This window comes from Faecalibacterium sp. BIOML-A4, assembly GCF_009679665.1.
Classification (GTDB): Bacteria; Bacillota; Clostridia; order Oscillospirales; family Ruminococcaceae; genus Faecalibacterium; species Faecalibacterium taiwanense.
In genome coordinates, this window is sequence record NZ_WKZG01000017.1 from 1 (window position 1) to 54,561 (window position 54,561).

68 protein-coding genes (1 of these 68 only partly in view) are annotated in these 54,561 nt (G+C 57.9%); 56 read left to right on the forward strand and 12 right to left on the reverse strand.

The window, feature by feature from the left end; translation table 11 throughout:
* Positions 1-183 precede the first annotated feature (183 nt).
* The 3 genes from GKG34_RS11580 to rplM are packed head-to-tail and all read right to left on the reverse strand — an operon-like array spanning position 184 to position 1,607.
* Entirely contained in the window at positions 184-729 is a 546-nt protein-coding gene (locus GKG34_RS11580; RefSeq protein ID WP_154256285.1) for a hypothetical protein, read from the reverse strand.
* 33 nt (positions 730-762) lie between these two features.
* Complete coding sequence (gene rpsI, locus GKG34_RS11585; protein ID WP_005938160.1) at positions 763-1,161, reverse strand: 30S ribosomal protein S9; 399 nt, start codon at positions 1,159-1,161, stop codon at positions 763-765.
* Between the two features lie 17 nt (positions 1,162-1,178).
* Positions 1,179-1,607 (reverse strand): 50S ribosomal protein L13, encoded by a 429-nt coding sequence (rplM, locus tag GKG34_RS11590; protein ID WP_005938158.1) that lies wholly within the window; start codon positions 1,605-1,607, stop codon positions 1,179-1,181.
* 310 nt (positions 1,608-1,917) lie between these two features.
* On the opposite strand from rplM, the gene GKG34_RS11595 reads away from it, so the two are divergent.
* Genes GKG34_RS11595 through lepA form a run of 4 tightly spaced genes read left to right on the forward strand, consistent with a single transcriptional unit; the run spans position 1,918 to position 6,301 of the window.
* Positions 1,918-2,487 carry a hypothetical protein gene (locus GKG34_RS11595; protein WP_005938154.1) on the forward strand — a complete coding sequence of 190 codons (570 nt, stop codon included), beginning with the start codon at positions 1,918-1,920 and terminating at the stop codon, positions 2,485-2,487.
* Complete coding sequence (locus GKG34_RS11600; protein WP_005938152.1) at positions 2,484-3,263, forward strand: tRNA 2-thiocytidine biosynthesis TtcA family protein; 780 nt, start codon at positions 2,484-2,486, stop codon at positions 3,261-3,263. The genes GKG34_RS11595 and GKG34_RS11600 overlap by 4 nt, the downstream gene beginning before the upstream one ends.
* Positions 3,264-3,266: 3 nt before the next feature.
* Positions 3,267-4,469: an alanine racemase gene (gene alr / locus GKG34_RS11605; RefSeq protein WP_154256287.1), complete on the forward strand. Its 1,203-nt coding sequence runs from the start codon at positions 3,267-3,269 to the stop codon at positions 4,467-4,469.
* 20 nt (positions 4,470-4,489) lie between these two features.
* Entirely contained in the window at positions 4,490-6,301 is a 1,812-nt protein-coding gene (gene lepA / locus GKG34_RS11610; RefSeq protein ID WP_097774375.1) for a translation elongation factor 4, read from the forward strand.
* Between the two features lie 432 nt (positions 6,302-6,733).
* On the opposite strand, the gene GKG34_RS11615 is transcribed toward lepA, so the two are convergent.
* The 6 genes from GKG34_RS11615 to GKG34_RS11635 are packed head-to-tail and all read right to left on the reverse strand — an operon-like array spanning position 6,734 to position 9,601.
* Positions 6,734-6,985: a phage holin gene (locus GKG34_RS11615; protein WP_005938144.1), complete on the reverse strand. Its 252-nt coding sequence runs from the start codon at positions 6,983-6,985 to the stop codon at positions 6,734-6,736.
* Position 6,986: 1 nt separating this feature from the next.
* The gene (locus GKG34_RS11620) at positions 6,987-7,214 is read right to left on the reverse strand and encodes a hypothetical protein (protein ID WP_044953283.1); all 228 of its coding nucleotides are present in this window, start codon (positions 7,212-7,214) and stop codon (positions 6,987-6,989) included.
* A 14-nt stretch (positions 7,215-7,228) separates the two neighbouring features.
* Positions 7,229-7,624 carry a D-Ala-D-Ala carboxypeptidase family metallohydrolase gene (locus GKG34_RS11625; RefSeq protein ID WP_005938138.1) on the reverse strand — a complete coding sequence of 132 codons (396 nt, stop codon included), beginning with the start codon at positions 7,622-7,624 and terminating at the stop codon, positions 7,229-7,231.
* On the reverse strand, positions 7,617-7,730 hold the full coding sequence (locus GKG34_RS16085) for a CD1375 family protein (RefSeq protein ID WP_263287078.1): 114 nt from the start codon (positions 7,728-7,730) through the stop codon (positions 7,617-7,619). The genes GKG34_RS11625 and GKG34_RS16085 overlap by 8 nt, the downstream gene beginning before the upstream one ends.
* The gene (locus GKG34_RS11630; protein WP_154256289.1) at positions 7,730-8,122 is read right to left on the reverse strand and encodes a hypothetical protein; all 393 of its coding nucleotides are present in this window, start codon (positions 8,120-8,122) and stop codon (positions 7,730-7,732) included. Before GKG34_RS11630 ends, GKG34_RS16085 begins: the two co-directional genes overlap by 1 nt.
* An 18-nt stretch (positions 8,123-8,140) precedes the next feature.
* Positions 8,141-9,601 (reverse strand): hypothetical protein, encoded by a 1,461-nt coding sequence (locus tag GKG34_RS11635; RefSeq protein WP_143405583.1) that lies wholly within the window; start codon positions 9,599-9,601, stop codon positions 8,141-8,143.
* 759 nt (positions 9,602-10,360) lie between these two features.
* Here GKG34_RS11635 and GKG34_RS11640 point away from each other — a divergent pair.
* From GKG34_RS11640 to atpC, 15 genes are all read left to right on the forward strand, one after another.
* Complete coding sequence (locus tag GKG34_RS11640; protein WP_242702886.1) at positions 10,361-11,383, forward strand: 3D domain-containing protein; 1,023 nt, start codon at positions 10,361-10,363, stop codon at positions 11,381-11,383.
* A 306-nt stretch (positions 11,384-11,689) separates the two neighbouring features.
* The gene (glgB, locus tag GKG34_RS11645; protein ID WP_154256291.1) at positions 11,690-13,906 is read left to right on the forward strand and encodes a 1,4-alpha-glucan branching protein GlgB; all 2,217 of its coding nucleotides are present in this window, start codon (positions 11,690-11,692) and stop codon (positions 13,904-13,906) included.
* 87 nt (positions 13,907-13,993) lie between these two features.
* Positions 13,994-15,187: a glucose-1-phosphate adenylyltransferase gene (locus GKG34_RS11650; protein ID WP_005938116.1), complete on the forward strand. Its 1,194-nt coding sequence runs from the start codon at positions 13,994-13,996 to the stop codon at positions 15,185-15,187.
* Positions 15,181-16,308, forward strand: a complete 1,128-nt coding sequence (glgD, locus tag GKG34_RS11655; RefSeq protein ID WP_154256293.1) for a glucose-1-phosphate adenylyltransferase subunit GlgD — start codon at positions 15,181-15,183, stop codon at positions 16,306-16,308. Before GKG34_RS11650 ends, glgD begins: the two co-directional genes overlap by 7 nt.
* Before the next feature lie 166 nt (positions 16,309-16,474).
* Complete coding sequence (locus GKG34_RS11660; RefSeq protein WP_154256295.1) at positions 16,475-17,893, forward strand: glycogen/starch synthase; 1,419 nt, start codon at positions 16,475-16,477, stop codon at positions 17,891-17,893.
* A 456-nt stretch (positions 17,894-18,349) separates the two neighbouring features.
* Positions 18,350-18,610: an AtpZ/AtpI family protein gene (locus GKG34_RS11665; protein ID WP_044953278.1), complete on the forward strand. Its 261-nt coding sequence runs from the start codon at positions 18,350-18,352 to the stop codon at positions 18,608-18,610.
* Positions 18,611-18,632: 22 nt separating this feature from the next.
* Positions 18,633-19,133, forward strand: a complete 501-nt coding sequence (locus GKG34_RS11670; protein ID WP_005938105.1) for an ATP synthase subunit I — start codon at positions 18,633-18,635, stop codon at positions 19,131-19,133.
* A gap of 3 nt (positions 19,134-19,136) precedes the next feature.
* On the forward strand, positions 19,137-19,880 hold the full coding sequence (locus GKG34_RS11675) for a F0F1 ATP synthase subunit A (RefSeq protein ID WP_154256297.1): 744 nt from the start codon (positions 19,137-19,139) through the stop codon (positions 19,878-19,880).
* Positions 19,881-19,933: 53 nt separating this feature from the next.
* A complete protein-coding gene (gene atpE, locus GKG34_RS11680) occupies positions 19,934-20,215 on the forward strand; it encodes an ATP synthase F0 subunit C (protein WP_005930278.1) in 282 nt (93 codons plus the stop codon).
* A gap of 36 nt (positions 20,216-20,251) precedes the next feature.
* Complete coding sequence (gene atpF / locus GKG34_RS11685; RefSeq protein ID WP_005938099.1) at positions 20,252-20,758, forward strand: F0F1 ATP synthase subunit B; 507 nt, start codon at positions 20,252-20,254, stop codon at positions 20,756-20,758.
* Positions 20,755-21,294: an ATP synthase F1 subunit delta gene (gene atpH / locus GKG34_RS11690; RefSeq protein ID WP_097774384.1), complete on the forward strand. Its 540-nt coding sequence runs from the start codon at positions 20,755-20,757 to the stop codon at positions 21,292-21,294. Before atpF ends, atpH begins: the two co-directional genes overlap by 4 nt.
* A 51-nt stretch (positions 21,295-21,345) precedes the next feature.
* Positions 21,346-22,866 carry a F0F1 ATP synthase subunit alpha gene (gene atpA, locus GKG34_RS11695; protein ID WP_154256299.1) on the forward strand — a complete coding sequence of 507 codons (1,521 nt, stop codon included), beginning with the start codon at positions 21,346-21,348 and terminating at the stop codon, positions 22,864-22,866.
* Positions 22,867-22,883: 17 nt separating this feature from the next.
* Complete coding sequence (gene atpG, locus GKG34_RS11700) at positions 22,884-23,732, forward strand: ATP synthase F1 subunit gamma (protein WP_005938091.1); 849 nt, start codon at positions 22,884-22,886, stop codon at positions 23,730-23,732.
* Positions 23,733-23,758: 26 nt separating this feature from the next.
* Entirely contained in the window at positions 23,759-25,153 is a 1,395-nt protein-coding gene (gene atpD / locus GKG34_RS11705; RefSeq protein ID WP_005938088.1) for a F0F1 ATP synthase subunit beta, read from the forward strand.
* Between the two features lie 3 nt (positions 25,154-25,156).
* A complete protein-coding gene (atpC, locus tag GKG34_RS11710) occupies positions 25,157-25,555 on the forward strand; it encodes an ATP synthase F1 subunit epsilon (protein WP_005938085.1) in 399 nt (132 codons plus the stop codon).
* Between the two features lie 128 nt (positions 25,556-25,683).
* On the opposite strand, the gene GKG34_RS11715 is transcribed toward atpC, so the two are convergent.
* Positions 25,684-26,235 (reverse strand): uridine-cytidine kinase, encoded by a 552-nt coding sequence (locus tag GKG34_RS11715; protein ID WP_154256300.1) that lies wholly within the window; start codon positions 26,233-26,235, stop codon positions 25,684-25,686.
* Positions 26,236-26,419: 184 nt separating this feature from the next.
* Between GKG34_RS11715 and GKG34_RS11720 the strand changes: the two genes are divergently transcribed.
* Complete coding sequence (locus GKG34_RS11720) at positions 26,420-28,039, forward strand: phospholipase D-like domain-containing protein (RefSeq protein WP_154256302.1); 1,620 nt, start codon at positions 26,420-26,422, stop codon at positions 28,037-28,039.
* 113 nt (positions 28,040-28,152) lie between these two features.
* Here GKG34_RS11720 and GKG34_RS11725 read toward each other — a convergent pair whose 3' ends face one another.
* Together GKG34_RS11725 and GKG34_RS11730 are read right to left on the reverse strand one after the other, a co-directional pair.
* Positions 28,153-28,440 (reverse strand): zinc-ribbon domain containing protein, encoded by a 288-nt coding sequence (locus GKG34_RS11725; protein WP_005921120.1) that lies wholly within the window; start codon positions 28,438-28,440, stop codon positions 28,153-28,155.
* Positions 28,441-28,749: 309 nt separating this feature from the next.
* Positions 28,750-29,946 carry an acetate kinase gene (locus GKG34_RS11730; RefSeq protein ID WP_097781256.1) on the reverse strand — a complete coding sequence of 399 codons (1,197 nt, stop codon included), beginning with the start codon at positions 29,944-29,946 and terminating at the stop codon, positions 28,750-28,752.
* Positions 29,947-30,201: 255 nt separating this feature from the next.
* Here GKG34_RS11730 and GKG34_RS11735 point away from each other — a divergent pair, with 255 nt between their 5' ends.
* From GKG34_RS11735 to rpsM, 36 genes are all read left to right on the forward strand, one after another.
* Entirely contained in the window at positions 30,202-31,407 is a 1,206-nt protein-coding gene (locus GKG34_RS11735) for a nucleotidyltransferase family protein (RefSeq protein WP_154256304.1), read from the forward strand.
* 137 nt (positions 31,408-31,544) lie between these two features.
* Positions 31,545-32,861, forward strand: a complete 1,317-nt coding sequence (locus GKG34_RS11740; RefSeq protein ID WP_154256306.1) for an NAD(P)-dependent oxidoreductase — start codon at positions 31,545-31,547, stop codon at positions 32,859-32,861.
* 201 nt (positions 32,862-33,062) lie between these two features.
* On the forward strand, positions 33,063-34,562 hold the full coding sequence (locus tag GKG34_RS11745; protein WP_243139259.1) for a DUF1538 domain-containing protein: 1,500 nt from the start codon (positions 33,063-33,065) through the stop codon (positions 34,560-34,562).
* A gap of 12 nt (positions 34,563-34,574) precedes the next feature.
* The gene (locus GKG34_RS11750) at positions 34,575-35,276 is read left to right on the forward strand and encodes a P-II family nitrogen regulator (RefSeq protein WP_154256309.1); all 702 of its coding nucleotides are present in this window, start codon (positions 34,575-34,577) and stop codon (positions 35,274-35,276) included.
* Between the two features lie 114 nt (positions 35,277-35,390).
* A complete protein-coding gene (locus GKG34_RS11755) occupies positions 35,391-36,260 on the forward strand; it encodes a YitT family protein (protein ID WP_044953275.1) in 870 nt (289 codons plus the stop codon).
* Positions 36,261-36,368: 108 nt separating this feature from the next.
* A complete protein-coding gene (locus GKG34_RS11760; RefSeq protein WP_005938058.1) occupies positions 36,369-36,623 on the forward strand; it encodes a DUF1858 domain-containing protein in 255 nt (84 codons plus the stop codon).
* Position 36,624: 1 nt separating this feature from the next.
* Positions 36,625-37,290 (forward strand): class I SAM-dependent methyltransferase, encoded by a 666-nt coding sequence (locus tag GKG34_RS11765; protein ID WP_097774394.1) that lies wholly within the window; start codon positions 36,625-36,627, stop codon positions 37,288-37,290.
* Positions 37,287-38,063, forward strand: a complete 777-nt coding sequence (locus GKG34_RS11770) for a Nif3-like dinuclear metal center hexameric protein (protein ID WP_154256313.1) — start codon at positions 37,287-37,289, stop codon at positions 38,061-38,063. The genes GKG34_RS11765 and GKG34_RS11770 overlap by 4 nt, the downstream gene beginning before the upstream one ends.
* Positions 38,064-38,255: 192 nt before the next feature.
* Positions 38,256-40,010, forward strand: a complete 1,755-nt coding sequence (locus tag GKG34_RS11775) for an NFACT RNA binding domain-containing protein (RefSeq protein WP_154256315.1) — start codon at positions 38,256-38,258, stop codon at positions 40,008-40,010.
* Between the two features lie 890 nt (positions 40,011-40,900).
* A complete protein-coding gene (gene rpsJ, locus GKG34_RS11780; protein WP_005934923.1) occupies positions 40,901-41,212 on the forward strand; it encodes a 30S ribosomal protein S10 in 312 nt (103 codons plus the stop codon).
* Between the two features lie 97 nt (positions 41,213-41,309).
* Positions 41,310-41,942 (forward strand): 50S ribosomal protein L3, encoded by a 633-nt coding sequence (gene rplC, locus GKG34_RS11785; RefSeq protein WP_005938036.1) that lies wholly within the window; start codon positions 41,310-41,312, stop codon positions 41,940-41,942.
* Between the two features lie 14 nt (positions 41,943-41,956).
* Positions 41,957-42,580 (forward strand): 50S ribosomal protein L4, encoded by a 624-nt coding sequence (gene rplD / locus GKG34_RS11790; RefSeq protein WP_005938033.1) that lies wholly within the window; start codon positions 41,957-41,959, stop codon positions 42,578-42,580.
* A complete protein-coding gene (gene rplW, locus GKG34_RS11795; protein WP_005938030.1) occupies positions 42,580-42,876 on the forward strand; it encodes a 50S ribosomal protein L23 in 297 nt (98 codons plus the stop codon). The genes rplD and rplW overlap by 1 nt, the downstream gene beginning before the upstream one ends.
* Before the next feature lie 78 nt (positions 42,877-42,954).
* Entirely contained in the window at positions 42,955-43,785 is an 831-nt protein-coding gene (rplB, locus tag GKG34_RS11800; protein ID WP_005938027.1) for a 50S ribosomal protein L2, read from the forward strand.
* Positions 43,786-43,802: 17 nt separating this feature from the next.
* Positions 43,803-44,069, forward strand: a complete 267-nt coding sequence (gene rpsS, locus GKG34_RS11805) for a 30S ribosomal protein S19 (protein WP_005921883.1) — start codon at positions 43,803-43,805, stop codon at positions 44,067-44,069.
* Between the two features lie 18 nt (positions 44,070-44,087).
* Entirely contained in the window at positions 44,088-44,423 is a 336-nt protein-coding gene (gene rplV, locus GKG34_RS11810) for a 50S ribosomal protein L22 (RefSeq protein ID WP_005921882.1), read from the forward strand.
* 12 nt (positions 44,424-44,435) lie between these two features.
* Positions 44,436-45,140, forward strand: coding sequence for a 30S ribosomal protein S3 (rpsC, locus tag GKG34_RS11815; protein ID WP_005938023.1), 705 nt, complete (start codon positions 44,436-44,438; stop codon positions 45,138-45,140).
* Complete coding sequence (rplP, locus tag GKG34_RS11820) at positions 45,140-45,580, forward strand: 50S ribosomal protein L16 (protein WP_005938020.1); 441 nt, start codon at positions 45,140-45,142, stop codon at positions 45,578-45,580. Before rpsC ends, rplP begins: the two co-directional genes overlap by 1 nt.
* The gene (gene rpmC, locus GKG34_RS11825; protein WP_005921879.1) at positions 45,570-45,755 is read left to right on the forward strand and encodes a 50S ribosomal protein L29; all 186 of its coding nucleotides are present in this window, start codon (positions 45,570-45,572) and stop codon (positions 45,753-45,755) included. The genes rplP and rpmC overlap by 11 nt, the downstream gene beginning before the upstream one ends.
* Positions 45,756-45,767: 12 nt before the next feature.
* Complete coding sequence (rpsQ, locus tag GKG34_RS11830) at positions 45,768-46,025, forward strand: 30S ribosomal protein S17 (RefSeq protein WP_005938017.1); 258 nt, start codon at positions 45,768-45,770, stop codon at positions 46,023-46,025.
* A gap of 41 nt (positions 46,026-46,066) precedes the next feature.
* Positions 46,067-46,435 carry a 50S ribosomal protein L14 gene (rplN, locus tag GKG34_RS11835; RefSeq protein WP_005938014.1) on the forward strand — a complete coding sequence of 123 codons (369 nt, stop codon included), beginning with the start codon at positions 46,067-46,069 and terminating at the stop codon, positions 46,433-46,435.
* 13 nt (positions 46,436-46,448) lie between these two features.
* Positions 46,449-46,763, forward strand: a complete 315-nt coding sequence (gene rplX / locus GKG34_RS11840; RefSeq protein ID WP_005934911.1) for a 50S ribosomal protein L24 — start codon at positions 46,449-46,451, stop codon at positions 46,761-46,763.
* Between the two features lie 17 nt (positions 46,764-46,780).
* Complete coding sequence (gene rplE / locus GKG34_RS11845) at positions 46,781-47,326, forward strand: 50S ribosomal protein L5 (protein WP_005938011.1); 546 nt, start codon at positions 46,781-46,783, stop codon at positions 47,324-47,326.
* 17 nt (positions 47,327-47,343) lie between these two features.
* On the forward strand, positions 47,344-47,529 hold the full coding sequence (locus tag GKG34_RS11850; RefSeq protein WP_005921866.1) for a type Z 30S ribosomal protein S14: 186 nt from the start codon (positions 47,344-47,346) through the stop codon (positions 47,527-47,529).
* A 110-nt stretch (positions 47,530-47,639) separates the two neighbouring features.
* Positions 47,640-48,038, forward strand: a complete 399-nt coding sequence (gene rpsH / locus GKG34_RS11855; protein ID WP_005938007.1) for a 30S ribosomal protein S8 — start codon at positions 47,640-47,642, stop codon at positions 48,036-48,038.
* A 17-nt stretch (positions 48,039-48,055) separates the two neighbouring features.
* Positions 48,056-48,607: a 50S ribosomal protein L6 gene (gene rplF / locus GKG34_RS11860; RefSeq protein ID WP_005938003.1), complete on the forward strand. Its 552-nt coding sequence runs from the start codon at positions 48,056-48,058 to the stop codon at positions 48,605-48,607.
* 18 nt (positions 48,608-48,625) lie between these two features.
* A complete protein-coding gene (rplR, locus tag GKG34_RS11865; RefSeq protein ID WP_005938000.1) occupies positions 48,626-48,985 on the forward strand; it encodes a 50S ribosomal protein L18 in 360 nt (119 codons plus the stop codon).
* 19 nt (positions 48,986-49,004) lie between these two features.
* A complete protein-coding gene (rpsE, locus tag GKG34_RS11870; protein ID WP_005937997.1) occupies positions 49,005-49,505 on the forward strand; it encodes a 30S ribosomal protein S5 in 501 nt (166 codons plus the stop codon).
* 14 nt (positions 49,506-49,519) lie between these two features.
* Positions 49,520-49,705, forward strand: a complete 186-nt coding sequence (gene rpmD / locus GKG34_RS11875; RefSeq protein WP_005934904.1) for a 50S ribosomal protein L30 — start codon at positions 49,520-49,522, stop codon at positions 49,703-49,705.
* A gap of 20 nt (positions 49,706-49,725) precedes the next feature.
* Entirely contained in the window at positions 49,726-50,166 is a 441-nt protein-coding gene (gene rplO / locus GKG34_RS11880; protein WP_005934902.1) for a 50S ribosomal protein L15, read from the forward strand.
* Position 50,167: 1 nt separating this feature from the next.
* Positions 50,168-51,463: a preprotein translocase subunit SecY gene (gene secY / locus GKG34_RS11885; protein ID WP_005937994.1), complete on the forward strand. Its 1,296-nt coding sequence runs from the start codon at positions 50,168-50,170 to the stop codon at positions 51,461-51,463.
* A 114-nt stretch (positions 51,464-51,577) separates the two neighbouring features.
* The gene (locus GKG34_RS11890; protein WP_005937991.1) at positions 51,578-52,210 is read left to right on the forward strand and encodes an adenylate kinase; all 633 of its coding nucleotides are present in this window, start codon (positions 51,578-51,580) and stop codon (positions 52,208-52,210) included.
* Positions 52,211-52,212: 2 nt separating this feature from the next.
* Entirely contained in the window at positions 52,213-53,004 is a 792-nt protein-coding gene (gene map / locus GKG34_RS11895) for a type I methionyl aminopeptidase (RefSeq protein WP_097777145.1), read from the forward strand.
* Between the two features lie 714 nt (positions 53,005-53,718).
* Entirely contained in the window at positions 53,719-53,970 is a 252-nt protein-coding gene (gene infA, locus GKG34_RS11900; protein WP_005937979.1) for a translation initiation factor IF-1, read from the forward strand.
* A 35-nt stretch (positions 53,971-54,005) separates the two neighbouring features.
* The gene (rpmJ, locus tag GKG34_RS11905; protein ID WP_005921832.1) at positions 54,006-54,119 is read left to right on the forward strand and encodes a 50S ribosomal protein L36; all 114 of its coding nucleotides are present in this window, start codon (positions 54,006-54,008) and stop codon (positions 54,117-54,119) included.
* A gap of 82 nt (positions 54,120-54,201) precedes the next feature.
* Positions 54,202-54,561: the 5' portion of a 30S ribosomal protein S13 gene (gene rpsM, locus GKG34_RS11910; protein WP_005937976.1), read on the forward strand. Its footprint extends 12 nt past the window's final position; the window shows 360 of its 372 coding nt (coding positions 1-360); its start codon is at positions 54,202-54,204; its stop codon lies beyond the right edge, outside the window.

A 54,561-nucleotide genomic window follows, 5' to 3' on the forward strand; every position in this document is an offset into this window, starting at 1 on the left:
GAACACAGAAGTTAAGCTCACTTGTGCCGAAGATAGTTCGCTGGAAACGGCGCGTGAAAATAGGTAGTCGCCGACTTGAACAAAAACGCTTCAGAAGAAATTCTGAAGCGTTTTTCTTTTGCCGGAAAGCTTTGTCAAATCTTTTTCTCCGGGTTTATACAGGGATGCTGGTATCAAAAAATATCAGAGTGCCGGCGGCGTCCAGATTTCTCCGCCTTCCTCCCCATCATGTTTTTTGGCAAAAATCACCATATAGTCTGCCGCTTCACCTTGTCCATCTGCGGCCTCCTGCTTCACAATTTCAACGCAGTACTCAACAGTATTGCCATTGTATTGATAATAATACAGAAAATTTGCCACCAATGCATTCGCAGCTCTTTTCCACGCCTGCGGATCAACAGCATTCTCCGGCATGGAAAAGACAGCCGTTCCGAATCCGTCGTCACCGACAGTTACATCTGTCGGCCAAATATGGGTTACATTCTGAGGCTCAAAGACATCCGTGTATCCAGCCTCAACTTCCTTAAGATATGCCTCCAGAATGGCCCGTGCTTTTACGCCCAGCGCTTTGTTTTCGACCAGATTATAAGAATCCTCGCTTTGCTCAACTGCCGCTTTCAGTGCAGTCTTTACTGCATTTTTTGTCTGCTCTGAACTGCTGATGCCGCTGGGCCAGCAGCCTGTCAGTGCAGTCGCAGAAAACTTGCAATAAAAAAGCAGCTCTGCCAAGGCAGAGCTGCAAAGTTTGCAATACGGGTAAAATCAGCGCTTAGAGAACTGAGGTGCACGACGGGCAGCCTTCAGACCGTATTTCTTACGTTCCTTCATACGAGGATCGCGGGTCAGGAAGCCTTCCTTCTTCAGAGCAGCACGGTTCTCCTCGTTCTGCTGCAGCAGAGCGCGGCTCAGGCCGTGGCGGATAGCGCCAGCCTGACCGGAAACACCGCCGCCGGAAACGCGGACGACGACATCGTACTTGCCCTCCAGGCCCAGCAGGACCAGCGGAGAACGGACGATCAGCTTCAGGGTCTCCAGACCAAAGTAGTTGTCGATATCACGATCGTTGATGGTGATCTTGCCAGTGCCGGTGTAAACACGAACGCGGGCAACGGAATCCTTACGACGACCAGTGCCGTAGAAATAAGGTTTGGTTTCGTACATGTTCGATTGCCTCCTTCTTAGAACTCGATCTTCTCGGGCTTCTGAGCTGCGTGAGCGTGCTCGGCACCCTGGTAGCAGTGCAGGCGGGTCAGAGCCTTAGCACCGATGGTGTTGGAAGGGATCATGCCCTTGACAGCGTAGGTCATGGCCAGATCGCTGTGCTCAGCCATCAGCTTGCTGTACTGGACCTTCTTCAGGCCGCCGATGTACTTGCTGTGGGTGATGTGGAACTTCTGCTCAGCCTTCTTGCCGGTCAGAACAGCCTGATCGCAGTTGATGACAACAACGAAATCGCCGCAGTCCACGTTGGGGGTATAATCGACCTTCTGCTTGCCGCGCAGCAGAACAGCGGCCTCAGCAGCGACGTGGCCCAGGCTCTTGCCGGCAGCGTCGAGCAGGTACCACTTGCGCTCGACTTCAGCGGGCTTCACGAGAGTAGTGCTCATATCTATTTCCTCCTGATAAGCTTTTTGTACGTTTCAGGCGCCTTTCTGGGGCGCGAGTGTCAGTATACATCATAAAAAGGTGCCTGTCAACAGCATTTTTTGATTTTTTCATTGTAATTTTTTCAATCTTGCAAAATCTCACGTTTTCTCTTGAATTCTCATTATTTCTAAAAACGCATTTTCTGCAAAATTTTCTGCCCACGGCCGCACATTTTCTGCCGCTGCCCGCTACAATTTTGTCTGCCGGTGTGGTATACTATAAAGGATATGGCAGCTTTTGCTGCGCACTGATACAAGGAGAATTTTTTACATGCCAAACGACATCGACCACAACGCCTCTGCCCAGCGCCGCACCTCCAAGCTTCTGGCCGCTATGGGCATCTTTGTTGCTCTGGGCATCATTGCTTACATTATTTTAACGCTGCTGGTCAACCGCAGCGTGCCCGCAAACCCGGACACCCACTACACCGGCACAAACGGCGTTTCCGTCTACTATGACAGTTCCATCTGGAAGGTATGCCAGATGACCGAGGACAGCACCCTTGGTACCGTGCTGGAACTCGCCACGGCAGACAGCGCCGACGGTGAGGACTACGAAGCTGTGCTGCTGCAGCGCGGCACTGCCGACAGCTACGCGGACTTTATCGATGCGTCCGAGAAGGACCTCAAGCAGGCCTATGGCGTCATCAAGCCCCGCAAGGTGAACCTGACCGTGGACGGTGCCGAGGTGGAGGCCGTGCGCTGCGACATTCAGGCGTATTATGCGGTGCTGGCCACCATTACCTACCCCAGCGGTGACGTGGTGTATGTTTCCGGCCTGACCAAACTGGCCTCCATCAACGACATTGTGAATCTTGTGGAAAGTGTGACCCTGTCATGAGCAGTTCCCGTGCGATGCAGCGTCTGTGCGGCCTGATGCGCAAGGCTGTGCAGGACTATGAAATGATCGCCCCTGGCGATAAAGTGATGGTGGGCGTTTCCGGCGGCAAGGACAGCGTGGCCCTTACCATCGGCCTTGCCGAACTGCGCAAGTACATCGGCTTTGATTTTACGGTGCAGGCCGTCACGCTGGACCCGCAGTTCGGCGGCAGGCCCATGGATTACACCGTATTGCAGGAGCTGTTTGCCCAGTACGATATCCCCTATGAGATCCGCCGTACCGAGATCGGCCCTGTAGTGTTCGACTACCGCAAGGAGAAGAACCCCTGCGCCCTGTGCGCCAAGCTGCGGCGCGGCGCGCTGCACACGGCAGCGCAGGAACTGGGCTGCAACAAGGTGGCGCTGGGCCACCATCTGGACGATGCCGTGGAGACCTTTTACATGAATCTCTGGCGGGAGGGCCGCATCGGCTGCTTCTCGCCGGTCACTTATCTTTCGCGCCGGGACCTCACCCTCATCCGGCCCATGCTGCTGGCCACCGAGCAGGAGGTCATTTCCGCAGTGAACGCCGAGGGGCTGCCCATCGTCAAGAGCGTCTGCCCTGCCGACGGCGTGACCGTGCGCGAACAGACCAAGGAGTTCGTCAAGGAGCGCTGCCGCACCGACCACGCTTTCCGCCAGAAAACCCTGCACGCACTGCAGGAGAGCGGCATCGATGGCTGGCGGCCCGTCCACACCGGGCGCGGCAGCTTTGCAATTACAAACGAGGAAGAATGAATCATGAAGACTCAACCTTTTGAAAAACACGTCTGGGCCGAGATCGACCTCGATGCCCTGCGGCATAACTTCCGGGCCGTCAAAGCCCGGGCCGGTGAACTGCCGCTGTGCGCGGTGGTCAAGGCCGACAGCTATGGCCACGGCGCTGTGCAGTGTGCCCGCGTTTTTGCGCAGGAGGGTGCAGCATGGCTGGCAGTGAGCTGCCTGACCGAGGCCGTGCAGCTGCGTCAGGACGGGCAGACTCTGCCCATCCTTATTTTGGGCCATGTTCAGCCGGAGTACGCCCAGACCCTCATCCACGAGGATATCACCGTAGCGTGCTACTCCACCGAACAGGCGCAGAACCTTTCCGCTGCTGCCGTAAAGGCAGGCGGCAGAGTAAAGATCCACCTCAAGGCAGATACCGGCATGGGCCGCATCGGCTTTGCCCTGCGCACCGATTTTGATGCCGCCATCCGCGAAATGCTGGCTGTGTGTGTGCTGCCGGGCCTTGAGATGACCGGCCTGTTCCAGCACTTCTCGGTGGCCGACGACACCGCCGAAGAGAACGTTGCCTACACCGCGGAGCAGCACGCACTGTTCGTCAGAGCGTTCCATGCGCTCAAGGCGGCAGGCCGCGAGCCGCAGACCGTCCACTGTGACAACTCTGCGGGCGTGATGCTGCACCCGGACTGGCCCGAGGGATTGGCCCGGGAGCGCTGCATGGCGCGGCCCGGCATCATCCTCTACGGCTACGACCCCAGCGACGAGGTGCGCTTTGGGCAGTTCCGGCCGGTGATGACCCTCAAGACCGTGGTGAGCATGGTCAAGGAAATGCAGCCCGGTCAGAGCGCCAGCTATGGCCGCCGCTTCACCGCCGATAAGCCCACGCTGGTGGCCACCCTGTGCACCGGTTATGCGGACGGTTATCCCCGCCAGCTGAGCTGCGGCAAGGGCATCGTGGAGATCCACGGCAAGGCCTGCCCGGTGCTGGGCCGCGTGTGCATGGACCAGATGATGGTGGATGTGACCGGTATCCCGGACATCCACGAGGGCGACGAAGCCATCCTGTGGGGCGGCAGCGTCAGTGATACTGCCGAGACCATCGCCCGCAAGACCGACACCATTTCCTACGAGGTGCTGTGCGGCGTGTCCCGCCGCGTGCCCCGCGTCTACCTCGAGCACGGAAAGATCGTGGATGTCGAGGACTGGATACTGGAAGCTTAAATTTCTCCCGGAGGAACTACATGGCAAGAGACAATATCCGCAATTTCTGCATCATTGCACACATCGACCACGGCAAATCCACCCTGTCGGACCGTATTCTGGAGCTGACCAAGAGTGTGGACGAGCGCACCATGGAAGACCAGATTTTGGACAACATGGACATTGAGCGCGAGCGCGGCATCACCATCAAGGCCCGCGCTGTCACCATGAACTATACCGCCAAGGACGGCAAGACCTACGAGTTCAACCTCATCGATACCCCGGGCCACGTGGACTTTGCCTACGAGGTCAGCCGCAGTCTGGCCGCCTGCGAGGGCGCCATCCTTGTGGTGGATGCCACCCAGGGCGTGGAAGCTCAGACGCTGGCCAACACCTACATGGCGCTGGAGCATGATCTGGAACTGGTGCCCATCCTGAATAAGATCGACCTGCCCAGCGCCCACCCGGACGAGGTGGCGCAGGAGGTGGAGGACGTGATCGGCCTGCCCTGTCTGGATGCGCCCCGCGTCTCTGCCAAGACCGGCCTGAATGTGGATCAGGTGCTGGAGCGTGTCGTCACCGACATTCCTGCTCCCACTGGCGACCCGGATGCCCCGCTGAAGGCGCTGATCTTCGACAGCATCTACGACAGCTACAAGGGCGTTATCGTCTATATCCGTGTGTTTGAGGGCACCGTGAAGCCCGGCGATACCATCCGCATGATGGCCACCGGCGCGGAGTTCACGCTGGTAGAAGTGGGCCACATGGGTGCTACCAACCTTTCTCCCTGTGCCCAGCTGCAGGCTGGTGAGGTCGGCTATCTGACCGCCAGCATCAAGACCGTGCAGGACACCCGCGTGGGCGATACCGTCACGCTGGCCAATAATCCCACCGCCGAAGCACTGCCCGGCTACCGTCAGGTCAAGCCCATGGTGTTCTGCGGCATCTACCCCGCCGACGGTGCCAAGTACCCGGATCTGAAGGATGCACTGGAAAAGCTGCAGTTGAACGACGCCTCCCTCACCTTTGAGCTGGAGACCAGCGCCGCGCTGGGCTTCGGTTTCCGCTGCGGCTTCCTTGGCCTGCTGCACATGGAGATCATCACCGAGCGTCTGGAACGCGAGTTCGATCTGGATATCATCACCACCACGCCCAGCGTGCGCTACCGCCTTACCCTGACCGACGGCACTGTGGAGATGATCGACAATCCTTCCAGCTACCCCGACCCCTCCAACATCGTCAAGCAGGAAGAGCCTTTTGTGGATGTTCACCTGTACACCCCCAACGACTATGTGGGCGGCCTGATGGATCTGTGCCAGAACAAGCGCGGCGTGCTGATCGACATGAAGTATCTGGACGATGTGCGGGTTGATCTGCACTATGCTCTGCCGCTGGGCGAGATCGTGTACGACTTCTTTGATGCCATCAAGAGCCGCAGCCGGGGCTACGCCAGCTACGATTACGAGTTTAAGGAGTACCGCGAGAGCGACCTTGTCAAGCTGGACTTCCTGCTCAATGGCGACCCTGTGGACGCGCTGTCCATGATCGTGTTCCGCGATAACGCTTACGCCAAGGGCCGCCGCATCTGCGAAAAGCTGCGGGATAACATCCCCCGCAACCTGTTCGAGATCCCGGTACAGGCCGCCATCGGCGGAAAGATCATTGCCCGTGAAACGGTCAAGGCCATGCGCAAGGACGTGCTTGCCAAGTGCTACGGCGGCGACATCTCCCGCAAAAAGAAGCTGCTGGAAAAGCAGAAGGAAGGCAAAAAGAAGATGCGTCAGCTGGGCAGCGTTTCCCTGCCCAGTGAAGCCTTTACCGCTGTGCTCAAGCTGGACAGCGACGACGATTAAACTTTATAGATCAAAGAGAACCCGCGCTCTGGTATGCTGCAATGCACCCAGCGCGCGGGTTCTATCTGTTTTTTCACAATCTCAGTTTACAACAAAAAATGAGATAGGCACCCCCTTTCGGGGAAACCTATCTCATTTTTTGTTGGGACTATTTTGCAACAGCCCCTTTACGTTGGGGCGTCAGGGGGCGCTTACAGTCTCTTGACTGCTCTTTTCCGATTTGCTTCTGCCCGGATTATACATGATTTCAGTGCGAAAGTCATCGAAACCTGCGCGAAACGTTCTTGAATCTGCGTGAACGAATCATCCGGGCAGCAAAAAAAGCCCCGGAAAGGCTGTCTGGGTGCCTTCCGGGGCTGCTGTGAAAGATGACTGCATCAGTAATACTTTTCAGTCAAAAAGTACTACTGATACACTGCTTCGAGGGCTTTCTCACTCACTTTTCTGCTTCAGGCGGGCGTATTCGGCATCGGCCTGAATGGCTGCAGAGGTGAAGCTGTTGTTGTTCCACCAGCTGATCAGCGCGGCCACGGTGGTGATGCCGGCGGTCACCAGCTGTTCCACAGTCTGGCTCTCAATGGGCAGCATAGGTTTGCCCAGAGCGCTCAGCACCTGATTGGTCAGGGCAAGCAGCAGCACAGCGGTGCGGGCGATGGTGGCGGCAGAAATTTTACCAAAGTTCATATCAATTCCTCACTTTCTCATTTTGTTCAAGGTCAGCGATGCGGTGGTTGGCCACCTTCATCTGTTCTTCTAAAATCGGTACGCGGCGGGCAAAATTGTTATGCTCGCGCACCTCGCGGGTCAGCTCTTCGAGCTTGGTGTCGGTCACGGCCTGACTGCGGCTGTTGGCGATCAGCACGCCGATCAGGGTCACGGCCCCGGCAATGACAGCGGATAAGATCGTTTCCATTCCGTTCACCGCCTTTACCCGGCCCACCGGCTTTTTGCTTTGCGCACATCCACATGGACAAAGCCTTTTGCGGGGTAGCGGCCGATGCCGCCGGTGCCGGGCAGCAGGGTCTCGGCGTAGGCGGCAAGCTGCTCCACCGGCACGCCGGACACCCGGATATCCGCGGCACGGCCATACTGATGCTGGCTGTAAACCGCCCCGCCCACAGCCCTGTTGTGTGCAGCGGTGCGGTAGCCGCTGGTAATGACCACCGGTGCGCCAAAATGGTCACGGATGGCCTGCAGCACCTGCACCAGTTCGCTGTCCACAAACAAAGGGTCGGTGCCGTCTTTGCAGGCAAATTCCTTTGCGCGGAAGCTGCGGCTCAGCAGCGTTTCGCCATCCCTTGCGCGGGAGTAAACGTTAAGCATGGCCGTCCTCCTGCAGCAGCGCTGCCACGGCATCCCTCAGCCGGGCGGGCACATCCTCCAGCGTTTTGATGCCCTTGCGGATCAGGGCCGCATAGATCCTTGCCATTACACACCACCTCCTTCGTACAGTTCACACAGGGCCAGCTGCAGGTCGGTCAGCTGGCAGGTCAGGCTGGCAATCGTCTCGGGCAGACGGGCTGCTTCCTCGGCCTGCCGGCGCTCTTTTTCCCGCGCGGCCAATTCTTCTTCCGTATAGCGGATGTATCTCTGCACCGGCACCTGTTCGGTCCATGCGGCCTGCGCAGGCACGCCCGGCACGTCGATGACCTTCCGCACATCCCTGCCGCCGCCGGGATACTCCGTTACGGTCTCGTAGTGGCTCACTTCCTCCACGCCTTCCACGGCGGGGTGCTCCACTGGCTCGGTGTCGTCCACCAGATACCCAAGCGTCAGGTCAGGGTTTTCAATGGCTGCACCGTTCTCGTCAATGATCTTCATGGTTCAAAACCTCCTTTCTCAGGCCACGCGCCGCCAGATGTGCACATAGTAGGCGGCAGGCTGCACGGTGGCGCTGCGGCCGTAGATGGCATTAGACTTGGATGCATCCAGACTGAACTTATATACATCAGAAAAGGAATTGTATTCGCCCGTAGATGCGATCACGTTGCCGGCAGTGAATGCGCCGGATACCTTATGTTCACCCTTTTTTACATCCGCGACAAAAGAGCCTGTGATGTTCGGCAGTCCGGCCTTTACTGTGGTGCCCGCTGCGTGGCTGCTGCTGGCACCCATCAGCACGCGCTCCGATGCGATCTGCTCCCATGTGCCGCCAAACAGGGCGGCAGGGCTGGTGGGGTCGGTGCTCTGGTAGATGCTGCCCACCGGGTAGGCAGCGGAGCTGGGTGCGGCCAGCAGAGCATCGACATCTTCCTTTGTATAATAGGAAGAAAAATCGGCACCGAAGGTGCGCAGGGCGTTTGCCTTTTCGGCAGCGGTCCATTCCCCGGCGGCTGCGGCGGTGGTCAGAGCCTTCTTCACGCCATAAGGCAGCAGGGCTGCGGTCAGCGGCAGAAGTGCATCCGTCATGCTGTCCAGCTGTTCGCGGGCAGCTGGTGCGATGATCAGGGTTCCGTCGCTGCGCACGTTGATGCCGCAGGCGGGGTCCACCCGCACTGCGCCGGGGGCCGAAGCCGTGGGCACCGTGCTGCTGCGCAGATAGGGCGACAGATCCGGCATGGCGGCAGTATCGGTCAACACGGCCCCGGTGTTGGGGTCCACGCTCAGCACCCGAAGCAGCTGGCCGGAGACCGGAACTGCCGGGCAGGGAAGCGCCCCCACATCCTGCGCCGTCAGTTTTACGATGCCGCTTTTGCCGTTCACGCTCACTACCTGACCGTCGGTAGGCACCAGCTCCTCTGCCCGTGCGGCAGCAGCCTCGGCACGGGCTGCACAGCGGGATGCAGCGGCACTGTCGGCGCTGGTGCGCTGTGCCGCGGTCTGGGCCTGTGCCGCATTGGATGCCGTGCTTGCAGCACTGGCTGCGGCACGCTGCGCGGCGGTGGAAGCGGTACTGGCACTTTCCAGCACACGCGCCACGAACTGCTCATACTGCGAGGGCGGCAGCTCTTCCGCGCCGCCGTCGGTGGGCAGGATGGCGTAGGTGTCGTAGCTGCCGGGCCGGGTATAGGCGGCGTAGCCGCTGGCATCGATGGCTGCCAGCATCCACTGTCCGCCGGTGCTTCCGGTCAGGCGGCGGTCCACGGTGACGCAGTGCTGCGTGTCCAGTGAGACCGGTGCCAGCAGGGTGCCGTCGCTGCGGCGCAGGTAGAGCGCAACGGTGCACCCGGCCCATGCTTCCGGCAGCGTGAAGCACAGCTCGTCCACACCGGCAGCGTTCTGTGCACCGAGGTGCAGGCGGTGCGGCTGGGACAGAAATTCAGTGCCGCCGCACTGCCTTTGAATGATCTTGATGTTCACTTGAAAACCTTCCTTTCTGTTTTTTGTTTGATTGTACAGCCGCTGCCCGGCAGCTGCCAGTGTGGTCTTTTGCTGCACAAATTTCTGTGCTTCGGCATTTTGCCGGGAGGCGCTTTTCATGAGTAATTCGCACAGTTCTTTGTGGGTGAAAAATGGGATGAAAAAGAGGTGGCTTTGTACGGAAAACCAGCGATTTTTGGCCGCTTGCCGCATGGGAAAACGAACCCAAAAGTGCAGTTTCCGGTGCAAAAAGTCCAAAATAAATGTTAAAAATTCGTGAACAAAACACCCCAGAAAACAGGTCGAAAATCGGAAGGAAATAACCGAAAAAACAATATTTTGGAGAAAACAATGTTAAAGTTGCACAAAAAACAACGTCAAAAAACTAACAAAGTATGAGAAGGTGATTTGACAAATGGCCATTGGACTGGTAAAATAAGAGCCGCTCAACGGAACCAACAGACGTTGCAGCGTTTAAAAATTATCTGGATGAAGTAAAAAGCCGTCTTATATACGGCGCGGCGCGGGCAGATGGGGTCCGGGCCGGGAGGGTAACTGCACCCTCCGCAGCGGAGTCCAAATTGTATACGATGCTCGATTTTACCAAAAAGAGGGCATCGTATTTGATTGTGGGGCCAGATGGCTTCTGCCCGCCCCGCAGTCCGGGCGGCCGGGGCATGAAAAACATGTCCGCAGCCGCAGCCAATTTTGAAAAGAGAGGAGTTGTCTCGTATCGCTTCCGTAAAATTGAAGAAAGCATTGTCTGACTGCAAGCATGCAGTCTCTCCCCGTGTGCTGGCGTTTTGTGTCATGGTCGTGTGCCTTGTGGCTACACTCAGTGTGACCGCTGCGAATCTGCGGCTGACCTACGTCACAGACTCCAATGGTGCCCGGCAGGTGATCCTTACCTCCGAGACCGACCCTGCACAGGTTATGAACCTTTCCGGCATCCAGTCCGAAGAGGGCGATCAGGTCTATTACACGGCCTACAGCGGCAATCTTGCCGCCCTGAACATTGAGCGCGCATTCTCCGTCAGCATCACTGCCGACGGTCAGGAGTACCCCGTCAAAATGGTGTTCGGCACCGTGGCGGATGCCCTGAAGCGTGCCGGTATCACCCTGGAGGGTGACGACTACACCGAGCCTGCTCTGGACCAGCTGGTGAGCGCAGGTTCCACCATCACGGTGCACCGCGTGGACTACACCGACCGTGTGGAGACGCAGGCCATCCCCTACGATACCGAGTACGTCTACACCAGCCTGTATTTCCGCAACACCGGCCGCGCCACCACGGTGCGCCATGGTGCGGAAGGCCAGCAGACTATCACCACCCGCGACCGCTATGTGGACGGCGAGCTGGAAAACAGCATCGTGGTGGATTCCACCACCACTGTGGAGCCGACCAACCACATCGTAAAGACCTATGGCGCAGGCGCGCCGGTCTCCCCGCTGACCGGCCCGGACGGCACCACCAATGCACCCGCCTCTTACAGCAAGGTGCTCACCGGCAAGGCCACCGGCTACTATTCCAAGACCGGCAAGGGTTCTTCCGGTCTGGGTCTGGGCTACGGCACTGTGGCTGTGGACCCGGATGTGATCCCCTACGGCACCAAGCTGTATATCACCTCCACCGACGGCAAGTTCGTGTACGGCTATGCGGTGGCTACCGATACCGGCATCGCCGTGCAGAAGGGCCAGATTCTTGTGGACCTGTTCTACGAGACCTACGCCGAGAGCGTGATCAATGGAGCCATTCAGGTGAATGTCTACGTGGTGGACTGAGCAGGCTGAAAAGAACCGGGGAAACCGGAACTGAAAATTTTCAACAGAAACAGAGAGCTTCTGTACACCTTCCCTTTGGGAGGGTGCGCAGAGGCTCTTTTTTATTGTCAGATTGGCAGGATTCACCATAAAATTTGTAAAAATTTGGCGGGTATGTATATAAGGAAAAAATATCAACGAAAAGATTATGGTAAATTTTACAGTAAAATGCGGCGAAACTCTTGAAAAACAGACCGAAATTCTTTAATATAAAAGGGTAAAAAGCTACAGGTGCGCTTTGTGCATCTGTACGGGGAGGAGCAGTCTATGAAACCGACCGAGGAGAAGATCCAGAGCAATGCATCGGACCTGCCGGTGTATCTGTTCAAACAGGGCAATAACTGTGAAGCATACCGCTACTTTGGCGCACACATGGAAACGCGTGCCGGTGAAGCAGGTGTGGTGTTCCGCGTGTGGGCACCCCATGCTGTAGCCATCAGCGTGGTGGGCGACTTTAACAGCTGGAAGCCGGGCAGCCACCCGATGCGCAAGGTGGATGGCGATTCCGTATGGGAATTGTTCATCCCGGGCATGAAGGAATATGATGTTTATAAATACTGCGTGACCACCCGCGCAGGTGATCTGGTCTATAAGGCCGATCCCTATGCGTTCCACGCCGAGACCCGCCCGTCCAACGGCAGCAAGGTCTACGATATCAGTGGTTTTGCGTGGCACGATGATGCATGGCAGGCAGCACAGAAAAAGGCTGATGTGATCAACAGCCCGATGAATATTTACGAGATGCACGCCGGCAGCTGGAAGATGAAGGAGGGCGGTAAGCCCTACAATTATTCCGAGCTGGCAGACGAGCTGATCCCGTATATCACAGAGATGGGCTATACCCATGTGGAACTGCTGCCGGTCATGGAATATCCGTTTGACGGCAGCTGGGGCTATCAGGTCACCGGCTATTTTGCACCCACCAGCCGCTACGGCACCCCCAAGGACCTGATGGCCTTTGTGGATAAGCTCCATGCCGCCGGCATTGGTGTGATCATGGACTGGGTGCCTGCTCACTTCCCGAAGGATCAGTTCGGCCTGTACAACTTTGATGGCGAAGCCTGCTACGAGGACCCGAATCCGAAGCGCGGCGAACATAAGGAGTGGGGCACCATGGTGTTCGACTTCGGCCGCAGCGAGGTGCAGAGCTTCCTGATCTCCAGCGCACTGTATTGGCTGGAGCAGTACCATATCGACGGTCTGCGCGTGGACGCGGTGGCATCCATGCTGTATCTGGACTATAACCGCAAGCAGGGCGAGTGGGAGCCGAACAAGGACGGCGGCAAGGAAAATCTGGAGGCTGTTGCTTTCCTGCGCAAGCTGAACGACACCGTGCTGGGCCGTCACCCCCACAAGTACATGATCGCGGAAGAATCCACTGCATGGCCCATGGTCACAAAGCCTGCATCGGACGGCGGCCTTGGTTTCAACTTCAAGTGGAACATGGGCTGGATGAACGATATGCTCAGCTACATGAAGACTGACCCGCTCTTCCGTTCCGGCAACCACAACAAGGTCACCTTCAGCTTCTTCTACGCCTTCAGCGAGAACTTTGTGCTGCCCATCAGCCACGATGAGGTGGTGCACGGCAAGGGCAGCCTGATCAACAAGATGCCCGGCGAGTACGACGCCAAGTTTGCAAACCTGCGCACCTTCTTTGGCTACATGATGGCCCACCCGGGCAAGAAGCTGCTGTTCATGGGTCAGGAGTTCGGCCAGTTCGCCGAGTGGAACGAGACAAAGCCGCTGGACTGGATGCTGCTGGGCTACGATAAGCACACCGAGCTGCAGACCTACGTCAAGACCCTGAACGCCTTCTACAAGGAGCACCCCGCCTTCTGGCAGGTGGATTACAGCTGGGAGGGCTTCCAGTGGATCGTGCCGGATGACTCGCAGCAGAGCGTCATCGCCTTCCTGCGCAAGGACACTTCCGGCAAGCAGATCCTTGTGGTGTGCAACTTCAACCCCGTCCTGCGCGAGGGCTACACTCTGGGCGCACCGGTGGCAGGCTCCTACAAGGAGATCCTGAACAGCGACGATGCAGAGTTCGGCGGTTCCGGCGCAGTCCACAACAAGGCCGTGCGCACCCACAAAAAGCCGATGCACGGGTTTGAGCAGAGCATCACCATCACCCTGCCGCCCATGAGCACCCTGTATTTTGAAGTGCCCGCCAAGCGCACCCGCAAGGCCGCAGCGGACAAGACCGATAAGGCGGGAAAAAAGACCGCAGCCAAAAAGGCAAAGACCGCTGCGGAGAAAGCTGCAGCAAAGGTGGTAAAGAAGCCGGGCCGCAAGCCCAAGGCAGAAGCTGCCGCTGCAGAGGAAAAGCCGGTGAAAAAGACCGCCCGCAAGGCAAAGGTTGAGCCGGAAAAGGCCGAGGAAGCACCCAAAAAGCGCGGACGCAAGCCCAAGGCAGAGGCAGAACCCAAGGCGGAAAAAGCACCCGCAAAACGCACCCGCAAACCGAAGGAGCCCAAGGAATGACCCGGCACTTCGGCCGACCCATACCGCACATGTTGACGCTCATTTCCGAACAACGGAAATGTTAATGTTAAAGGGGAGAATAAAGCTATGGCAAAAGAAATTGTGGCAATGATCCTTGCCGGTGGACGTGGCTCGCGCTTGTACGCGCTGACACAGAAAACGGCAAAACCCGCAGTGTCCTTCGGCGGTAAGTACCGCATCGTGGACTTCCCGCTGTCCAACTGCGTGAACTCCAACATCGACACCGTTGGCATCGCGACCCAGTATCAGCCCCAGAAGCTGAACGAGTACATCGGCAATGGCCAGCCCTGGGATCTGGATCGTCTGCACGGCGGCGTGCACACCCTGCCGCCCTACGAGCAGGCAAAGGGTACCGACTGGTACAAGGGCACTGCAAACGCCATCTACCAGAACATTGGCTTCATCGACAGCTACGATCCCGAGTATGTGATCATCCTGTCCGGCGACCAGATCTGCAAGCAGGACTATGCCGACTTCCTGCGCTTCCACAAGGAAAAGGGCGCAGAGTTCTCTGTGGCTGTTATGGAAGTGGACTGGAAGGAAGCTTCCCGCTTCGGCCTGATGGTGGCTGACGAGAACGACCGCATCACCGAGTTCCAGGAGAAGCCCCCGGTACCCAAGTCCAATCTGGCTTCCATGGGCATCTACATCTTCAACTGGGATGTGCTGAAGAAGTATCTGGAAGAGGACGAAGCAGACCCCAACTCCAAGAACGACTTTGGCATGAACATCATCCCCGCCCTGCTGCGCGACGGCCGCAAGATGTACGCCTACCGCTTTGCCGGTTACTGGCGTGACGTGGGCACCATCGACAGCCTGTGGGAAGCCAACATGGAAGTGCTGGATCCCGAAAACTCCGGCATCGATATCTTCGACGAGAAGTGGAAGATCTACAGCCGCAACCCGGTCCTGCCTCCGCAGAAGATTGGTCCCCGCGCTGTGGTGCAGGATTCCCTCGTCACGGAGGGCTGCAAGATCTACGGCAATGTGCATCACTCTGTGCTGAGCGCAGGCGTTGTTGTGGAAGAGGGCGCTACCGTTGAGGACGCAGTCCTGATGGACGGCGTTGTGGTCAAGGCTGGTGCTGTTGTCAAGCGCTGCATCCTGGCGGAGGATGTTGTGGTCGGTGCAGGTGCACGAGTGGGCGGCGATGGCCCCATTGCCCATGTGGGCACCGGCCTGACCGTCGGCGCAGGCGCAACCGTCAAGGAAGGTGCCAAAGTCTTTGAATCCGTCAAGGAGGGTATGGAAGTATGCTGAGCCAGAACACCAATGCGTTGGGTATTATTTTCCCCAACAGTTATGATAATACCGTCCCCGAGCTGGTGACCGAGCGCGCAATGGCTTCGATCCCCTTCGCGGGCCGCTACCGTATGGTGGACTTTGTTCTGTCCAGCATGGCAAACTGCGGTATCTCCAATGTCTCCATCGTGGTGCGCAAAAACTACCACTCCCTGATGGATCATCTGGGCACCGGCCGTGAGTGGGATATGGCCCGCCGTCACGGCGGCCTGAACATCGTGCCGCCTTTCGCTGAGAAGGGCGTGCGCATCTATTCCGGCCGTGTGGAAGCTCTGGGCTCTATCATGAACTTCCTGGAGAACCAGAAGGAAAAGTACGTGGTCATGAGCGACGCCAATGTTGCCCTGAACTACGACTTCAACGCCCTGCTGGCCGCCCATCAGGCAAGCGGTGCCGATGTGACCGTCGCTTACCAGAAGACCGAGATCCCCGAGGGCCGCAAGAATGACAACTACACCCTGACCGTTGATGCCGACGGCCGTGTGACCGAGCTGCTGTTCAACGATTACCGCCCCGGCGTGCAGAACCTTGACCTGAACATCTATGTTCTGGAGCGCGAGACCCTGCTCAAGCTGGTCCGGGATGCGACCTCCCGCGGTCTGATCTACTTCGAACGCGATATTCTGGCCCACAATGTCAACATCCTGAACATCCACGCTCTGGAGTACACCGGCTATGTGGCACATGTCTGTGACATGAAGAGCTACTTCGACGAGAACCTCAAGCTGACCGATGACGAGAATCTGGAAAAACTGTTCCCCAAGAAGAGCCCGGTCTACACTAAGATCCGCGACGACAACCCCACCCGCTATGTGCCGGGCTGCAAGGTGACCGATTCCATTCTGGCCGACGGCTGCGTCATCGAGGGCACGGTGGAGAACTGTGTGCTGTTCCGCGGCGTCAAGGTCAAGAAGGGTGCCGTCGTCAAGAACTGCGTGCTGATGCAGGACACCGTTGTGGAAGCCAATGCCGAGCTGGATTGCGTTGTTACCGATAAGAACGTGAAGATCACCGCCGGCAAGAAGCTGTCCGGCACCGAGAGCTTCCCGGTGTACGTGCAGAAGAACCACACCGTCTGATTTTACTGAGTTATCCATAGGGGCGGCTTCCTCCCCGGTAGCCCCTCTTGAGAGGGGCGGGGGCATCTGTGTGCCCCCGCCTGCTCTTTTGTAAAAATGGTTCGTGCTGCCTGCAAGGGCGGTGGGGGAGAACGAAAATATCCCACTATATGAAAGGAGCGATCCTATGAGAATCCTGTATGCTGCTTCGGAAGCTGCCCCTTTTGCAAAGTCCGGCGGTCTGGCCGACGTTGCGGGTGCCCTGCCCAAGGCTCTGGTCAAGGACGGCGTGGATGCCCGCGTCATTATGCCCCTGTACGGCGACCTGAAGTTCCGTGATACGCTGGAGTATGTGACCAATTATTCCGTCCCCGTGGGCTGGCGCAGCCAGTACTGCGGCCTGTTCAAGACCGAGCGGAACGGCGTGACCTACTACTTCCTGGACAACGAGTATTACTTCAAGCGCCGCGGCCTGTACGGCTTCTACGATGACGGCGAGCGTTTCGCTTTCTTCTCCCGCGCCGTTTTAGAGACCCTGTTCTACATCGATTTCACCCCCGATATCATCAACTGCAACGACTGGCAGACCGCTCTGGTGCCGGTGTACCTGAACCTGTACTATCGCCATCTGGATAAGTTCAACCGCATCAAGACCATCTTCACCATCCATAATATCGCTTATCAGGGCAAGTACGGCACCGACATTCTGGAGGACACCTGCGGCATCGGCCGCCGCGACCAGCACATCGTAGAGTACGACGGCTGCGCAAACTTCATGAAGGGTGCTTTCGAGACTGCCGATAAGATCACCACTGTCAGCCCCACCTATGCCATGGAGATCCTCGACCCGTGGTTCAGCTATGGTCTGGACGCTCTGCTGCGCGAGAAGCAGTACAAGCTGTGCGGCATCCTGAACGGCATCGATACCGATTCCAACGATCCCGCTACGGATAAGAACATCCCCTTCAACTACGACATCACCAACTTTGAAGAGGGCAAGGCAAAGTGCAAGGAAGCCCTGCAGGATAAGTTCGGCCTGAACAAGGATGGCAGCCCCGTCTTTGCCATGGTCAGCCGCATGGTCGGCATGAAGGGCTTTGATCTGGTGCAGAGCATCGCCGATGGTCTGGTGGACCGCGGCATCGAGCTGGTCGTTCTGGGCAGCGGCGAGAGCCAGTATGAGAACTTCTTCTCCGACCTGTGCGCACGCCATCCGGGCCGCGTTGGCACCTACATCGGCTTCGAGCCGGCCCTGTCGCAGGAGATCTACGCAGGCGCAGATGCCTTCATCATGCCTTCCAAGAGCGAGCCCTGCGGTCTGGCGCAGATGGTGGCCTGCCGTTACGGCACGCCTCCCATCGTCCGCGAGACCGGCGGTCTGCGCGACTCCATCCACGACAGCACCATGGGTGAGGGCAACGGCTTCACCTTTGCGGGCTACAATGCCCACGAGCTGTATGTGGCCTGCTGCAACGCACAGAATGCTTACTATGACAAGGAGAACTGGAAGAACCTCGTGCACCACTGCATGGAGTGCGATTTCAGCTGGGATGTCTCCGCCAAGAGCTACGAGGGCCTGTACAACGAGACCGCAAACCTCTGGTAATGTCCTGAAAACTGCATAACGGCTGCCGCCCGGTTCCCAAAGAGCCGGGCGGCTTTTTTTGTGTGACCCTCTCAGCTTCGCTTCGCTCAGCAGCTCCCCCGGAAGGGGGAGCTTTATTTGTGCTGCCCGAAAGATGCATAAAAGCTCGCCCTTCGGGAGAGCTGGCGCGTCAGCGCCTGAGAGGGTTCGCCCGTTTTTGCATTCTGCACAACAGATCCATCAAACTTTTGGTATTGATGTGCTCGCAGACGCACAAACTCCATACAGGGAGTATAGTTACGGCATTAGTGTGAACAAACTATGAAATTTTACTAGAAAACAGTGGAAAATTGATTGAAAAAACGATCGGTTTGAATTATACTAGCGTTATAAGATTTTTCACTGACTGCAAATCCTTGGCAAAGAATCCAGAATCTGGCTTTTGCAAAGGCACATCACACAGGGAGGAAACGCAGGTTGAAGGGCTGGTATAAGGCACTGGAGGATCTTGTCTGGCTGACCCAGCTGGGCCTGAATATGCTGCTGCCGCTGGTCATGTGTCTGGGCGGTGCATGGTGGGCGGTGAACAACTGGAGCTGGCCGGAATGGGTGTTCCTGCCGGCCATCCTGCTGGGGCTTGCTGCCGGGGCACAGAACTTCTGGTATTTTGCAAAGGAACACATGGACCGCACCAAAAAGGAAAAACCAAAGCGGGTGGGGTTCAACTCGCATCAGTAAACTTAACAGGAGGTTTCCCTTTATGAAACTGCAGCCGGAATCCAAAAAGGAGCTGACCCGCATCGCCTGCGGCACGGCCATCTGTACCGCCGTCATGTGGGTGATCTTTGCAGCTCTGCACCTGGTTGGCTGGGTGAAATTTGATTACACTGTTGTTCTGGGCAGTCTCATCGGCGCGGCCGTGGCCATCGGCAACTTTGCGGGCATCTGCCTCGTATGCCAGAAGGTCATCGACGAGCAGGATGAGAAACGGCGCAAAGCGACATTGCAGGCTTCCTACAATGTCCGGATGCTTTTGCAGGCGGTGTGGATCATCGTTGCCATCGGGGCACCGGTGTTCCAGCCGTTTGCCGGTGTTCTGCCACTGCTTTTCCCGCGCGTTACGATCTACTACCTGCAAATAACCGGAAAGTACAAGCCTCTTGCACCGGCCGGGCCTTCGGTGGATGTCTCTGTGGAGGACGACCCCGAACCCGCACCGGAGCCGGAAGCTGAACCCCGTGACGAAGGGGGTGAAACGTAACAAATGGAACTGAACGGCGCAAAGATCCTGTATACCATCCATACAGACATTCCCGTTCTGGGCGATTTCAAGATCACCCAGACCCTGGTCAGTACCTGGATCGTCATGGCGCTGCTTTCGGGTTTTGCCATCTGGCTGGGCAGCAACCTCAAGCTGGAAAATGTCTCAAAGCGGCAGGCCGCCGCCGAGTTCATCGTAGAACGGCTGGACCAGTTCGTGCACGACAACATGGGCTATCACTTTGATAAGTATATCCCGCTCATCGGCGCGATCTTCGCTCTGAGCATCGGCTGCAACCTCATCAGTGTCATCGGCCTGTGGAGCCCCACGGCAGACCTGAACACCGAGGCGGCGTGGGCCATTGTGGTGTTCGTGCTGATCATGTACTACAAGATCAAGACCAACGGCATCCTTTCCTACCTGAAAGGTCTTTTGGACCCCATCTTCATCATGGCACCCATCAATGTGCTGTCGGAGGTTTCCACCCCCGTCAGTATGGCGTTCCGTCACTTTGGCAACATCTTGTCCGGTACGGTCATTTCCACACTGCTGTACTGGGCGCTGGCAAGCCTGAGCCACGTCATTTTCGGCTGGCTGCCGGGTGTCTTGAGCCAGATCCAGCTGTTCCAGATCGGCATCCCGGCCTTTACGGGCCTGTATTTCGACTGGTTCGGCGGCTGCATTCAGGCGTTCATCTTCTGTACCCTGACCGCAATTTTCATCAAACGTGCTGCCGGTGAGGACTAAGCCCTCACAACGGCATCTCCCAAAACAAAAAACTTTTTTGGAGGACAAATCTTATGACTGACTTTCAGTACCTCGCTCGTGGTATCGCTCTGGCAGGCTGCGGCATCGGCGCAGGCTGCGCACTGATCGCAGGTATCGGCCCCGGTATCGGCGAAGGCAACGCAGCAGCTGCTGCCTGTGAAGCTGTGGGCCGTCAGCCCGAGTGCAAGAGCGACGTTACCAGCACCCTGATCCTGGGCGTTGCACTTTCCGAGACCACCGGTATTTACGGCTTCGTCACCGGCCTGCTGCTGATCTTCCTGGCACCCGGTATGTTCATGAAGTTCCTGGCATAAGCGGAACCTTTTACAAAATAACGAAAGGAGACGCTTATGGAACTGTACCAGGCGTTGATCACGCTGGACGGCTGGACCTTTCTGGCCCAGATCTGCAACCTGATGATCCAGCTGTTCATCTTCAAAAAGTTCCTGCTGAATCCGGTCAAAAACGTGATCGCAGAGCGCAAGGCGAAGGCAGACAGCCAGATCGCTGATGCCACCAAGCTGCGCACTGAAGCCGAGGCCATGAAGGCAGAGTACGAGCAGAACCTGCAGAATGCCCGCACCGAGGCCAACGAGATCGTTGCCAATGCGCAGAAGACGGCCACCGCCCGCGGCGAAGAGATCGTGGGCGAGGCCCGCGCGCAGGCTGCTGCCCTCAAGCAGAAGGCCGAAGCCGACATTGCGCAGGAGCGCAAGAAGGCCGTGAACGAGGTCAAGGACGAGATCGGCGGCATCGCCATGGAGATCGCCTCCAAGGTGGTGGAGCGTGAGATCAGCGAGAAGGACCACAAGGATCTGATCGACGAATTTATCAAAAATGTGGGTGAAGCATCATGACCGAGACTGCAAGGATGTACGGCGGAAGCCTGTACGATCTGGCGGCGGAGGAAGGGCTGGAGGCCCGCATTCTGGGTGAGCTGGACGAAGCCGTGGCGCTTTTTAAGGCAAACCCGGACTACCTGCATCTGCTCAGCACCCCCAGCATCCCGAAAAGAGAGCGCTGCGGCCTGCTGGATGAAGCACTGCGGGATCAGGTCCACCTCTATGTGCTGAACTTTTTGAAGATCCTGTGCGAGAAGGGCACCCTGCGGGAGCTGTCCGGCTGCGCACGGGCTTACCGTGTGCGCTACAATCAGGCACACGGCATTCTGGAAGCAACGGCGACCACTGCAGTGGCAATGACGGAGCAGCAGGCAAAGAGCCTGCACGAAAAGCTGGAAAAGCTCACCGGCAAGACCATCGACCTGAAAACAAAGGTCGATCCGGCAGTGCTGGGCGGCATCCGGCTGGATATCGAAGGCACCGAGCTGGACGGCACGGTGCAGAACCGTCTGTCCGCCCTGCGCAGGGATATTGCTTCCGTGACACTGTGATCGAATTTCCACCCGAAAGATTTTTAAGAATTGAGTGGTGAACAAACAAAGATGCAACTGAAACCTGAAGAGATCTCCAAGATCATCCGTGCGCAGATCAAGCATTACGAAAATGCCATTGAGCAGAGCGAGACCGGCACGGTCATTATGGTGGGCGACGGCATCGCCCGCGCCAGTGGTCTGGAAAAGTGCATGGCAGGTGAGCTGCTTCAGTTTGATAACGGCGAATACGGCATGGCCCAGAATTTGGAGGAGAATACCGTCTCCATCGTTCTGCTGGGCTCCGACGTCGGCATCAAGGAAGGCAGCACTGTCAAGCGCACCGGCAAGGTGGTGTCCGTGCCGGTGGGCGAAGCCATGATCGGCCGCGTGGTCAACGCGCTGGGCCAGCCCATCGACGGCGCAGGCCCCATCGAGACCACCGAGTTCCGCGCCATTGAAAGCCGCGCTCCCGGCATCATCGACCGTCAGCCGGTTAAGGAGCCGCTGCAGACCGGCATCAAGGCCATCGACTCCATGATCCCCATTGGCCGCGGCCAGCGCGAGCTGATCATCGGCGACCGCCAGACCGGCAAGACCACCATCGCCTCCGATACCATCATCAACCAGAAGGGCAAGGACGTCATCTGCATTTACGTTGCCATCGGTCAGAAGCGCTCTACCGTGGCAAACCTTGTGCAGAGCCTGACCGAGGCCGGTGCTATGGGCTACACCATCGTGGTGTCCGCAACGGCATCCGAGCTTTCGCCCCTGCAGTATATCGCACCCTACTCCGGCTGTGCCATGGGCGAATATTTCATGCATCAGGGCAAGCACGTCCTCATCATCTACGACGATCTGTCCAAGCACGCCGTGGCCTACCGTGCACTGTCGCTGCTGATCCGCCGTCCCCCGGGACGTGAGGCTTACCCCGGCGACGTGTTCTATCTGCACTCCCGTCTGCTGGAGCGCGCGGCCAAGCTCTCCAATGAGCTGGGCGGCGGCAGCTTGACGGCTCTGCCCATCATCGAGACGCAGGCGGGCGATGTTTCCGCCTACATCCCCACGAATGTCATTTCCATCACCGATGGTCAGATCTTCCTGGAGACGGAGCTGTTCCACTCCGGTGTCATGCCGGCAGTCAACCCCGGCATCTCGGTGTCCCGCGTGGGCGGCAATGCCCAGATCAAGGCCATGAAGAAGGTCGCCGGCACCCTGAAGCTGATCTACTCCCAGTACCGCGAGCTGCAGAGCTTTGCACAGTTCGGTTCCGATCTGGATGCCGACACCAAGGCCCGCCTTGCACAGGGCGAGCGCATCGTGGAAGTGCTCAAGCAGAACCGTTCCGCTCCCGTGCCTGTAGAAAAGCAGGTGGCCATCCTGTATGCGACCATTCACGATCACCTTGTGAAGGTCAAGGTGCCGGACGTGGCCGAGTATGAGAAGGGCCTGTACGAATATCTGGACAACAATGCTGCGGGTGCCGCCGTCATGGAGACCATCCGCACCACCGGCAATCTGGATAAGGACACTGAGGAGCAGCTTAAGAGCGTGCTCATAGCCTATACCGACAGCTTCGTCAAGGCGCACTAAGGAAGGAGGCGTAACGCATGGCTGGTTCCATGAAGGACATCAAGCTGCGCATCAAAAGCGTAGAGAGCACCATGCAGATCACCAAGGCAATGGAACTGGTGGCTTCCTCCAAAATGCGCCGCGCCAAGGAACGGGTGGAGCACAGCCGCCCCTACTTTGAAACGCTGCATGAGACTTTGACCAAGATCGCCGCGGCCGACCCCCGCGCCCGCAACCCCTACCTGCGCCGTGACGAAGTGAAGCGCACCCTGCTCATCGTCATTGCAGGCGACCGCGGCCTTGCTGGTGGATACAATTCCAACGTGCTCAAGCAGGCCGGGGCCGAAGAAGGCGAAGTGCTGGTGCTGCCCATCGGCAAGCGCTCGGCAGAGTATTTCGTCCACCACGAGGTGCCCCTGTTCACGCAGGAGGTGCTGCTGGCGGCAGATGTCTCGGTGGGCGAGTGCTTCCAGCTGTCCCGCCAGATCACGGAAGGATATCTCAAGGGCGAGTACGATGCGGTAAAGATCTGCTACACCCGGTTCGATTCCATGATGACCCAGACCGCAGCCACCATGGAGGTGCTGCCGCTGTCCATCGAACCCACCGAGCAGCAGAAGGCGGATGCCCGCCGCAGCCAGATCCTGTACAAGCCCAGCAGCGAGGAAGTATTCAGCGCGATCATCCCGGAGTATGTGGCAGGCATCGTCTACGGTGCCGTGTGCGAGAGCGTAGCCAGTGAGCTTGCCGCCCGCCGCACTGCCATGGATGCCGCCACCAAGAACGCCGGTGAGATGATCGACCATTTGAACCTGTATTATAACCGTGCCCGTCAGGCTGCCATCACGCAGGAGATCACCGAGATCGTGGCCGGCGCGGAGATTTAAAACCTATCAAAAAGGAGTTGTAGCCTATGTCCGAAAAACATATCGGCAAGGTGCTCCAGGTCATCGGCCCGGTGCTGGACATCCAGTTTGAGGATGGCCAGCTGCCGGAGCTGCTCAACGCCATCGAGATCGACAACCACGGCGAAAAGCTGGTGGTCGAGGTGGCACAGCACACCGGCGATAACGTGGTGCGCTGCATTGCAATGAACAGCACCGATGGTCTGGTGCGCGGCACCGAAGCCGTGGATACCGGCGAACCCATCAAAGTGCCCGTGGGCGACCAGTGTCTGGGCCGCGTGTTCAACCTGCTGGGTGAGCCCGTGGACAACAAGCCCGCCCCGGCCCCGGAGGCCTACTGGCCCATCCACCGCCCTGCTCCCAGCTACGAGGAGCAGCAGTCCACCACCGAGATCCTCGAGACCGGCATCAAGGTCGTGGACCTGATTTGCCCCTACGCAAAGGGCGGCAAGATCGGTCTGTTCGGCGGTGCAGGCGTCGGCAAGACGGTCCTGATCCAGGAGCTGATTTATAACATCGCCACCGAGCACAACGGCTACTCGGTGTTCACCGGCGTTGGCGAGCGCACCCGTGAGGGCAACGACCTGTATGGCGAAATGACCGAGAGCGGCGTTATCAACAAGACTGCGCTGGTCTACGGCCAGATGAACGAACCTCCCGGAGCCCGTATGCGCGTGGCACTGTCCGGCCTGACCATGGCGGAGTATTTCCGCGATGTGAAGAATCAGGATGTGCTGCTCTTCATCGATAACATCTTCCGCTTCACGCAGGCAGGCTCTGAGGTGTCCGCACTGCTGGGCCGTATGCCCTCTGCCGTCGGCTACCAGCCCACGCTGGCCACCGAGATGGGCGCTCTGCAGGAGCGTATCACCTCCACCCGCAAGGGTTCCATCACCTCGGTGCAGGCCGTCTACGTGCCCGCCGATGACCTGACCGACCCGGCCCCTGCCACCACCTTTACCCATCTGGATGCTACCACGGTCCTGAGCCGTGACATTGCTTCGCAGGGCATCTACCCCGCTGTGGACCCGCTGGATTCCACCAGCCGCATCCTCAGCCCGGAGGTCGTGGGTCAGGAGCACTACGAGATCGCCCGCGCCGTCCAGAAGGTGCTGCAGCGCTACAAGGAGCTGCAGGACATCATTGCCATCATGGGCATGGACGAGCTGAGCGAGGAAGACAAGCGCACGGTCAGCCGCGCCCGCAAGGTACAGCGCTTCCTGAGCCAGAGCTTCCACGTGGCAGAGCAGTTCACCGGTATGCCCGGCCAGTATGTGCCGCTCAAGGAGACCCTGCGCGGCTTCAAGATGATCCTGAACGGCGAGTGCGACGAGCTGCCCGAGAGCGCATTCCTGTTCGCGGGCACCATCGATGATGTGTTCGCAAAAGCGAAGAAAGGGTAAACCATGACGACCTTTCATCTGACGGTGGTCACGCCGGACGGCTGCGCCTTTGACGGGCAGGCCGAGCGCATCGTCTGCCGCGCCATTGACGGCGATCTGGCCATCCTTGCCAAACACGGGGATTACTGCACCGCGCTGGGCATGGGCGAAGCCCATATCGTGGATGCCGAGGGCCAGCGCCGCCGCGCCGCCTGCATGGGCGGGCTGCTGAGCGTGCTGGATGGCGAAGTGCGTCTGGTTGCCACCACATGGGAGTGGGCCGAGGAGATCGATCAGGCCCGCGCCGAGGCTTCCAAGAAGCGCGCGGAGGAGATCCTTGCGCAGAAGAACCTCGACAAGCGGGACTACGAGCTGGCTCAGGCGCGTCTCAAGCGCGCACTGGTGCGTACCTCTATCCACTGAGATAAGAAAAAAGGAGCCATTGCACAAACTGTGCGGTGGCTCCTTTTGCGTGCATGATGAAATTAAAAATAAGATTTCCGCTGAACATGCCCAGAGCGAATGCGGAGGGCATTTAAATCGTAAAGACGTTACATCATATTTGCCTTCTCGATCAGGTTGCGGATGTGATGGGCCAGCATCTCCACCGCAGCGGTGTTCTCGCCGCCGTTGGGTACAATGATGTCTGCGTTGCGCTTGCTGGGTTCCACAAAGGCTTCGTGCATAGGCTTGACGGTAGTCAGGTACTGCTCGATCACGCTGTCCAGACTGCGGCCGCGCTCCTTTACGTCGCGTACCAGACGGCGCAGGATGCCTTCCACGATCAGCACCGGTGCGGGCTCGATGTGCTGCACCTTGTCGCTGCGGTTGTGGTTGGAGTAGTCGTACACCGGGCAGTCGATGGCGCGGCCTGCCTTCAGCTCCTGCAGATGGTAGATCAGCAAAGCGTTGTCAAAAGCATCCGGGTGGTCGTAGTTCAGCTTGCAGCGCTCCTCAAAGGGCAGCTCGTCGTGGCGCTTGTAATAGCTGTCGTGGGAGATCAGGCGCACTTCATCCTCGCCAAAACGCTCCTTCAGCCGCAGAGCAAGGGTGGTCTTGCCGCTGCCGGAGCCGCCTGCAATGCCAATGATCAGATTATTCATAGGGGTCCCTCCTGCATCATCCTGCCGCTTTGGGTGGAAAAAAGGGCAGGAATGGATTATAATAGGTGCAAAGCTGCCTGTCCGGGACACAGCGCCGGGCGGGCTTGTTCCTGTACATCATAACACAAACCGGCACATTTTTACAGCCCCAGGGCTGCAAATGTGCGAGATAAGGGAAAATGCCATGCAGAAAAAACAATTTCAGCAAAATATGAAGGACAAGGTCCGGGTGTTTGAGGATGGCGGCATCCGCCTGCTCAAACGGGGACAGAAGGGCGTGGTACACGCTATTTTCAGCCGTTTTGGTCTGGTGCTGGTTCTGCTGCTTTTACAGGCGTTCGCGCTGTTCAGCCTGCTGCAGTGGTTCGGTGGGCTGCTGCCGCATTATTTTGGCGGCACCCTGCTGGTAACAGCGGCAATGATGGTCTATCTGCTCAATCAGGACATGGACAACAGCGTGCGCATCACATGGCTGGTGGTCACGGCACTGATGCCGGTGCTGGGCGTGCCGCTGTTCTGGTACACCAAAAGTGATGTGGGCCACAATGCCCTGAAGCACCGCCTGCTGGATCTGGAGGGACAGACCGGCGCCCGGCTGCCGCAGAATGAGCAGACCGTGGAGCTTTTGCAGGAGCAGGCACCCGAAGCGGTGCCGCTGGCACGGTATCTGCGGGGCAAGGGAGGCGGCTTTCCGGTCTATGCCGATACGGTGGCCACCTACTTCAACGGCGGCGAAGCTATGTTCGATGAAATGCTGCGCCAGCTGGAAACGGCAAAAAAATACATCTTTCTGGAATATTTCATCGTGGATGAAGGCCTGATGTGGGGCCGCATTCTGGAAGTGCTGGCCCGCAAGGCGGCGCAGGGGGTGGATGTGCGTGTGATGTATGACGGCACCTGTGAGTTTTCCACCCTGCCGCGGGATTACCCCAGCCGGCTGGAAGCGCTGGGCATCCAGTGCAAGGTGTTCTCGCCGGTCACGCCCTTTGTTTCCACTCACTACAACTACCGCGACCACCGCAAAATTCTGGTCATTGATGGCCAGGTGGGCTTTACCGGCGGCGTGAATCTGGCAGATGAGTACATCAACCACATAGAAAAGTATGGCCGCTGGAAGGACTCGGCCCTGATGTTGGAAGGCGAAGGCGTGCGCTCCATGACGGCACTGTTTTTGCAGATGTGGAGCATCCTGTGCCAGCCGGAGTTTGAGCAGTTCCTGTCCGATCCCATCCCGGCGGCAGCAAACGCCAAGGGCTTTGTGGTGCCCTACGGAGACTGCCCGCTGGACGGTGAGCGGGTGGGCGAAATGGTGTACATGGATATGCTCAACCGCGCCCGGAAGTATGTGCACATCATCACGCCGTATCTGATCCTGGACGGCGAGCTGGAAACGGCCCTGCGCTTTGCGGCAGAGCGCGGTGTGGATGTGCACCTGATCCTGCCCGGCAAGCCGGATAAGTGGTTCGTTTATGCACTGGCCAAGACCCACTACAAGGCGCTGATTTCTTCGGGTGTGAAGATCAGCGAGTGGCAGCCCGGCTTTACCCATGCGAAGATCGTGATCGCCGACGGAGTGGAAGCTGTGGCGGGTACCATCAATCTGGACTACCGCAGCCTGTACCATCACTTTGAAAACGCGGTCTGGATGCGCGGCACCGACTGCATTGCCAACATGGAAGCGGATTTTCAGGATACGCTCACCCGGTGCCGCAGGGTGGAGCAGACGAGAGAAAGTATCTGGCAGGGCAAAAAGCTGCTGCATCTGGCGGGCATCCTGCTCAAGTTCATTGCGCCGCTGGTGTGAAAGACTCCTTCCGTCATGGCTGCGTAAGCAGACAGGAGAAGCTCTGAATACAAAAAGGCCCGCTGCCTTTCGACAGCGGGCCTTTTGTTACCGATTTAAATAAAAACCAGCGCTTAGTTCTGCTTCATGCGAGCGAAGCAGTCAGAGCAGTAGACCGGACGGTCCTCACGGGGCTGGAAGGGGACCTTGCAAGCCTTGCCGCAAGCTGCGCAGACAGCATCGAACATCTGACGCTCACCGCTGTTGCTGCGTGCGCCGCCGTTCTTGCGGGCGTCACGGCAGGGCTTGCAGCGCTGGGGCTGATTCTCGAAGCCGCGAGATGCGTAGAACTCCTGCTCACCAGCAGTCCAAACAAATTCCTTACCGCAGTCCTTGCAGACCAGAGTCTTGTCTTCAAACATAGTAGTATCTCCTCTTTAGTTAGTTCTTGCCCACGGAAGGATTGTAACCATACCTTTGGTTTTGGGACCATCGCGCTGATCAGTAAGCTTACCAGGGGCTTGAATGAATGGACGTCCTCCAATTGAGGACTTTTCTATTGTACCGTTCTTTTTGAAATTTGTCAACCAAAAAACAACCATTCGCCTTGTTATTTGTATAGATAGCACAATCCGACAGGGCTGATTTGGGTAAAATAACTGCCGGAAGATGAAAAAGGGGCTGCCGCACATTCCGTGCAGCAGCCCCCTGCAAAGCCCTTTGGAAAACGATTACTTCTCGAGGACTTCCTTGGTGTCGCGGGCGATCATCAGCTCCTCGTCGGTAGCAATGACCAGAGTGCGCACCTTTGCGCCCCAGGCAGTGATCTCGCACACATCGCCCACGGGGTGCTTGTTCTTCTCGGTATCGATGCGGATGCCCAGCCAATCCATGTGGTGGCAGACTTTTGCACGGGCGATCGCGTCGTGCTCACCGATGCCGCCGGTGAAGACGATGGCATCCACGCCGCCCATTGCAGCGATGTAAGCGCCAACGGTCTTCTTGATCTGGTAGTTCAGCATGTCGGAAGCCAGCTGTGCGCGCTTGTTGCCGGCAGCAGCTGCCTCTTCCACGTCACGCTTGTCGCTGGAAACACCGGAGATGCCCAGCAGGCCGGACTTCTTGTTCAGGATCTCGTCCAGCTCGTGGCCGGTGATGTTCAGGGTGTACTTCAGGTAGTTGACCACAGAGGGGTCCAGGTCGCCGCAGCGGGTGCCCATCATCAGGCCGGCCAGCGGGGTCATGCCCATGGAGGTGTCCACGACCTTGCCCTGATCCACAGCGGCAATGGAGGAACCGTTGCCCAGATGGCAGGTGATCAGCTTCAGGCGCTCAATAGGCTCTTCCAGATACTCGGCAGCCTTGTGAGCAACGTACTTGTGGCTGGTGCCGTGGAAGCCGTAGCGGCGCACGCCGTACTTCTCATAGTACTCATACGGAATGGCGTACATATAAGCCTTCGGAGGCATGGTGCTGTGGAAAGCGGTATCGAACACAGCCACCATGGGGATGTTGCCGAACACCTTGCGTGCGGCCTCGATGCCCAGAATGCCGGCGGGGTTGTGCAGGGGAGCCAGAGGGCTCAGCTCGCGGATGGTCTCGATGACCTCGTCGGTGATCAGGCAGCTCTCCTTGAACTTCTCGCCGCCGTGCACGACACGGTGACCGATGGCATCGATCTCGCTGACGTCGTTGATGCACTTGCCCTCGCCGGTGGTCATCTTCTTGACGACCTCGGCAAAAGCCTCGGTGTGGGTGGGGAAGATGGCGGGCGTGGTGGCCTTATGGCCGTTGGCCTCGTGGGTGATCATGCTGCTTTCCATGCCAATGCGCTCGCACAGGCCCTTGCACAGCACCTTCTCGCCGTCCATATCGATCAGCTGATACTTCAGGGAAGAAGAGCCGCAGTTAATAACCAGAACTTTCATCTGTGTTGCCTCCTGTATGTTTTTGGTCTGTCCTCTTTTTAAACCTGAGGACAGAATTTTACAGATTCCTGTGTTTATTATATAATAGGGTGGGCGGCTTTTCAAGCCGCAACCCGGGCAAAGCGGTAAAGCTTGTGTACAAGGTTTTTGTACATCCTGCCCACAAATGCGCAAAACCACTGCAGTTTTCTGTATATACGATATAAATTTAACAATCTTTCCGAGGGCGCAGCAGCCCTGCAGAGGAGCTTATCTATGAAATTTGCCGGTATCATTGCAGAGTACGACCCCTTTCACAACGGCCATGCATGGCAGTTGGCGCAGGCAAAAGCGCTGGGAGCACAGCATGTGGCGGTGGCCATGAGCTGCGGGTTGACCCAGCGCGGCGCACTGCCGCTGCTGCCGGAAGCGGTGCGGGTGCAGGCCGCCCTGCAGTGCGGGGCAGATCTGATATTTGCGCTGCCTGCGCCCTGTGCCTGTGCGGGGGCAGAGGCTTTTGCCCGGGCGGGGGTGCGCATCCTTGCCGCCGCCGGGTGTGATGCGCTGGTGTTCGGGGCAGAGACGCCGGACGCAGCCCTGCTGATGGAAGCTGCCCGGGTACTGAACAGCGAGGCCTACCGCACCGAGCTGAAGCGCCAGCTTGCAGCCGGTGCCCGCAGCTTTGCGGCGGCGCGGCAGGCGGCGGTGGAAGCGCTCTGCCCGGGCACGGCACTGGCCGCGCTGTTGGATAAGCCCAACAACAATCTGGCAGTAGAATACTGCAAGGCCATTCTGGAACAGGAGGCACCCATGACCCCGGTGCCGCTGCCCCGCGTGGGGGCGGGCCACGGGCAGGCCCTTGCCGAAAGCGGCCACGCCCAGTTTGCCAGTGCCAGCGCGCTGCGCGCCCTCTGGGCAGAGCAGGGCGCGGATGCGCTGACTCCTTATGTGCCGGAAAAAGCACTGGAGTTGTACAAAAAAGCGGAAATCGACGGAATGTATACGGATCATGCCGCTGCGGGCCGGTGTGAGCTGGCTCTGCTGCGGGCGGCCTGTGCACGACCGGAACCTTTTGCCGCAGTGCGGGGCGTTTCCGAGGGATTGGACCACCGGCTGGAAAACGCCGTGCGCAGCTGCACCGGCCTGCCCCAGCTGCTGGACGCGCTGACCACTGTGCGTTACCCCCGGGCCCGGATGCGCCGTCTTGCTATGGATGCGGCACTGGGCTATACGGCGGAGATCGTGCCTGCCCTGCCGCCCTATCTGCATTTGCTGGGGGCAAGGCGGGAAGCACTTCCGCTGCTGAAGCATGCATCCCTGCCGCTGAGCCACTCGCTGGCAAAGCTGGAAAAAGAAAACGATGCCTGCGCCCGCATGGCGGCGGCACAGGCAGGAGCCAGCGATTTTGGCGCACTGTGCCGCCGGGTGCCCGGGCCGATGGGGGGAGTATATCGTCAAAAAATTATCTTTTTGACGAATTGACAAAAAATAATCGAAGAAATTTTATGCAGAAACACTTGTGCCCGGACGGTTTGTGGTGTATGATTAAAGCAATGCAATGTTGGATACAACAAATGAGAACGGAATCAGAAAACCGCACGCAATAAGGAGGAAACTTCATGGCACTTCACGTTCTGGACGAAGCCAACCGCTGTCTGGGCTGCAAAAAGCCGCTGTGCCAGCAGGGCTGCCCCATCCACACCAACATCCCGGAGGTCATTCGGCTGCTCAAGGCAAACCAGATGGACGAAGCTGGCAGAATGCTGTTTGAGAATAACCCGCTGACCACCGTTTGTGCGTTGGTGTGCAACCACGAGAACCAGTGCGAGGGCCACTGCGTGCGCAACCGGATGCCAAGCCACGACCCGGTACACTTCTCCATTATTGAAGACTACATTTCCACGACCTACGCCAACAAAATGACCGCCGGCCCTGCCCCCAAAAACGGCATGAAGGCGGCAGTCGTTGGCTCCGGCCCGGCGGGCCTGACCATTGCGGTGCTGCTGGCACGCTGGGGCTACGATGTGACCATCTTTGATGCCCGGGATAAGATTGGCGGCGTCATGCGCTACGGCATCCCCAACTATCGCCTGCCGGACAGCGTGCTGGACGATTTCCAGTACCGCCATCTGGAGCTGAAGGGCATCAAGGTGCGGCCCAACACCACCATCGGCAAGACCATCACCATCGATGATCTGTTCCGCGACGGCTACAAGAGCGTGTTCATCGGTGCCGGTCTGTGGAAGGCCAACGCCATGCATATCAAGGGCGAAACTTTGGGAAATGTAGCCTTTGGCATCGATTATCTGGCAAACTCCAAGGCGTTCCGTCTGGGCAGCGATGTTGCCGTGATCGGCGTGGGCAACTCTGCCATGGACTGCGCCCGCACCGCCATCCGCAACGGTGCCCGCCACGTCACCTGCTATGCCCGCCGCGACGAGAGCTGCATCAGTGCTTCCGAGTACGAGGTGAGCTATGCAAAGCTGGAGGGCGTGGGCTTCCGCTTCTGCAAAGCACCGGTGGAGATCCGTGAGAACGGCCTGATCTGCCGCGATACCGTCAAGGGCGAGGACGGTAAATTTACGCAGGTGGAGGGCAGCGAGACCTTCTACCCCCACACCGGCGTGATCGTGTCGGTCAGCCAGGGCTCGGAGAGCAACCTCGTCAAGACCACTACCGGCATCGAGACCAACCAGAAGGGTCTGCTCACCGTCAGCGAGGACGGCAGCACCACCCGCGAGGGCGTATTTGCCGGCGGTGATGCCGTGATGGGCGCACGCACCGTGGTGGAGGCGGTGGCTGTGGCCAAGAAGGTGGCCGAGAGCATGGATGCCTACATGAAGAGCCTGCCTGCAGAAGAAGTGGCTGACCCCTATGCCAATATCCCGGTGTTCCAGACCCCCACCTCGGACGTGCTGGCAAAGCAGGAGATCTGACGAAATAAAGACAAACTTGGAAGAAACTGTAAAGCTTTTGCGTCTTTGCCGATCTTTGCCGCTCCGTTTGTTGACGGGGCGGCTTTTGCTTTGTATACTATTCATATACTTGTTTCTGATTTGTACAAAATGGATATAAAACGGTGAAAGGCGGTGGACGCTATCCTGAAAGCATCCCTCCCGAAACTGCGGGAAAAACTATTGGAAGCGCTACAGGCAGTGCTGCCCATTGCAGCCATCGTGCTGGTGCTCTGCTTTACCATTGCGCCGGTGTCGCCCAGCATCCTGCTGTGCTTTTTGCTGGGGGCCGCCATGATCGTGGTGGGCATCATGTTCTTCACACTGGGCGCGGAGATGAGCATGACCCCCATGGGCGAGCGCGTGGGTGCGGTGATCACCAAAAGCCGGAAGCTGCCGGTGATCTTGGGCATCGGCTTTCTGCTGGGCTTCCTCATCACCATTTCGGAGCCGGACCTGCAGGTGCTGGCAAATCAGGTGCCCTCCATCCCGAACCGCACCCTTATTTTATCGGTGGCGGCGGGCGTGGGCCTGTTTCTGGTGTTTGCCTTCCTGCGTATGCTCATTGGCATCTCGCTGCCAAAGCTGCTGGTGCTGTTCTACGGCATGATCTTTCTTCTGGCGGCGTTTGTGCCCAAGGAATTTCTTGCTGTGGCCTTTGACTCCGGCGGTGTGACCACCGGCCCCATGACTGTGCCCTTTATCATGGCGCTGGGCGTGGGTGTTTCGTCCATCCGCGGCGACCGCCACGCGGCGGACGACAGCTTTGGTCTGGTGGCCATGTGCTCCATCGGCCCCATTCTGGCAGTGCTCATTCTGGGCATCGTGTTCCGCGCCTCGGACAGCACCTATATCCCGCCGGTGCTGCCGGAGGTGAGCGACTCGGTGGAGCTGTGGCAGCTGTTCCATGTCAGCCTGCCTACGTATCTGGAAGAGATCGCTGTCTCGCTGCTGCCCATCATCGTGATGTTCGGCATTTTTCAATTTGTGGCTCTGCACATGGACCGCCGGTCACTGGGCCGCATTGCGGTGGGTCTTGCGTATACCTACGTGGGCCTTGTGCTGTTCCTCACCGGCGCAAATGTGGGCTTTATGCCCGCCGGTAATTATCTGGGTCAGGTGCTGGCCGGGCAGAGCTTCCGCTGGATCATCATTCCCATTGGAATGCTCATCGGTTACTTCATCGTCAAGGCTGAGCCGGCCGTCTATGTGCTGAACAAGCAGGTGGAAGAGGTGACCGACGGTGCCATTTCGGCCAAGGCCATGGGCACAGCCCTTTCGGCAGGTGTTTCCATCTCGGTGGGCCTTGCCATGGTGCGGGTACTCACCGGCATTTCCATTTTGTGGTTCCTCGTGCCGGGCTATGTGTTTGCCATCGGCATCTCCTTTGTGGTGCCAAAGCTGTTCACCGCCATTGCATTTGACGCGGGCGGCGTGGCATCCGGCCCCATGACAGCCACCTTCCTGCTGCCGCTGGCACAGGGTGCCTGCGTGGCCGTGGGCGGCAATATCGTCACCGACGCTTTCGGCGTGGTGGCCATGGTGGCCATGACCCCGCTCATTACGGTGCAGCTGATGGGTCTTGTGGCACAGCTGCGCACCCGCAAGGCCCGGCGGCTGCAGCCTGCGGCCATGGGTGCGGCCTTTGCCGGTCTGCCGGACGATGATATCATTGAACTGTAAGGAGGGCGCGGCATGAGTTCGTTGTTTTTGATGGTGACCATCACCGACCGCCGCTCCACCGATGCCTTTTTGCAGCTGTACCAGCAGCGCGGCGTGGATGTGAACCTGCGCACGGTGGGCAGCGGCACAGCGGTGCGGGAAACGCTGGCCACGCTGGGTCTGGAAAAGACCGAGAAGGCCGTGCTGCTGGCGGTGGTGACAGAGGATACATGGAAGGCCGTCCGGACAGACCTGCGCCGCAAAATGCGCATCGACGTGCCGGGCACCGGCATTGCATTCACGGTGCCGCTGAGCAGCATCGGCGGCAGAAGGGCGCTGATGTTCCTCACCCAGCACCAGCCGCTGACATTGAAGGAGGAGAGCACCTTGAAGGATACCCGTTACGAACTGCTGCTGGTAATCGCCAATCAGGGCCACACCGGCGCCATTATGGATGCCGCCCGCGCAGCAGGTGCTGGCGGTGGCACGGTGATCCACGCCAAGGGTACCGGCATGGAAGGCGCAGCCCAGTTCCTTGGCGTGGAGCTGGTGAACGAAAAGGAGCTGGTGCTCATCGTGGCCCGCACGCCGGAAAAGAACCGCATCATGAAAGCCATCATGGACGGTGCCGGGCCAAAGGCGGGCGCGATCGTGTTCTCGCTGCCGGTGACGGATACCGCCGGTCTGCGTCTGCTGGAGGACGAGGAACCGGTGCAGGAGACTTCTGCGCAGTAAACAACAAAATGTAATTTATTCCGGGATTATTCCGCATTTATGGGCAAAACGCTTGATAAATGCGGATTTTTTCGTTATCATAGAAGAAAGAAATTCAAGAATGAGGGACAAAAGATGATAAAGCTTTCATATGAGCAGCAGATCGCATTCAATTCGCTGTCCATCATCGTGGGCAATGCACTGTATGCGCTCACGGTGGTGCTGTTTCTTGTGCCGTCAGGCCTGATCACCGGCGGTGCCACCGGCATCGCACTGGGCATCAACCGTGCATTGGGACTGCCGGTGTCCGGTGTGCTGTTCGTCATCAACATGACCATGCTTACGGTGGGCTGGGTGCTGCTGGGGCGGCGCTTTGCCATCACCACCATTGCCAGCACCGTGCTCAGCCCCCTGTTTCTGGCTCTGTGGGAGCGGGTGTTCACAGGCTTTGTGCTCACCGATGATCTGGTGCTCAACACCATTTTTGCAGGCCTCGGCGTAGGCATTTCGCTGGGCATCACCATCCGGGCAGGCGCATCCACCGGCGGCATGGACATCCCTCCGCTGGTGCTGAACAAATATTTCCACATTCCGGTGTCGGCCAGTATGCTGGTGTTCGATATGCTCATCCTCTGCCTGCAGGCGGCGTTCAGCCCGCTGCAGCAGTGTCTGTACGGCATCGTGATGGTGATCGTGTATACGGTGGTGCTGGACAAGGTGCTCATCTTCGGCACTACCCGCACCGAGGTAAAGATCATCAGCCAGCACGCCGATGATATCCGCGAGGCCATCTTCACCCAGCTGGACCGCGGTGTGACCGTGCTGCATGGCGAGGGAGGCTACAGCCACGAGCCGGAGCAGGTGCTGCTGAGCATCGTGAGCAACCGCCAGCTGCCGAAGCTGGAAAAGCTGGCCCATGCCATCGACCCCACCTGCTTTATGATCGTGAGCCATGTGACCGAGGTGAGCGGGCGCGGCTTCTCGCTGGATAAGAATTACCAGTAAACGCTGAAAATCCCAGCAGATACTTGAAAAACAGTACCGGTTTAGGGTATAGTATAGAAGAACGGTAGGTTATGCCGTGATTTTACCCAACAGGAAAGGAAAACCATCATGTTTGATATTTTCAATATGCTCAAGAAGGAAGAACACAAGGACGCAAAGCAGGTGACCCGCGAGACCATCATCGGCGATATCCTGGATATGGACCAGACCACCGCTCCTTACTTCATGGAGATCGGCATGCACTGTCTGGGCTGCCCTGCATCCCGCGGCGAGAGCATCGAGGAGGCCTGTGCTGTCCACGGCGTGGACTGCGATGAGCTGATCGAGAAGCTGAACGAGCATCTGGCCGCAAAGAAGGCATAAATTGCTGCCCACACTGGATGCGCGTCTGGCTGCCGCCGCAGAGCTTGTGCGGCCGGGAGAGCCGGTGGCAGACATCGGCTGCGACCACGGCAAGCTGACGGCGGTGCTGGCGGCTTCGGGAAAATACCCGAAGGTAATCGGTGCCGACCTGCGGCCCGGCCCGCTGGCAAAGGCAGAGCAGACGCTGGAACATGCAGGCTGTAAAGACCGCGCTGAGCTTCGGCTTGGCGACGGTCTTTCTGTGCTTACGGAGAACGAAGTAGACAGCATCGTGCTGGCGGGCGTTTCCGCCCAGACCACTTGGGAAATTTTAGAGAAAGCCCCGTGGGTGTTCACCGTGGGAGGGCCGCGGATCATCATGATCCCGGCCACCCGCCACGACGCGCTGCGCCGCTGGTTGTGGGAGCATGGCTTCTCCTTTGCAGCCGACCGCCCGGTGCAGGCGGCGGGCCGCTGGTACGCGGTGATGGCGGCGGAGTACACCGGCAGGGTGTATGCGCCCACCTTTGCCGAGTGCCTGTTTGGCAGTACGGGAGAGTGGCCCGAGGGAAAAGGCTACGCCGACTGGCAGAAGGCAAAGCTGCCCCGGATGCGCCTTGGCGTGCCGGATGGCAGTCCGCTTGCCGCCGAGATCGATGCAATTTTAAAAGAGGGGACAGAAGGATGATAACAGTTAATCAGGTATACGAAGCAATGCAGGCCATCGCGCCGCTGGAGCTGGCGGAACACTGGGATAATCCCGGCCTGCTGGTGGACTGCGGCGGGCAGATGCACCGGGTGCTGGCAGCACTGGATATCACCCCCGAAGTGGTGGCCGAAGCCGCCGCAAAGCAGTGTGAGATGATCGTGTCCCACCACCCGGTCATTTTTGATCCGCTCAAAAAGATCGGCCCGCAGGATGTGCCTTTCCAGCTGGTGCAGGCAGGCATTTCTGCCATCTGTATGCACACCAATCTGGATGCTGCCGAGGGCGGCGTGAACGAAGTGCTGGCAGGCATCTTTGACATGAAGAATATGGAAACCTTTGCCGAGGGCTGCGGCCGTGTGGGAGCCATTGAAGAAATCGCGGTTCCGGAGCTTGCCCGCAAGGCACAGCAGGAGCTTGCTGCGCGCTGCAACCAGCCGAAGAACGGCCCGGCGGTGCAGGTGAAGTTTGTGGATGCGGGTAAGCCGGTCAAGCGCTTGGCGGTCATCAGCGGTGCGGGCGGAAGCCTGTTTGCAGATGCCATTGCTATGGGCGCGGACTGCCTGCTGACCGGCGAAGCCAACCATCACCATGCCATCGACGCCAAGCGGCTGGGCCTTTCGCTCATTGCGGCGGGCCACTATGCCACCGAATTTCCGGTGACTGCCGCCGTGGCTGCAAAGCTGCGCGCCGCCCTGCCGGAGCTGGAAGTGCTGGTGAGCACTGAAAACCGGGATCCGTATACGTATTTGTAAGGAAAAGCCGCTGCTTTTTCTTGCAGCGATTTTCCGGCTGAGATGAAGATTGCCGCTGCAGCCTCTTCTGTGAAAGAGTAATTCGGCAAAGCCCGCAGGCTTTGCCGAATTACAAATACAAATAAAAATTCCGCTGATTATGGCCAAAGCGAATGCGGCGGCCATTTAAAATCGTTAAACGAGGTAAACACTATGGCATTGGATGCCGCGACACTGGCCCTTACGGCAGCAGAGCTCAAAGCAACGCTGACCGACGCCAAGATCGCAAAACTATTTGAACCCACCCGTGATGAGCTGGTGCTCACCCTGCGTACCCGCACGGATACCTATGCGCTGCTGCTTTCAGCCCGCAGCGGTTCCGCCCGCGTGTGCCTGACCGAAGAAAGCTTTGAAAACCCGGAAACGCCGCCCTCCTTCTGTATGCTGATGCGCAAGCATCTCACCGGCGGCAGGCTGCTGGACGTGCACATGGAGCCGGGAGACCGCATCGTCTATTTTGATTTCCAGTGCACCAACGAGATGGGCGACCTTGTGCGCAACACCCTGTGTGCCGAATTGATGGGCCGCTACTCCAATCTGGTTCTGGTGCAGAACAGCAAGATCATTGACGCACTCAAGCGCGTGGATTTTGAGGACAGCGATGTGCGCCAGCTGCTGCCGGGCCTGCCCTACACCACGCCGCCCAAGCCTGCAAGACCGGACTTCCTGCTGGTGAGCAGTGCGTCCATCGTGGCAGCAGCCTGCCAGAGAGATCTGCCGGTGGCAGATGCCCTCAACAAGACCGTGGCCGGTGTTGGCCCGGTGGTCTGCCGCGAAGCTGCATGGCGTGCCTTTGACGGCGAACATCTGCCCGCCAATGAGCTGACCGAGGAACAGAAGCGCAAGCTTATGGCCGCCATCGACGAGCTGAAGGAAGAGCACGCAACCGGCGGTACGCCCTGCAGCGTCACCGACCCCAGCGGCAAGCCCATCGAGTATACCTTCTTCCGCCCGCAGCAGTACGGCGAAAAATATATTATAAAGGAGTGGCCCTCCTTCAACGCCATGCTGGAGGGCTACTACGCTGAGAAGGACCGCGCGGAACGCCTGCGCACCAAAAGCAAGGAGCTGCACAAGGCCGTGCACAATATGTACGAGCGCGCCGTGCGCAAGCAGGCCGCCCGTCAGGAAGAGCTTGCTGCCAGCGGCAAGAGCGAAAAGCTGCGTCTGTACGGTGAGCTGCTCTCGGCAAACCTCTATCTGGCCCAGAAGGGCATGAAGAGCATCACCGTGCCCAACTGGTACGACGAGGGCAAGGAAGTGACCATCCCGCTGGACCTGCGGTTCACACCTAGCCAGAACGCTCAGAACTTCTTCAAGAACTATAAAAAGAAGCAGACCGCCGCCCGGATGCTGGTGGACCTGCTGGCAGAGGGTGAAAAGGAGATCGCCTATCTGGAAACGGTGCTCTACGAGGTGGAGTCCGCTTCCGGTGAGGCGGCCCTCAACGAGATCCGGGCAGAGCTGAAGAGTCAGGGCTACCTGAAATACTACAAGCAGCGGGATAAGCGCCAGAAGCCCGCAGACTTCCTGCGGTTCACTTCCACCGAGGGCTTTGAGATCCTGGTGGGCCGCAACAACGCCCAGAACGACAAGCTCACCCTGCACACCGCCCGGGGCAAAGACCTGTGGTTCCATGTGCAGAAGGCCCCCGGCAGCCACGTTGTGGTCATGAGCCGGGGCGAGGAGATCCCGGACACCACCAAGCAGGAGGCCGCGGAGCTGGCAGTCATCTACTCCAGCACCTACAAGGCGGGCGCCGGCGCCAAGGTGGCGGTGGACACCACCGAGGTGAAAAACATCTGGAAAGCCAGCGGTGCCAAACCCGGCATGGTGCTGTACGAGGTGTACACCACGGTCTACATCACGCCCCGGGATGGGCTGGCGGAACAGCTGAAAAAGAAATGATCTAAATGGCCTCCGCTTTGCTCTGGCCGTCTTCAGCGGAAGAATTATTTATATTTTCGGCATACCGGAGCGTCTGCGGACGCTCCGGTATGCCATTTTCACGGGTGGGGTCGTAAAGGCGACCGGCATCTGCAGCGCCTGCTTCCTGCGGAAGCAGCAGCGCGGCAGGAAAGCAGCCTCGCCCTCTCCATCTGCTCACTACGTTCGCATCCATCTCTCCCAAGGGGAGAGGCCTTGGCAAAGAGATGAAGTTTGCGTGGACTGCCAAGGGCTCTCCCTTTGGGAGAGCTGTCACGAAGTGACTGAGAGGGTGAGGCCGCTTCCCCTTGTATAATAGGTATAATCCGCAGCAAAACCGTCCATACTACCTCTGCAAAAGCGGGGTAGGGGAGTTTTCCACCGGCAGAAAAGCCTGCGGATTGTGCATCTTGCACAGAAAATGCGCGCTTTGACAAAACGGAGAAAATAAAAAAGAAAATTCGTTCTTTTTTCTAAAAAACACTTGCCAAATGCACGAAGGTGTGATAGAATAACTCTCGGCTGCAAAGGGCTTGTGCGATACAAGTCGTGCAGGCCAGCGATATGCGTAGATGCGGGAGGTTGTCATCCGGCGATAGCTGCGATGGGTTATTTCCGCGGAGTATGTCCGATCTTAGAACCGGGCGAAAGAATTACTGACAGCGATGGAATACGTTCCCTCGGCAGAGAAGTTACTCCTCTGCGAAACGGGCGGAACCAATGTTCGGATTTGATTTGCTAATATGTTTCCGGGAGAACTGCCATGCGGTTCACCGGTTTTTATAGTGCCAAATCGAGGAACACCCGGAACTGTGTAGAGCAATTTATCGGCTCGCCTAGGGCAAAATCAATTTTTTCAGGAGGCGTAAGCAATGGCAGTCAAAGAGAAAATCAGAATCCGTCTGCAGAGCTATGATGCTCAGCTGATCGATGCCGCAGCAGAGAAGATCGTGGAGACCGCAAAGCACACCGGTGCACGCGTGTCCGGCCCCATCCCCCTGCCCACCGATCGTGAGATCGTTACCGTTCTGCGCGCTACCCACAAGTACAAGGATAGCCGCGAGCAGTTCGAGAGCCGCACTCATAAGCGTCTGATCGACATTCTGAAGCCGTCCAACAAGACGGTCGAGGCTCTGATGAGCCTCCAGCTCCCCGCTGGCGTGGACATCGAGATCAAGCTGTAAAAGACACTCGATCAAATTCGATGCCCTCGTTTCCCGAGGGGTCATGTTGGCAGTGACGTGCGCTGCCAACCAATAACCTTTACAGGAGGAAAAGAAAATGGTTAAAGGCATTATCGGCAAGAAAGTCGGTATGACCCAGCTGTTCGACGCGAACGGCAAGGTCGTTCCCGTCACCGTCATCGAGGCTGGTCCCTGCACCGTCGTGCAGAAGAAGACCGTCGAGAGCGATGGCTACCAGGCTGTTCAGCTGGGCTTCGGCGAGGTTTCCGCCAAGAAGGTCAACAAGGCAGCTGCAGGCCACTTCAAGAAGGCAAACGTTGCCCCCAAGAAGACCCTGCGCGAGTTCCGTCTGGAAGATGTTTCCGCAATGAACGTTGGCGACGTGCTGAAGGCTGATGTCTTCGCAGAGGGCGACAAGGTGGACGTTGTGGGCGTTTCCAAGGGCAAGGGCTACCAGGGCGTTATCAAGCGCTACGGTCAGCACCGTCTGCGTGAGAGCCACGGCACCGGTCCTGTTGCTCGTCATGCAGGTTCTAACGGTTCCACTTCTACCCCTGCTCGCGTGTTCCCCGGCAAGCGCCTGCCCGGCCACATGGGCTTTGTGCGCGTCACCGTGCAGAACCTGACTGTTGTCAAGGTTGACACCGAGAACAATCTGATCGCTGTCAAGGGTGCGGTCCCCGGTTCCAAGGGCACCATCATCACTCTGGCCAACAGCGTGAAGGCGTAAGGAGGAAAGCTACAATGGCAAAGTTTAACGTAGTCGATATGAACGGTCAGCATGTTAGCGAGATCGAGCTTTCCGACGCCGTGTTCGGTATCACCCCGAACGAGAAGGCTGTCCACATTGCTGTGGTGAACTTCCTGGCCAACCAGCGTCAGGGCACCCAGAACACCAAGATCCGCATGGAAGTTTCCGGCGGCGGCAAGAAGCCCTGGCGTCAGAAGGGCACCGGCCACGCTCGTCAGGGTTCCATCCGTGCACCGCAGTGGACTCACGGCGGCGTCGCTCTGGGCCCCAAGCCCCGCAGCTACAACTACCACATCAACAACAAGGTCAAGCGCCTGGCTCTGCTGAGCGTTCTGTCCGACAAGGCTGCCAATGGCAACATGGTCGTTGTTGACAAGTTCGCTTGCGATGAGTACAAGACCAAGACCGTGGTTGCAATGCTGAACGCTGTTGGCGCCGGCAAGAAGAACCTGCTGGTCAATGAGACTGTCGATGCAAAGTTCGTCAAGAGCGCTGGCAACATTGCCGGTGTGAAGACCACCTTCGCAGGCAGCGTGAACACCTACGATGTGCTGAACGCCGACAAGCTGATCATCAGCGTCGACGCAGCTAAGAAGCTCGAGGAGGTGCTTGGCTAATGAAAACCGCACATGATATCATCCTGAAGCCGGTCATTACCGAGAACTCCATGGCTGGCATCGCTGACAAGAAGTACACCTTCAAGGTCGCTACCGATGCTACCAAGGTCGAGATCGCTCAGGCCGTTGAGGTCCTGTTCCCGGGCGCTAAGGTCGCAAAGGTCAACACCATCTCTGTGCGCGGCCGTTTCCGCCGCCAGGGCATGCACGCCGGTTACACCGCTGCATCCAAGAAGGCTATCGTGACCCTGACCAAGGACTCCAAGGAGATCGAGTTCTTCAACAGCATGGTCTAAGCCGAACCCGCCGAGGGTTCCTCTATGGGGATATGACCCCGATAATAATTCATAAGATAAACAAAGGAGAATAGCACTATGGCTATCAAGAAGTATGGCCCCACTACTCCGGGCCGCCGCGGCATGACCGTCACGGATTACAGCGTCCTGTCTAAGGTCGCTCCCGAGCGCAGCCTGCTGGAGCCCATGAAGAAGCACAGCGGCCGCAACAACACCGGCCGCATCACCGTCCGTCATCAGGGCGGCGGCAACCGCACCAAGTATCGTGTCATCGACTTCAAGCGTCAGAAGACCGATATGCCCGCTACCGTCAAGACTCTCGAGTACGATCCGAACCGCAGCGCATTCATCGCTCTGGTCGAGTACACCGATGGCGTCAAGAGCTACATCATTGCTCCCGATGGCCTGAAGGTGGGCGATGTGGTCATCAGCAGCAAGTCTGCCGATATCAAGCCCGGCAACTGCCTGCCCTTCGAGAACATCCCCGTCGGTACCATCATCCACAACATCGAGCTGTATCCCGGCCGCGGCGCTCAGCTGGTTCGTTCCGCTGGCAACATGGCTCAGCTGATGGCTAAGGAAAATGGCTACGCTCTGGTTCGTCTGCCCTCCGGTGAGATGCGCAACGTGCCCGTGAACTGCACCGCAGTCATCGGTCAGGTTTCCAACATCGACCACGAGAACGTCAACCTGGGCAAGGCTGGCCGCAAGCGCCACATGGGCGTGCGTCCCGGCAGCCGTGGTACCGTCATGAACCCCTGCGACCATCCCCACGGTGGTGGCGAGGGCCGCGCACCTGTTGGTCACTCCGGTCCTATGACTCCCTGGGGCAAGCCCGCTCTGGGTCTCAAGACTCGCAAGCATCATAAGCGCTCCGATAAGCTGATCGTGAAGCGTGCAGGTAAGTAAGAGAGGAGTTTAAGACAATGGGTAGAAGCATTAAAAAAGGACCTTTCGTCCAGGCTGCTCTTATGAAGCACGTTGAAGCGATGAACGCTTCCGGCAAGAAGCAGGTCATCAAGACCTGGAGCCGCGCCTCCACGATCTTCCCCGAATTCGTTGGTCACACCTTTGCCGTCCACGACGGCCGCAAGCATGTGCCTGTGTATGTGACTGAGGACATGGTTGGCCACAAGCTGGGTGAGTTCGTTCCCACCCGTACCTTCAAGGGCCACACTGGTAATTCTAAGTAATAGAGGGAGGAACACAACATGGAAGCTCGGGCAATTCTTCGTTATGCCCGCATTAGTCCTCGTAAGGTGTCTATCGTTATGGATCTGATCCGTAACAAGCCCCTGGACGAAGCGCTGGCAATCCTGCAGTACACCCCGAAGGCAGCTTGTGAGCCCCTTCTGAAGCTGGTGAAGTCTGCAGCCGCTAATGCGGAAAACAACTTCAATATGGACAAGAACAACCTCTACGTCGCCGAGTGCTACGTCTGCCCCGGCCCGACGCTGAAGCGCATGATGCCTCGTGCACAGGGCCGCGGCTACCGCATCCTGAAGCGCACCAGCCACATGACCGTTGTTCTGAAAGAGAAAGAGTAAGGAGGGAAAACAATGGGCCAGAAAGTAAATCCGCACGGCATTCGTGTCGGCGTTATTAAAGACTGGGACAGCCGCTGGTTTGCCTCCAAGAAGGATTTCAGCGATAACCTCGTCGAGGACCACAAGATCCGCACTGAGCTGAAGGCTCAGCTGAAGGATGCTGGTGTGCCCAAGATCGAGATCGAGCGTACTGTGGACCCGTCCACTTCCGCTCCTCGCGTAACTGTCAACATCTACTGCGCTAAGCCCGGCATGGTCATCGGCAAGGGCGGCGAAGAGCGCGTTGCTCTGCAGAACAAGCTGACCAAAGAGTATGGCAAGACTGTCATCGTCAATGTCATCGAGGTCAAGAGCGCTGCTACCAACGCTCAGCTGGTTGCTGAGGATATCGCTCGTCAGCTGGAGAACCGCGTGACCTTCCGTCGTGCCATGAAGCAGTGCATGCGCAATGCCATGAGCCCCCGCGATCGCGCAACCGTTCCCGCAAAGGGCATCAAGGCAATGTGCTCCGGCCGTCTGGGCGGCGCTGATATCGCTCGTACCGAGAGCTATCACGAGGGCACCATTCCCCTGCAGACCCTGCGTGCTGACATTGACTACGGCTTTGCAGAGGCTGCTACCACCTACGGCCGCATCGGCGTCAAGGTGTGGGTCTACAAGGGCGAAGTCCTGAAGAGCGCTAAGACCGCTCAGAAGAAGGAAGGAGGCAACAAGTAATGTTACTGCCTAAGCGTGTTAAGTACCGCCGCGTCCAGCGCGGCCGCATGACCGGCAAGGCTACCCGCGGCAACGTGGTGTGCCAGGGCCAGTACGGCCTTGTTGCTCTGGAGCCGGCATGGATCTCTTCCACCCAGATCGAGGCTGCTCGTGTTGCCATGACTCGTTACATCAAGCGTGGCGGCAAGGTGTGGATCAAGATCTTCCCCGATAAGCCCGTGACTGAAAAGCCCGCTGAGACCCGCATGGGTTCCGGTAAAGGCTCTCCCGAATACTGGGTCGCTGTTGTGAAGCCCGGCCGCGTTCTGTTCGAGCTGGCAGATGTCGATGAGGCAACTGCTCGTGAGGCTCTGCGCCTGGCTATGCACAAGCTGCCCATCAAGTGCAAATTTGTTGTCCGTGAGGACTCCGTGAAGGAGGATGGCACCAATGAAGGCTAATGAACTCCGCGAAATGCAGACCGCAGAGCTGACCAGCAAGCTGGCAGACCTGAAGGCCGAGCTGTTTAACCTGCGCTTCCAGCATGCCATCAACCAGCTGGAGAACCCCGGCCGCATCGAAGCAGTCAAGAAGGACATCGCCCGCGTGATGACCGTTCTGGCTGAGAAGCAGTAAGGAGGTTAAACGATGGAAGAACGTAATCTGAGAAAGACCCGCGTCGGCGTCGTCGTGTCCGACAAGATGGATAAGACCATCGTGGTTGCCGTTAAGGATAGCGTGCAGCACCCCCTGTACAAGAAGATCCTGAAGCGTACCGCCAAGTTCAAGGCTCGTGATGAGCAGAACGAGTGCGGCATCGGTGACCGTGTTGAGATCATGGAGTGCCGCCCCCTGTCCAAGGATGTGCGCTGGCGCCTGGTCCGTATCGTTGAGAAGGCAAAGTAATTTGCCCGCTGCTTTGAACAGTTTGAAAGGAGATATCTGATATGGTTCAGATGCAAACTTATCTCAAAGTTGCCGACAACACCGGTGCCAAGGAGCTGATGTGCTTCCGCGTGCTGGGCGGCACCCGCAAGAGATACGCAAACATTGGTGACGTCGTGGTCTGCTCTGTCAAGAAGGCAGCCCCCGGCGGCTCCGTTAAGAAGGGCGACGTTGTGAAGGCTGTCATCGTGCGCAGCAAGCATGGCGTGCGCCGCGACGACGGCTCCTACATCCGTTTCGATGAGAACGCCGCCGTTATCGTCATGGCCGACAAGAGCCCCAAGGGTACCCGTATCTTTGGACCCGTTGCTCGTGAGCTGCGTGATGCCGGCTACACCAAGATCCTGAGCCTGGCTCCGGAATCGCTGTAAGGAGGTTTTAAAAATGAATAATCTTCATGTTAAAACCGGCGACAACGTTATGATCATCAGCGGCAAGGACAAGGGCCACACTGGTAAGGTCCTGCAGGTCAGCCCCTCTGAGAACAAGGTCATCGTTGAGGGCCAGAACATGGTTACCAAGCACGTCAAGCCTCGTCGTCAGGGCGAGCAGGGCGGCATCGTCAAGGCTGAGGGTGCTATGTACGCATCCAAGGTCATGCCCATCTGCCCCAAGTGCGGCAAGGCCGTGCGTGTGGGCCACGTCGAGAAGGACGGCAAGATGGTTCGCGTCTGCAAGAAGTGCGGCGCTGAGCTGTAAGAAAGGAGTAAGGAACAATGGCTCGTTTGAAAGAACAGTATGTCAATGAAATTGCTCCTGCTCTGAACTCCAAGTTCGGTTACAAGAGCGTTATGCAGATCCCCAAGCTGGACAAGGTCGTCATCAACGTTGCCTGCGGCGAAGCCAAGGACAACGAGAAGATCCTGGAAGCTGTCATGAAGGATCTGGGCCAGATCACTGGCCAGAAGGCAGTTGTGTGCCGTGCCAAGAAGAGCGTTGCTAACTTCAAGCTGCGCCAGGGCACTCCCATCGGCTGCAAGGTCACCCTGCGCGGTGAGCGTATGTATGAGTTCGTCGATCGCTTCTTCAACATCGCACTGCCCCGTGTCCGCGACTTCCGCGGCATCAACGGCAACGGTTTTGATGGCCGCGGCAACTTTGCATGCGGCATCAAGGAGCAGATCATCTTCCCCGAGATCGACTTCGAGAAGGTCGATGCAGTCCGCGGCATGGATGTCTGCTTTGTCACCACTGCCAAGACTGACGAAGAGGGCAAGGAGCTGCTGAAGGCTCTGGGCGCTCCGTTCGCAGAGAACAACTAAGGGAGGAGATTTCTACAATGGCTAAACTGTCTATGAAGCTGAAGCAGTCTCGTCCTGCTAAGTTCTCTACCCGTGCATACACCCGCTGCCGCATCTGCGGCCGTCCCCACTCCGTGCTGCGCAAGTACGGCGTGTGCCGTGTGTGCTTCCGTGAGCTGGCCTACAAGGGCGAGATCCCGGGCGTGAAGAAGGCTTCCTGGTAATCAAGCCAGAGGGCCGGATAATTTGTCGGATATCCGCCCCGGGGCAACGATGTTTCGGGGCGGTATCATTATAAAACAAACGAGAGCTAATCTAAGGAGGTTAGTGGCAAATGCAGATTACTGATCCTATCGCGGACCTGCTGACTCGCATCCGCAACGCTAGCACTGCCAAACACCCTTCTGTGGAGATCCCCGCTTCCAACATGAAGAAGGCTATCTGCCAGATTCTGGTTGACGAGGGCTACATCAAGGGCATGCAGGTCAAGAACGACACCGTTCAGGGCACCATCGTTGTCACCCTGAAGTATCAGGCTAACGGCGAGCCCGTTATCGCTGGTCTGCGCCGCGTGTCCAAGCCCGGCCTGCGCATCTACACCAACTGCGAGGATATGCCCAAGGTCATGAAGGGCCTGGGCACCGCAATCATTTCCACCTCTAAGGGCATCATGACTGATAAGGCTGCACGTGCTGCACACGTCGGCGGCGAAGTCCTGGCCTACGTGTGGTAAGAAAGGGGTAAAAGACAATGTCGAGAATTGGAAGAAAACCCATCGTCATTCCTGCCGGCGTTACTGTCACTGTCGATGAGGCAGCACATCACGTCGCCGTCAAGGGCCCCAAGGGCAGCCTGAATTCCAACTATCATCCCCTGATGACCGTCAAGGTCGAGGGCAATGAAGTTCTGGTTACCCGCCCCAATGACGAACCCCAGGCCCGCAGCCTGCACGGCCTGACCCGTACCAACATCGCCAACATGGTGAACGGTGTTGTGAACGGCTACGAGAAGAAGCTGGAGATCGTGGGCGTCGGCCTGCGCTGCCAGAAGCAGGGCTCCAACCTGGTCATGAACCTGGGCTTCTCTCATCAGGTGAACATTCCTGATACTGAGGACTGCACCATCGTGTGGCAGGATCCCAACCACTTCACCGTTACCGGTATTGACAAGCAGAAGGTCGGCCAGTATGCTGCCGAGATCCGCGCCAAGAAGCCGCCCGAGCCTTACAAGGGCAAGGGCATTCGCTACGAGGGCGAGGTTGTCAAGCACAAAGAAGGCAAGGCCGGCAAGGGCAAGAAATAAGGTAAGGAGTGAAAGACAATGGTTAAGCAGATCGACAAGAACGAAGCTCGTCTTCGTCGTCATCGCCGCGTTCGTAACAAGATCAGCGGCACCGCAGCACGTCCTCGCCTGGATGTTTTCCGCTCCGCCAAGCACATTTACGCTCAGATCATCGATGATGAGCAGGGCGTGACTCTGGTGTCGGCTTCTACTATGGACAAGGACTTCAACGGCAACGGCGGCAACGTCGAGGCCGCTGCTGAGATCGGCAAGAAGATCGCAGCAAAGGCTCTGGAAAAGGGCATCACCGAGGTCGTGTTCGACCGTGGTGGCTACGTTTATCATGGCCGTGTTAAGGCCCTGGCTGATGGCGCCCGTGAGGGCGGCCTGAAGCTGTAATGAGAGGAGGAAACACATTATGGCTATGAGAAACCGTGAAGACGACGGCATGATCACCAAGGTTGTCTCCATCAACCGCGTTTCCAAGACTGTCAAGGGCGGCCGCATCATGAAGTTTGCCGCTCTGGTTGTCGTGGGCGACGGCAAGGGCACCATTGGTTACGGCATCGGCAAGTCCGGCGAAGTGCCTGAGGCAATCCGCAAGGGCGAAGCTGCTGCTAAGAAGAACATGCACAAGGTTGCCCTGAAGGGCACCACCATCCCCCACGAGATCGTCGGCAAGTACGGCGCAGGCGCCGTTCTGCTCAAGCCGGCTGCACCTGGTACCGGTATGATCGCCGGCGGCCCTGTGCGTGCCGTCATTGAGGCTGCTGGCATCAAGGACATTCGTGCGAAGTCTATGCGTTCCAACAACCCCATCAACGTTGTTTCTGCTACCTTCGCAGGTCTGTGCGGCCTGGTCAGCGCTGAGTCTGTCGCTGAGAAGCGCGGCAAGACCGTGAAAGAAATTCTGGGTTAAGGAGGTAACAAACCATGGCAGATAAGATGCTCAAGATCGAGCTGAAGAAGAGCCTGATTGGCCGCGGCGCTAAGCAGATTGCTACCGCTGAGGCTCTGGGCCTGAAGAAGCCGGGCGACGTTACCGTTCAGCCTGACAATGCCGCTACGCAGGGCAAGATCGCAAAGATCGGCTTTATGCTCAGCGTCACCGAAGCCTAATAGCAGGGGGTATACGCATAATGAAACTTCATGAATTGCACGCGATTCCCGGCGCAAACAAGGCTGTGACCCGCAAGGGCCGCGGCATTGGCTCCGGCAATGGCAAGACTGCCGGCTTCGGCAGCAAGGGCCAGAAGGCCCGTTCCGGCGTGAAGCACGCTGGTTTCGAGGGCGGCCAGATGCCTCTGGCACGCCGCCTGCCCAAGGTTGGCTTTAACAACATCTTTGCTACCCAGTACGCCATCGTCAACGTGGCTGATCTGGAAGCTGCTTTCAATGCCGGCGATGTCGTCGATACCGAGGCTCTGAAGGCAAAGGGTCTGGTCAAGAAGACTCTGGACGGCGTTAAGGTTCTGGGCAACGGCGAGCTGACCAAGGCTCTGACCGTGAAGGCCGCAGCCTATTCCGCTTCTGCCAAAGAGAAAATCGAGAAGGCAGGCGGAAAGGCTGAGGTGATGTAAGGTGTTCCAGACATTCCGTAACGCATGGAAGATCCCCGAGCTTAAAAATCGTCTCCTGTTCACGCTGGCGATCCTCGTGGTGTACCGTCTGGGCTGTGCCATCCCCGTTCCGTTCGTTTCCGGCTCTGCGCTGACGCAGATGTTCGCAAACGGCGACATGCTCTCCTATCTGAACATGATGAGCGGTGGTGCTCTGGCCCGTTGCACGCTCTTCGCGTTAGGTGTGACACCCTATATCAACGCCTCCATTATTGTGCAGCTGCTCACCGTGGCAATTCCCGCGCTGGAAAATCTGGCAAAGGAAGCCGACGGCCAGCAGAAGCTGCAGCAGATCAACCGGTACGCAGGTGCTGTGGTCGCTCTGATCATGAGCATCGGCTACTACTTCGTGATCCGCAATATGGGCGCACTGAAGTACGTTTCCGGCGGTGCCGGCATCTTTGCCGCCATCGTCATCATCGCAACCTTTGTGGCTGGCGCACAGCTGATCACATGGTGCGGTGAGCAGATCGATGACAAGGGCATCGGCAACGGTGTCTCGCTCATCATCTTTGCTTCGATCGTCTCCAACTGGTCTTCGCTGTACACCTCTGTCAAGGGTCTGCTGACTCAGGCAGCGTCCGGCAAGCCCCAGTACTACTTCTTCCTGCCGCTGCTGATCGTGCTGGCACTGGTGGCTGTGGTCTTCGTGGTCGTCATGACCAACGCAGAGCGCCGCATCACCATTCAGTACGCAAAGCGCGTGGTAGGCCGCAAGCAGATGGGCGGTCAGAACAGCTATCTGCCCCTGAAGCTGAACATGAGCGGCGTTATGCCCATCATCTTCGCTTCGGCTCTGGTGTCCATCCCGGGCACCATCGGCAGCTTCCTGCAGATCGACCAGCAGGCACACCCGGTGTGGTATGCATTCTTCCACACCTTCAACTACACCTCCTGGCTGTACGTTGTGATCTACCTGCTGCTGATTCTGGCATTCAACTACTTCTATGTGGCCATCCAGTACAACCCCGTTGAGATCGCCAACAATCTGCGCCGCAACAACGGCTCAATCCCCGGCTTCCGTCCCGGCAAGCCGACCAGCGATTTCATCACCCGCACCCTGAACAAGATCACCCTCATCGGTGCCATCTTCCTGGCTGCGGTGGCTGTGCTGCCGATCATTCTGGGCAACCTGACCGGTATGAGCATCCAGCTGGGCGGTACCAGCCTGCTGATCGTGGTTGGTGTGGCACTTGATACCACCCGCAGCCTCGACAGCTTCATGACGATGCGCAACCACAAGGGTTTCCTTGGTTGATCCACAATAATTAAGATGTGAGAAAGCACTGGAAAGGAGAGTACGCTCGAACTTTTCAGTGCTTTTTTACTTTTTTGGAGTTTACATCCTCTAACAAAGGAAAGGAATGATCCTATGAATCTGATCCTGTTGGGCGCACCTGGTGCTGGTAAGGGCACTCAGGCCGAGATCATCTGCGCCAAGCTGAACATCCCCTCCATCAGCACCGGCAACATTCTGCGCGCTGCTGTCAAGGAAGGCACCGAGATGGGCCTGAAGGCAAAGAGCTTTATGGACGCTGGCGCTCTGGTGCCCGATGAGGTCATCATCGGCATCCTGAAAGAGCGTCTGGCTCAGCCGGACTGCGCAAACGGCTTTATCCTGGACGGTGTGCCCCGCACCATCGCTCAGGCCGAGGCCATCGAGACCATGGGCATCCGCATCGACAAGGTGCTGGAGCTGCAGGTCGAGGACAATGTGATCGTTGACCGCATGAGCGGCCGCCGCGTCTGCGAGAAGTGCGGCGCAAGCTACCACATCGTCAACAAGAAGAGCAAGGTCGAGGGTGTATGCGACCTGTGCGGCGGCAAGACCGTCATCCGCAAGGACGACCAGCCTGCCACCGTGCTGGATCGTCTGAAAGCATATCATGAGCAGACCGAGCCGCTGGTGGAGTTCTACCGTACCCGCGGCAAGCTGGCAGAGATCAAGTTCTGCCCCTCCATCGAGGAGACCACGGCTGAAGTCATGAAAGCTTTGGAGGCATAATCGTGATTCAGATCAAAAATGCGAAAGAGCTGGACGGCATGCGCAAGGCAAATGCCCTGAGCGCAGCTGCCCTGAAGTACGGCGGTGAGCATATCGAAGCAGGTATGACCACATGGGAATTGGATAAGCTGATCTACGACTTCATCGTGAAGCACGGCGGCACCCCCAATTTCAAGGGTCTGTATGGCTTTCCGGGCACGGCCTGCATCAGCCTGAACGATACCATCATCCATGGTATCCCTTCGCATGACATCGTCATTCGTCCCGGTGATATCGTCAGCATCGACACCGGCGCAAAGATCGACGGCTTCAACGGCGACAATGCCTGCACCTATGCGGTGGGTAAGGTCGATCTGGAAGCACAGCGCCTGCTGGATGTGACCAAGGCTGCTCTGTATAAGGGCATCGAGCAGGCTGTGGCCGGCAACCGCATCGGCGACATTGGCTATGCCGTGCAGAGCTACTGCGAGGATGCCGGTTTCTCGGTCGTCCGCGAGTTCGTGGGCCACGGCACCGGCCGTGAGCTGCACGAGGACCCGGAAGTGCCCAACTACGGCCATCAGGGCCGCGGCCCGCGCCTTGTGCCCGGCATGACCATTGCCATTGAGCCCATGATCTGCCAGTACGACTGCAAGATCACCCAGTCCAAGGACGGCTGGACCGTCAAGACCAAGGACGGTGGTCTGGCTGCGCACTTTGAGCACTCCAATGCGATCCTGAAGGATCACACTGAGATCATGACCCGCTTCTGGGATGACCCGGATTTTGACCCGGAAAAGTTCAGCCTGAAGTAAGCAATCATAAAAAAGGAGCCGCTGCGCAGATGATGTGTGGTGGCTCCTTTTGCGTATGGAGTATTCTTGTCGCAGCTGCTTTTTTGGTTAGCGGGCTCGCCCTCTCCGTCTTTGCTTCGCAAATCCACCTCTCCCAAAGGGAGAGGCCTTGGCAAAAAGATGAAGGTTGTGTGGATTGCCAAGGGCTCCCCCTTTGGGGGAGCTGGCAAATCCGTAGGATTTGACTGAGAGGGCGAGGCTGCTGCCCTTGTGCGAGATGCCTTTTTCCCTCACCATTCCTGCTGTTTGTGCAATTATGACAACTTTTGGTGAAAAAGTTTCATCTTTGCGGTGGAGAAAAACCAAGACCGGGGAGAGAAAGGGCAGCTTTTGAATTTCGAGAATTTTTTATCGGAAATACGGAAAAAAGCTCTTGCAAATTGACAACAAAAGGTGTATAATCTATAAATGGCTGTGGAAGCCAGATACTTCCTCGGCGGACAGGGATTTTCTGCCCGTTTTGCGGATTTTGTGCCGCGAAAGATGAAGTATGTGGCGATCATCGCCGCCTGTCCGTCTGTGGACCGGCACTGGAACTGGAGAACGCTGAAGCGGCAAGCTGCGGTCGAACGGGCGCAGGCACGTGAAAACCGCGGCGCTTTCAGGGTTCCAAGGCAAAGGTACCGGTTCAGGTTCAACGACAAACTGAGCAGATCCAATGAGGAGGCAAATAGCTTGTCTAAGGAAGACGTTATCGAGATCGAAGGCATTGTGCGTGAAGCCATGCCCAACGCCATCTTTAAGGTGGAAATGTTGAGCGAGGATAAGAACACCGGGAAGCTCACTCCCAGCGGTCACATCCTCTTAGCGCACATCTCCGGCAAGCTGCGGACCAATTTCATCCGTATCCTGCCCGGGGACAAGGTTACCGTGGAAATGTCGCCCTATGATCTTTCTAAGGGCCGCATCACCTGGCGCTCCAAATAAGCACCAGGGTATCAACCAAAAGGAGGTTCAACATCATGAAGGTCAAGCCTTCCGTGAAACCCATCTGCGAAAAGTGCAAGGTCATCCGCCGCAAAGGCCGCGTGATGGTCATCTGCCAGAACCCCAAGCATAAGCAGCGCCAGGGCTAATTCGGGCGCCTGGGGGTCAAGTGCGTAGAGTCCCGGCGCAGACCCCGACACTGACATGGGATGATTTTTGGAGGAAACTACTATGGCACGTATTGCCGGCGTTGACCTGCCCCGCGAGAAGCGCGTTCAGGTGGGTCTCACCTACGTTTATGGTATCGGCCAGACCACTGCTAACAAGATCCTGGAAGCAACTGGCATCAACCCCGATACCCGCGTCAAGGACCTGACTCTGGAAGAAGAGGCTAAGATCCGTGACTACATCGATCAGGCTAACATCATCGTTGAAGGCGACCTGCGCCGCAACGTTGCTCTGGACATCAAGCGCCTGGTTGAGATCCAGTCCTTCCGTGGCACCCGCCATCGCAAGAATCTGCCCTGCCGCGGCCAGCGTACCAAGACCAATGCACGTACCTGCAAGGGTCCCAAGCGCACTGTCGCTAAC

Coding starts and splice junctions, on each gene's coding strand:
- GKG34_RS11890 (WP_005937991.1), top strand. CDS start 51,578: ATGAATCTGATCCTGTTGGGCGCACCTGGTGCTGGTAAGGGCACTCAG.
- rpsJ (WP_005934923.1), top strand. CDS start 40,901: ATGGCAGTCAAAGAGAAAATCAGAATCCGTCTGCAGAGCTATGATGCT.
- rpsC (WP_005938023.1), top strand. CDS start 44,436: ATGGGCCAGAAAGTAAATCCGCACGGCATTCGTGTCGGCGTTATTAAA.
- rplR (WP_005938000.1), top strand. CDS start 48,626: ATGGTTAAGCAGATCGACAAGAACGAAGCTCGTCTTCGTCGTCATCGC.
- rpsH (WP_005938007.1), top strand. CDS start 47,640: ATGCAGATTACTGATCCTATCGCGGACCTGCTGACTCGCATCCGCAAC.
- rpsE (WP_005937997.1), top strand. CDS start 49,005: ATGGCTATGAGAAACCGTGAAGACGACGGCATGATCACCAAGGTTGTC.
- GKG34_RS16085 (WP_263287078.1), bottom strand. CDS start 7,730: ATGGCAAGGATCTATGCGGCCCTGATCCGCAAGGGCATCAAAACGCTG.
- GKG34_RS11625 (WP_005938138.1), bottom strand. CDS start 7,624: ATGCTTAACGTTTACTCCCGCGCAAGGGATGGCGAAACGCTGCTGAGC.
- rplO (WP_005934902.1), top strand. CDS start 49,726: ATGAAACTTCATGAATTGCACGCGATTCCCGGCGCAAACAAGGCTGTG.
- rpmJ (WP_005921832.1), top strand. CDS start 54,006: ATGAAGGTCAAGCCTTCCGTGAAACCCATCTGCGAAAAGTGCAAGGTC.
- GKG34_RS11595 (WP_005938154.1), top strand. CDS start 1,918: ATGCCAAACGACATCGACCACAACGCCTCTGCCCAGCGCCGCACCTCC.
- rplW (WP_005938030.1), top strand. CDS start 42,580: ATGAAAACCGCACATGATATCATCCTGAAGCCGGTCATTACCGAGAAC.
- GKG34_RS11850 (WP_005921866.1), top strand. CDS start 47,344: ATGGCTAAACTGTCTATGAAGCTGAAGCAGTCTCGTCCTGCTAAGTTC.
- atpE (WP_005930278.1), top strand. CDS start 19,934: ATGACTGACTTTCAGTACCTCGCTCGTGGTATCGCTCTGGCAGGCTGC.
- rplF (WP_005938003.1), top strand. CDS start 48,056: ATGTCGAGAATTGGAAGAAAACCCATCGTCATTCCTGCCGGCGTTACT.
- rpsS (WP_005921883.1), top strand. CDS start 43,803: ATGGGTAGAAGCATTAAAAAAGGACCTTTCGTCCAGGCTGCTCTTATG.
- GKG34_RS11600 (WP_005938152.1), top strand. CDS start 2,484: ATGAGCAGTTCCCGTGCGATGCAGCGTCTGTGCGGCCTGATGCGCAAG.
- atpD (WP_005938088.1), top strand. CDS start 23,759: ATGTCCGAAAAACATATCGGCAAGGTGCTCCAGGTCATCGGCCCGGTG.
- rplE (WP_005938011.1), top strand. CDS start 46,781: ATGGCTCGTTTGAAAGAACAGTATGTCAATGAAATTGCTCCTGCTCTG.
- GKG34_RS11775 (WP_154256315.1), top strand. CDS start 38,256: ATGGCATTGGATGCCGCGACACTGGCCCTTACGGCAGCAGAGCTCAAA.
- rplB (WP_005938027.1), top strand. CDS start 42,955: ATGGCTATCAAGAAGTATGGCCCCACTACTCCGGGCCGCCGCGGCATG.
- atpC (WP_005938085.1), top strand. CDS start 25,157: ATGACGACCTTTCATCTGACGGTGGTCACGCCGGACGGCTGCGCCTTT.
- GKG34_RS11660 (WP_154256295.1), top strand. CDS start 16,475: ATGAGAATCCTGTATGCTGCTTCGGAAGCTGCCCCTTTTGCAAAGTCC.
- GKG34_RS11725 (WP_005921120.1), bottom strand. CDS start 28,440: ATGTTTGAAGACAAGACTCTGGTCTGCAAGGACTGCGGTAAGGAATTT.
- rpsQ (WP_005938017.1), top strand. CDS start 45,768: ATGGAAGAACGTAATCTGAGAAAGACCCGCGTCGGCGTCGTCGTGTCC.
- rplP (WP_005938020.1), top strand. CDS start 45,140: ATGTTACTGCCTAAGCGTGTTAAGTACCGCCGCGTCCAGCGCGGCCGC.
- GKG34_RS11720 (WP_154256302.1), top strand. CDS start 26,420: ATGCAGAAAAAACAATTTCAGCAAAATATGAAGGACAAGGTCCGGGTG.
- rplV (WP_005921882.1), top strand. CDS start 44,088: ATGGAAGCTCGGGCAATTCTTCGTTATGCCCGCATTAGTCCTCGTAAG.
- rpmD (WP_005934904.1), top strand. CDS start 49,520: ATGGCAGATAAGATGCTCAAGATCGAGCTGAAGAAGAGCCTGATTGGC.
- GKG34_RS11630 (WP_154256289.1), bottom strand. CDS start 8,122: ATGAAGATCATTGACGAGAACGGTGCAGCCATTGAAAACCCTGACCTG.
- GKG34_RS11620 (WP_044953283.1), bottom strand. CDS start 7,214: ATGGAAACGATCTTATCCGCTGTCATTGCCGGGGCCGTGACCCTGATC.
- atpF (WP_005938099.1), top strand. CDS start 20,252: ATGGAACTGTACCAGGCGTTGATCACGCTGGACGGCTGGACCTTTCTG.
- GKG34_RS11675 (WP_154256297.1), top strand. CDS start 19,137: ATGGAACTGAACGGCGCAAAGATCCTGTATACCATCCATACAGACATT.
- atpA (WP_154256299.1), top strand. CDS start 21,346: ATGCAACTGAAACCTGAAGAGATCTCCAAGATCATCCGTGCGCAGATC.
- rplD (WP_005938033.1), top strand. CDS start 41,957: ATGGCAAAGTTTAACGTAGTCGATATGAACGGTCAGCATGTTAGCGAG.
- alr (WP_154256287.1), top strand. CDS start 3,267: ATGAAGACTCAACCTTTTGAAAAACACGTCTGGGCCGAGATCGACCTC.
- GKG34_RS11715 (WP_154256300.1), bottom strand. CDS start 26,235: ATGAATAATCTGATCATTGGCATTGCAGGCGGCTCCGGCAGCGGCAAG.
- rpmC (WP_005921879.1), top strand. CDS start 45,570: ATGAAGGCTAATGAACTCCGCGAAATGCAGACCGCAGAGCTGACCAGC.
- GKG34_RS11650 (WP_005938116.1), top strand. CDS start 13,994: ATGGCAAAAGAAATTGTGGCAATGATCCTTGCCGGTGGACGTGGCTCG.
- GKG34_RS11750 (WP_154256309.1), top strand. CDS start 34,575: ATGAGTTCGTTGTTTTTGATGGTGACCATCACCGACCGCCGCTCCACC.
- lepA (WP_097774375.1), top strand. CDS start 4,490: ATGGCAAGAGACAATATCCGCAATTTCTGCATCATTGCACACATCGAC.
- GKG34_RS11615 (WP_005938144.1), bottom strand. CDS start 6,985: ATGAACTTTGGTAAAATTTCTGCCGCCACCATCGCCCGCACCGCTGTG.
- atpG (WP_005938091.1), top strand. CDS start 22,884: ATGGCTGGTTCCATGAAGGACATCAAGCTGCGCATCAAAAGCGTAGAG.
- GKG34_RS11730 (WP_097781256.1), bottom strand. CDS start 29,946: ATGAAAGTTCTGGTTATTAACTGCGGCTCTTCTTCCCTGAAGTATCAG.
- rplN (WP_005938014.1), top strand. CDS start 46,067: ATGGTTCAGATGCAAACTTATCTCAAAGTTGCCGACAACACCGGTGCC.
- GKG34_RS11760 (WP_005938058.1), top strand. CDS start 36,369: ATGTTTGATATTTTCAATATGCTCAAGAAGGAAGAACACAAGGACGCA.
- glgB (WP_154256291.1), top strand. CDS start 11,690: ATGAAACCGACCGAGGAGAAGATCCAGAGCAATGCATCGGACCTGCCG.
- rplC (WP_005938036.1), top strand. CDS start 41,310: ATGGTTAAAGGCATTATCGGCAAGAAAGTCGGTATGACCCAGCTGTTC.
- atpH (WP_097774384.1), top strand. CDS start 20,755: ATGACCGAGACTGCAAGGATGTACGGCGGAAGCCTGTACGATCTGGCG.
- rplX (WP_005934911.1), top strand. CDS start 46,449: ATGAATAATCTTCATGTTAAAACCGGCGACAACGTTATGATCATCAGC.
- rpsI (WP_005938160.1), bottom strand. CDS start 1,161: ATGTACGAAACCAAACCTTATTTCTACGGCACTGGTCGTCGTAAGGAT.
- rplM (WP_005938158.1), bottom strand. CDS start 1,607: ATGAGCACTACTCTCGTGAAGCCCGCTGAAGTCGAGCGCAAGTGGTAC.
- glgD (WP_154256293.1), top strand. CDS start 15,181: ATGCTGAGCCAGAACACCAATGCGTTGGGTATTATTTTCCCCAACAGT.
- GKG34_RS11755 (WP_044953275.1), top strand. CDS start 35,391: ATGATAAAGCTTTCATATGAGCAGCAGATCGCATTCAATTCGCTGTCC.
- GKG34_RS11670 (WP_005938105.1), top strand. CDS start 18,633: ATGAAACTGCAGCCGGAATCCAAAAAGGAGCTGACCCGCATCGCCTGC.
- GKG34_RS11770 (WP_154256313.1), top strand. CDS start 37,287: ATGATAACAGTTAATCAGGTATACGAAGCAATGCAGGCCATCGCGCCG.
- GKG34_RS11735 (WP_154256304.1), top strand. CDS start 30,202: ATGAAATTTGCCGGTATCATTGCAGAGTACGACCCCTTTCACAACGGC.
- GKG34_RS11740 (WP_154256306.1), top strand. CDS start 31,545: ATGGCACTTCACGTTCTGGACGAAGCCAACCGCTGTCTGGGCTGCAAA.